This is a genomic window from Ferrovibrio sp., from assembly GCF_019636075.1.
Lineage (GTDB): Bacteria > Pseudomonadota > Alphaproteobacteria > Ferrovibrionales > Ferrovibrionaceae > Ferrovibrio.
Genome location: NZ_JAHBYG010000025.1, coordinates 1 through 56,943, shown reverse-complemented (window position 1 = coordinate 56,943; position 56,943 = coordinate 1). Strand labels below are relative to the sequence as shown.

45 protein-coding genes are annotated in these 56,943 nt (G+C 63.3%); 17 read left to right on the top strand and 28 right to left on the bottom strand.

What is annotated here, in order from left to right:
- The 17 genes from KF827_RS11875 to KF827_RS11795 all read right to left on the bottom strand — a co-directional run.
- Positions 1–5,275, bottom strand: a 5,275-nt coding sequence (locus KF827_RS11875) for a tetratricopeptide repeat protein (RefSeq protein WP_291005442.1), incomplete at its 3' end; no start/stop codon positions are given.
- A 246-nt stretch (positions 5,276–5,521) separates the two neighbouring features.
- The gene (locus KF827_RS11870) at positions 5,522–15,091 is read right to left on the bottom strand and encodes a hypothetical protein (protein ID WP_291005434.1); all 9,570 of its coding nucleotides are present in this window, start codon (positions 15,089–15,091) and stop codon (positions 5,522–5,524) included.
- Positions 15,092–15,460: 369 nt separating this feature from the next.
- Entirely contained in the window at positions 15,461–16,879 is a 1,419-nt protein-coding gene (locus KF827_RS11865) for an HlyD family type I secretion periplasmic adaptor subunit (RefSeq protein WP_291005432.1), read from the bottom strand.
- Positions 16,876–18,726, bottom strand: a complete 1,851-nt coding sequence (locus tag KF827_RS11860; protein ID WP_291005429.1) for a type I secretion system permease/ATPase — start codon at positions 18,724–18,726, stop codon at positions 16,876–16,878. Before KF827_RS11860 ends, KF827_RS11865 begins: the two co-directional genes overlap by 4 nt.
- A 206-nt stretch (positions 18,727–18,932) precedes the next feature.
- Positions 18,933–20,078 carry a lipid A deacylase LpxR family protein gene (locus tag KF827_RS11855; protein ID WP_291005426.1) on the bottom strand — a complete coding sequence of 382 codons (1,146 nt, stop codon included), beginning with the start codon at positions 20,076–20,078 and terminating at the stop codon, positions 18,933–18,935.
- A 119-nt stretch (positions 20,079–20,197) separates the two neighbouring features.
- Positions 20,198–20,683 carry a F0F1 ATP synthase subunit B gene (locus tag KF827_RS11850; protein WP_291005423.1) on the bottom strand — a complete coding sequence of 162 codons (486 nt, stop codon included), beginning with the start codon at positions 20,681–20,683 and terminating at the stop codon, positions 20,198–20,200.
- A gap of 77 nt (positions 20,684–20,760) precedes the next feature.
- Entirely contained in the window at positions 20,761–21,252 is a 492-nt protein-coding gene (locus KF827_RS11845) for a F0F1 ATP synthase subunit B' (protein ID WP_291005420.1), read from the bottom strand.
- A 4-nt stretch (positions 21,253–21,256) separates the two neighbouring features.
- Positions 21,257–21,481, bottom strand: coding sequence for a F0F1 ATP synthase subunit C (locus KF827_RS11840; RefSeq protein ID WP_291005416.1), 225 nt, complete (start codon positions 21,479–21,481; stop codon positions 21,257–21,259).
- 67 nt (positions 21,482–21,548) lie between these two features.
- Positions 21,549–22,307: a F0F1 ATP synthase subunit A gene (locus KF827_RS11835; RefSeq protein WP_367273141.1), complete on the bottom strand. Its 759-nt coding sequence runs from the start codon at positions 22,305–22,307 to the stop codon at positions 21,549–21,551.
- Positions 22,308–22,309: 2 nt separating this feature from the next.
- Positions 22,310–22,690, bottom strand: coding sequence for an AtpZ/AtpI family protein (locus KF827_RS11830; protein ID WP_291005411.1), 381 nt, complete (start codon positions 22,688–22,690; stop codon positions 22,310–22,312).
- 323 nt (positions 22,691–23,013) lie between these two features.
- Complete coding sequence (locus tag KF827_RS11825) at positions 23,014–23,601, bottom strand: PAS domain-containing protein (RefSeq protein ID WP_291005410.1); 588 nt, start codon at positions 23,599–23,601, stop codon at positions 23,014–23,016.
- Between the two features lie 136 nt (positions 23,602–23,737).
- Positions 23,738–24,502 (bottom strand): molybdopterin-synthase adenylyltransferase MoeB, encoded by a 765-nt coding sequence (locus KF827_RS11820; RefSeq protein ID WP_291005407.1) that lies wholly within the window; start codon positions 24,500–24,502, stop codon positions 23,738–23,740.
- A 13-nt stretch (positions 24,503–24,515) separates the two neighbouring features.
- Complete coding sequence (cysK, locus tag KF827_RS11815; protein WP_291005404.1) at positions 24,516–25,499, bottom strand: cysteine synthase A; 984 nt, start codon at positions 25,497–25,499, stop codon at positions 24,516–24,518.
- A 29-nt stretch (positions 25,500–25,528) separates the two neighbouring features.
- Positions 25,529–25,981 carry an Rrf2 family transcriptional regulator gene (locus KF827_RS11810; RefSeq protein ID WP_291005402.1) on the bottom strand — a complete coding sequence of 151 codons (453 nt, stop codon included), beginning with the start codon at positions 25,979–25,981 and terminating at the stop codon, positions 25,529–25,531.
- The gene (gene dut, locus KF827_RS11805; protein WP_291005400.1) at positions 25,981–26,445 is read right to left on the bottom strand and encodes a dUTP diphosphatase; all 465 of its coding nucleotides are present in this window, start codon (positions 26,443–26,445) and stop codon (positions 25,981–25,983) included. The genes KF827_RS11810 and dut overlap by 1 nt, the downstream gene beginning before the upstream one ends.
- A 14-nt stretch (positions 26,446–26,459) precedes the next feature.
- A complete protein-coding gene (gene coaBC, locus KF827_RS11800; protein WP_291005397.1) occupies positions 26,460–27,704 on the bottom strand; it encodes a bifunctional phosphopantothenoylcysteine decarboxylase/phosphopantothenate--cysteine ligase CoaBC in 1,245 nt (414 codons plus the stop codon).
- A 138-nt stretch (positions 27,705–27,842) separates the two neighbouring features.
- The gene (locus tag KF827_RS11795; RefSeq protein ID WP_291005394.1) at positions 27,843–28,583 is read right to left on the bottom strand and encodes an SDR family oxidoreductase; all 741 of its coding nucleotides are present in this window, start codon (positions 28,581–28,583) and stop codon (positions 27,843–27,845) included.
- 172 nt (positions 28,584–28,755) lie between these two features.
- Here KF827_RS11795 and KF827_RS11790 point away from each other — a divergent pair, with 172 nt between their 5' ends.
- From KF827_RS11790 to fdxA, 3 genes are all read left to right on the top strand, one after another.
- The gene (locus KF827_RS11790; protein ID WP_291005391.1) at positions 28,756–29,880 is read left to right on the top strand and encodes a carboxylate-amine ligase; all 1,125 of its coding nucleotides are present in this window, start codon (positions 28,756–28,758) and stop codon (positions 29,878–29,880) included.
- 10 nt (positions 29,881–29,890) lie between these two features.
- Positions 29,891–30,187 carry an RNA-binding S4 domain-containing protein gene (locus KF827_RS11785; protein ID WP_291005388.1) on the top strand — a complete coding sequence of 99 codons (297 nt, stop codon included), beginning with the start codon at positions 29,891–29,893 and terminating at the stop codon, positions 30,185–30,187.
- A 73-nt stretch (positions 30,188–30,260) separates the two neighbouring features.
- Complete coding sequence (gene fdxA / locus KF827_RS11780; protein WP_291005386.1) at positions 30,261–30,590, top strand: ferredoxin FdxA; 330 nt, start codon at positions 30,261–30,263, stop codon at positions 30,588–30,590.
- 282 nt (positions 30,591–30,872) lie between these two features.
- Here the strand turns inward: fdxA and KF827_RS11775 are convergent, their stop codons facing one another.
- The gene (locus tag KF827_RS11775; protein ID WP_291005384.1) at positions 30,873–31,214 is read right to left on the bottom strand and encodes a hypothetical protein; all 342 of its coding nucleotides are present in this window, start codon (positions 31,212–31,214) and stop codon (positions 30,873–30,875) included.
- On the opposite strand from KF827_RS11775, the gene KF827_RS11770 reads away from it, so the two are divergent.
- Entirely contained in the window at positions 31,213–31,995 is a 783-nt protein-coding gene (locus tag KF827_RS11770; protein ID WP_291005382.1) for a CarD family transcriptional regulator, read from the top strand. The two genes, KF827_RS11775 and KF827_RS11770, sit on opposite strands and share 2 nt — an antisense overlap.
- Positions 31,996–32,079: 84 nt before the next feature.
- A complete protein-coding gene (locus KF827_RS11765) occupies positions 32,080–32,925 on the top strand; it encodes a hypothetical protein (RefSeq protein ID WP_291005380.1) in 846 nt (281 codons plus the stop codon).
- Here the strand turns inward: KF827_RS11765 and KF827_RS11760 are convergent, their stop codons facing one another.
- The 3 genes from KF827_RS11760 to KF827_RS11750 are packed head-to-tail and all read right to left on the bottom strand — an operon-like array spanning position 32,926 to position 35,599.
- The gene (locus tag KF827_RS11760; protein ID WP_291005378.1) at positions 32,926–33,603 is read right to left on the bottom strand and encodes a nitroreductase family protein; all 678 of its coding nucleotides are present in this window, start codon (positions 33,601–33,603) and stop codon (positions 32,926–32,928) included.
- Positions 33,604–33,632: 29 nt separating this feature from the next.
- Positions 33,633–34,568: a DMT family transporter gene (locus KF827_RS11755; protein WP_291005376.1), complete on the bottom strand. Its 936-nt coding sequence runs from the start codon at positions 34,566–34,568 to the stop codon at positions 33,633–33,635.
- A gap of 47 nt (positions 34,569–34,615) precedes the next feature.
- Positions 34,616–35,599: a helix-turn-helix domain-containing GNAT family N-acetyltransferase gene (locus KF827_RS11750; RefSeq protein ID WP_291005374.1), complete on the bottom strand. Its 984-nt coding sequence runs from the start codon at positions 35,597–35,599 to the stop codon at positions 34,616–34,618.
- 114 nt (positions 35,600–35,713) lie between these two features.
- Between KF827_RS11750 and hrcA the strand changes: the two genes are divergently transcribed.
- The 3 genes from hrcA to KF827_RS11735 all read left to right on the top strand — a co-directional run bounded on the left by hrcA (position 35,714) and on the right by KF827_RS11735 (position 38,750).
- Positions 35,714–36,769, top strand: coding sequence for a heat-inducible transcriptional repressor HrcA (gene hrcA / locus KF827_RS11745; RefSeq protein WP_291005372.1), 1,056 nt, complete (start codon positions 35,714–35,716; stop codon positions 36,767–36,769).
- An 86-nt stretch (positions 36,770–36,855) separates the two neighbouring features.
- Positions 36,856–37,464 (top strand): nucleotide exchange factor GrpE, encoded by a 609-nt coding sequence (grpE, locus tag KF827_RS11740; RefSeq protein WP_291005370.1) that lies wholly within the window; start codon positions 36,856–36,858, stop codon positions 37,462–37,464.
- Between the two features lie 80 nt (positions 37,465–37,544).
- A complete protein-coding gene (locus tag KF827_RS11735; protein ID WP_291005368.1) occupies positions 37,545–38,750 on the top strand; it encodes a HAMP domain-containing sensor histidine kinase in 1,206 nt (401 codons plus the stop codon).
- Here KF827_RS11735 and KF827_RS11730 read toward each other — a convergent pair.
- Positions 38,728–39,348, bottom strand: a complete 621-nt coding sequence (locus tag KF827_RS11730) for an alpha-ketoglutarate-dependent dioxygenase AlkB (protein WP_291005365.1) — start codon at positions 39,346–39,348, stop codon at positions 38,728–38,730. The two genes, KF827_RS11735 and KF827_RS11730, sit on opposite strands and share 23 nt — an antisense overlap.
- A gap of 203 nt (positions 39,349–39,551) precedes the next feature.
- Between KF827_RS11730 and dnaK the strand changes: the two genes are divergently transcribed.
- The 3 genes from dnaK to dapB all read left to right on the top strand — a co-directional run bounded on the left by dnaK (position 39,552) and on the right by dapB (position 43,596).
- Entirely contained in the window at positions 39,552–41,477 is a 1,926-nt protein-coding gene (gene dnaK / locus KF827_RS11725; protein WP_291005362.1) for a molecular chaperone DnaK, read from the top strand.
- A 73-nt stretch (positions 41,478–41,550) separates the two neighbouring features.
- On the top strand, positions 41,551–42,711 hold the full coding sequence (dnaJ, locus tag KF827_RS11720; RefSeq protein ID WP_291005360.1) for a molecular chaperone DnaJ: 1,161 nt from the start codon (positions 41,551–41,553) through the stop codon (positions 42,709–42,711).
- 66 nt (positions 42,712–42,777) lie between these two features.
- Positions 42,778–43,596: a 4-hydroxy-tetrahydrodipicolinate reductase gene (dapB, locus tag KF827_RS11715; RefSeq protein ID WP_291005357.1), complete on the top strand. Its 819-nt coding sequence runs from the start codon at positions 42,778–42,780 to the stop codon at positions 43,594–43,596.
- Here dapB and KF827_RS11710 read toward each other — a convergent pair.
- The gene (locus KF827_RS11710; protein ID WP_291005354.1) at positions 43,586–44,584 is read right to left on the bottom strand and encodes an endo-1,4-beta-xylanase; all 999 of its coding nucleotides are present in this window, start codon (positions 44,582–44,584) and stop codon (positions 43,586–43,588) included. The two genes, dapB and KF827_RS11710, sit on opposite strands and share 11 nt — an antisense overlap.
- 355 nt (positions 44,585–44,939) lie before the next feature.
- Here KF827_RS11710 and ybaL point away from each other — a divergent pair, with 355 nt between their 5' ends.
- Positions 44,940–46,679 carry a YbaL family putative K(+) efflux transporter gene (gene ybaL, locus KF827_RS11705; protein ID WP_291005351.1) on the top strand — a complete coding sequence of 580 codons (1,740 nt, stop codon included), beginning with the start codon at positions 44,940–44,942 and terminating at the stop codon, positions 46,677–46,679.
- 7 nt (positions 46,680–46,686) lie between these two features.
- On the opposite strand, the gene KF827_RS11700 is transcribed toward ybaL, so the two are convergent.
- A complete protein-coding gene (locus KF827_RS11700) occupies positions 46,687–47,193 on the bottom strand; it encodes a DUF2244 domain-containing protein (RefSeq protein WP_291005348.1) in 507 nt (168 codons plus the stop codon).
- Between the two features lie 105 nt (positions 47,194–47,298).
- On the opposite strand from KF827_RS11700, the gene KF827_RS11695 reads away from it, so the two are divergent.
- From KF827_RS11695 to KF827_RS11680, 4 genes are all read left to right on the top strand, one after another.
- A complete protein-coding gene (locus KF827_RS11695; RefSeq protein ID WP_291005444.1) occupies positions 47,299–47,637 on the top strand; it encodes a hypothetical protein in 339 nt (112 codons plus the stop codon).
- Entirely contained in the window at positions 47,637–48,869 is a 1,233-nt protein-coding gene (locus KF827_RS11690; protein ID WP_291005345.1) for a threonine ammonia-lyase, read from the top strand. The genes KF827_RS11695 and KF827_RS11690 overlap by 1 nt, the downstream gene beginning before the upstream one ends.
- 69 nt (positions 48,870–48,938) lie before the next feature.
- Positions 48,939–49,697, top strand: coding sequence for a glucose 1-dehydrogenase (locus KF827_RS11685; protein WP_291005342.1), 759 nt, complete (start codon positions 48,939–48,941; stop codon positions 49,695–49,697).
- A gap of 109 nt (positions 49,698–49,806) precedes the next feature.
- Entirely contained in the window at positions 49,807–50,550 is a 744-nt protein-coding gene (locus KF827_RS11680) for a glutamine amidotransferase (protein WP_291005339.1), read from the top strand.
- Here the strand turns inward: KF827_RS11680 and KF827_RS11675 are convergent.
- The 3 genes from KF827_RS11675 to hutI all read right to left on the bottom strand — a co-directional run bounded on the left by KF827_RS11675 (position 50,547) and on the right by hutI (position 54,352).
- Positions 50,547–51,818, bottom strand: coding sequence for an RsmB/NOP family class I SAM-dependent RNA methyltransferase (locus tag KF827_RS11675; protein WP_291005336.1), 1,272 nt, complete (start codon positions 51,816–51,818; stop codon positions 50,547–50,549). The two genes, KF827_RS11680 and KF827_RS11675, sit on opposite strands and share 4 nt — an antisense overlap.
- 865 nt (positions 51,819–52,683) lie before the next feature.
- The gene (locus KF827_RS11670; RefSeq protein ID WP_291005333.1) at positions 52,684–53,028 is read right to left on the bottom strand and encodes a hypothetical protein; all 345 of its coding nucleotides are present in this window, start codon (positions 53,026–53,028) and stop codon (positions 52,684–52,686) included.
- Between the two features lie 97 nt (positions 53,029–53,125).
- Complete coding sequence (gene hutI / locus KF827_RS11665; RefSeq protein WP_291005330.1) at positions 53,126–54,352, bottom strand: imidazolonepropionase; 1,227 nt, start codon at positions 54,350–54,352, stop codon at positions 53,126–53,128.
- Positions 54,353–54,420: 68 nt separating this feature from the next.
- Between hutI and KF827_RS11660 the strand changes: the two genes are divergently transcribed.
- A complete protein-coding gene (locus KF827_RS11660) occupies positions 54,421–55,794 on the top strand; it encodes a formimidoylglutamate deiminase (protein ID WP_291005327.1) in 1,374 nt (457 codons plus the stop codon).
- A gap of 6 nt (positions 55,795–55,800) precedes the next feature.
- On the opposite strand, the gene argE is transcribed toward KF827_RS11660, so the two are convergent.
- Positions 55,801–56,943: acetylornithine deacetylase (gene argE / locus KF827_RS11655; RefSeq protein ID WP_291005325.1), on the bottom strand; the 1,143-nt coding region annotated here is incomplete at its 5' end.

The window sequence follows — 56,943 nt, the reverse complement described above, 5'->3', positions numbered from 1 at the left end:
GACCCGTGGTCGTACCCTGCCCGATCAGATAGGCGAATTGCACAGGCGCCGGCTTGCGGGCAAAGACCGGCAGCCGGTTGCCCGCCGTATGCCCGGCCAGGTCCACCAGGATATCGATGCCATCGGCACGGATTTGGGCGGCTACTTCATCATCGCTCCGGCCAACCGTGCCGCGCCAATGATCCGCCAGGCCGCGCAGCCGCTGGGTGGTCGCATCCGGATTCGCCACTTCGCCATACAGATAGACTTCGAAAGCATCCCGGTCCCGAGACACCAGCAATGGCTCGAAGAACATCGCCACGGCATGATGCCGGAAATCCGGCGACACATAGCCAATCTTCAAACGGCGATCCGGTGTGCGGTCGTTGCCGTGTATCAGCGGGTTGGGCAGCTTCGGCCGGCCATGGCGGGCATCCCAGCTTTTGTATTCTTCACGGATTTCATCCGGACCGATATCCGCACGGTAATTCAGGCAGAACAGAAGATTGCTGTGGCTGAGCACATAATCGGGATTGATCGCCAGCACATTGCGGAATTCCGCCGAGGCCTCTTCCAGCCTCTCCTGCCCCAGCAAAGCATTCCCCAGATTGTTGTGGGAATCAACATTGCGCGGATCGAGTTGGATCGCCTTGCGACAGGATTCCTCGGCCTCGACGAACCGCCCCATGGCAAACAGCACATTGCCGAGATTGGACCAGCCATGAGGATATTGCGGCCGCAGGCGCACCGCCTCGCGGAATTGCTGCTCGGCCTCTGGCAGGCGGCCACGATCCTTGAGCGTATTCGCCAGGTTGTTGCGGGCCTCGGCGGAATTGGGCGAAAGCTCCACAGCCTTGCGGCATTCGGCCTCGGCTTCTTCCAGCAAGCCGAGCTGGCGTAACGCACCTGCGCGATTCCAGCGCAATTCGGCGGCATTGGGCTGCAGCTTCACGGCCTGGCCGATCAGATCGGCAGCCTTCTGCCATTGCCGGCGGCGATAGGCCACCAGGCCAAGGATATGCATGGCATCGGAATTATTGGGATCATGCTGCAACAATGCATTGGCATGCTGTTCGGCCTGATCGAGTTTACCGGCCTGAAAGGCCTGCACGGCTTCGGCGAAATGATTGCCGGCAGCCGCCGATGCCACAGCCGATGCCGGCGCCGCATTGGAGGCCACCGCATTGCCGCCGGTGGTTTTTGCGCACCATTGCTGCCAGAAATCCTGATAGGCATCCTCGATAGCGCGGGCCAGCGAAGCGCCATCGCGCATCGGCGAGGCTTCAAAGCGGCTGCGCAGGGTGCTGCGCACCTCCGCCAAAGCATCAAGATCATTGGCCCAGCGCTTGGCGATCTCGACATATTCATCGCCGGTATTGGCCACCCAGTCGCTCATCCCCAAGGCGCCTAGAATGCTGGCACCGAAACGGCCCACACTGGGCCGCCCCGCCAGGCTGATCACCGGCACGCCCATCCACAAAGCCTCGATCGTGGTGGTGCCCGCATTATGCGGAAACGGGTCAAGCGCGATGTCGATCTCGTTGTAATGCGCCCAGGTCTTGGATTGCGGATGGGTGTAGATCAAATCCAGTCGCTCCGCCGCAACGCCACGAGCGGCAAACCGATCGGTGAATATCTTGCGCACACCTTCATCGGTGAAGGGCTTGGAATTCAACACCAGACGCGAATCCGGAATCGCCTTGAGCATATTCGCCCAGACATCGATCACATGATCGTTCAGGCGCACCGTGCGGCTGAAACAGCCGAATGTAACGCCGACCGGTTTTTTGCGTCGCTTGCGTGCAGCCGGCAGCGGCCCCACGGCCGGCATCGCGGCAGGCGCCATATAAACCAGCGGCGAACGCGGCAAGCGCACAACACGCTCGCTGAACAGATGATCGAAGCCTTCCGGCACCATCGCGGCATCGGCCAGAAAACCGTCGATGGCGGAAAGCCCGGTGGTGGTGCCATGGCCGATCAGATATGAGAATTGCACCGGCGCCGGCTTGCGCGCAAACATGGTGAGGCGATTGCCGGCGGTATGGCCGGCCAGATCGATCAGGATATCGATGCCGTCTGCCCGAATTTGCGCGGCCACATCATCGTCGCTCTTGCCAACCGTGCTGCGCCAGCCATCGGCCAGCTTCTGGAAGCGCGCGGTCATCGCATCGGGATTGGGCACTTCGCCGTAGAGATAGATCTCAAACTTATCGCGATTGTGATTGGTCAACAGCGGTTCGAAGAACAGCGCCACTACATGCTGGCGCAGATCCGGCGAGACATAGCCGACCCGCAGCTTGCGTCTGGGATCCGGCGCATTGGCATGCACCAGCGGCACCGGCAGATGCGGCTTGCCATGGCGCTCATCCCACCGCTTGTATTCGGCGAACACTTCTTCCGCCGTGGCATCGGGGCGATAGTTCTGACAGAACAGCAAACTGCTGGATACAGCCAGATCGCCCGGCGCGATGGTGACAGCGCGGCGCAAAGCGGCATGGGCTTCGTCATGCCGGCCCTGATCCTCCAGCACGATACCCAATGTGCCGAGAGTGGCTGGATGATCGGGGCGTAATTTCAGCGCGCTGCGGCAGTATTTTTCCGCCTCGATGAGATAGCCCCGGCGCATCAGCATCAGTGCCAATGCATCATGGATATCGGAACGGTTGGGATTGAGCTCCAGCGCGCGACGCAGAACCCCTTCGGCTTCCTCATAACGTTCGCGGGCCAGCAGCACCAAGCCGAGATTGACCTGCGCATCCTCGAAATCCGGCTTCAGTGCAATCGCCTGACGAAGCGCTGCTTCGGCCTCTTTCAGCTTGCCCTGGTCGCGCAGCGCATTGCCCAGATTATTATGCGCCTCGGGAAATTCCGGTTTCAGCGCAATGGCCTTGCGGTAGAAGGTTTCGGAATCGCCATGCATCTTCAAGGCGCGCGCCACCACGCCCAACGACGACCAGTATTCCGGCAGATTGGGGTTGATCGCCACGGCGCGCGACAGCCATTTCAACGCATCCTGGTAATCCTTGGATTCGCAGCACATCACGCCCATGGCCTGGAGCGCATCGGCATTGTTGGGCTGTTGCTCCAGCAGAGCTTCGCAGATACGCCGCGCACCCGCGCGGTCGCCGGCATTGAAAGCCGCCACGACATCGGAATAGGCCAGCGGTTTGGCGGCGGCAATCGTCTGCGGTTGATCTACCTGCCTGTCGCACCATTCATCCCAAAGCTGGCGGAAGCCCTTTTCGATGGCTCGCGCCAAGCCAGGGCCATCGCGCATGGCAGAGGCTTGGAACTTGCCGCGCAAACCCTTGCGCAGCTTGGCGAGGCCTTTCTTGTCGTTGGCCCATTTTTCGCCGATGGCAATGTAATCATCCGGGGTTTCGGCCACCCAATCCTGCATGCCCAACGCACCGAGGATGCTGGCGCCGAAGCGGCCCACGCTGGGCCTGCATGCCAGGCTGAGTACCGGCACGCCCATCCACAAAGCCTCTATCGTGGTGGTGCCCGCATTATGCGGAAACGGATCCAACGCGATATCGATCTCGTTGTAATACGCCCAGGTATTGGGCTGCGGGCTGGTATAGATCAGCTTCAGGCGCTCGGGCGCAATGCCATGCACATAGAAGCGATCCTCGAACATGCGCCGGGTAGCAGCTTCTGCGAATGGCTTGCTGTTCAGCACCAGAATGGAATCCGGCACACTGGCCAGCAAGGCAGACCACAGCGCCGTTACGTCATCATTGATGCGCACGGTGCGGCTGAAACAGCCGAAGGTGACGAACTTGTTGCGCTCCATGGGCAGCGAGCCGACAGCCGGCATGTCGTCTGGCGGCTGGTAGACCAGCGGCGAGCGGCCGATGCGGATAATGCGTTCGGAGAACAGCGCCTCCGAAGCTTCGTCGGGCGGCACCATGTAATCGTCTGAGAAAAATCCATCGATGGCGGAAAGCCCGGTGGTGGTGCCATGACCGATCAGATAGGAGAATTGCACCGGCGCCGGCTTGCGGGCAAAAACCGTGAGCCGGTTGCCAGCAGTGTGGCCGGCCAGATCGATCAGGATGTCGATCTTGTCATGCCGGATCAGCGCGGCCATGCGATCATCGGTGAGGCCCACGGTGAAGCGCCAATGATCGGCCATGCCGCGCAGCTTCTGCGTCATGGCATCGGGATTGGGCACCTCGGCATAGAGAAAAATCTCGTAGGCCTCGCGATCATGATTGGCCAGCAGCGGCTCGAAAAACAAAGCCACCGCATGTTGCCGCAGATCGGGCGAGACATAGCCAATGCGCAGCTTGCGGGTCTTGCTCGGCTCGTTGGGATGCACCAGGGGGCGCGGCAATAGCGGCTTGCCATGCTGGTCGTCCCAGGCACGGTATTCAGCGGCGATATCCTCGGCCGACAGATCATGGCGATAATTCAGGCAGAATAGCAGGCTGCTATGGCCCGAGGCGTAATCGGGCTTCAGCTTCAAAGCCTGACGGAACACCCCGGTGGCTTCATCCAGCCGGCCCTGATCCTCCAACGCAATGGCCAGATTGTTGAAGCCCTGATGCAGATCGGGCTTCAGCGCCAGGGAGCGGCGGGCATAGGTTTCGGCATCCTGCGGCCGACCACCGCGCAGCAACAGGGCCGCCAGGTTGATCGAGGCTTCGTGGCTGTTGGGCCGCAATTCCAGCGCCTTACGGAAACTCGCCTCGGCTTCCTGCAAGCGATCCAGCCCCATCAAGGTATTGCCCAGGTCGCTATGGGTGTCGGCGTGATCGGGCCGCAGTTCCAATACCTTGCGCAGCACCGTTTCGGATTCCGCCAAACGGCCGATCAACTGCAGCAACCGGCCCAGGCTAAGCCACGCATCGGCAAAATCAGCGCGCAGCTCCACCGCTTTGCGGAAGGCGGCCTCGGCCTCGGCGAACTTGCCCTGTTCGCGCAACGCATTGCCCAGGTTATGCTGCGCTTCGGGGAAATCCGGTTTCAGCGCGATGGCACGGCGGTTGGCCGCCTCGGCTTCGGGCAAACGGCCCTGGGCGCGCAGTACAGCGCCATGGTTGGCATGAATTTCAGGGGAATTCTGTGCAAATTTGGCGGCCTTGGCGAGCGCGCCCTCAGCCTCGATCAATTGCCCGCGACGGAAAGCTGCCAGCCCCAGCAATTGCAACAAGCCGGGCTCTTCAGGCGCCTGGGCCAGCAACGCACGGCAAAGCCGCTCGGCTTCCTCATAGGCGCCACGCTGGAATGCAGCCACGGCGGCTTCCGGGCTTGCCGCCTGGGATTTCACATTAACCGCCGCCTTCGCCATTCCCTTTTCCTGTTGGCCGCATTCTTGTTGGCCGTTTCCGCTGGCCAAACCCTAAGGCAGCCTCGGTCAGCCAAAGCCATAATCATGATTCGGCCAAGCCGGCGGGTATAATGCCATTCCCGGCACGGGAACGGAATCCGCCGCCAGAGTATTTCCCGGCATTCTTACCCAACCGTTACCAGACCGGACGAAACGAAACGGGGCGGCCTTTTGGGCCGCCCCGCCGGTTTAAGCTGATGATCGGGATCAGACTTCCTGGATCTGACTGAAGTTGTAGGTCCAGGGTGTGCTGCCATTGGTGGTGATATTGCCAATCAACACCGAGCCAGAGCCGAAATTGCCATCGCTGTCGAAATACAGGTTGCCGCTGCTCTGGTCGTAGGCGAAGCCCGCCTGGCCCAGATCGGTGGCTGACAGCGCCACACCATCGGCCACAGCCTTGATGTTGACGTTGTTCTGCAGAGCGCCAGCCAGGGTGAAGGCATCACCGGTGAAGGTGGAATTGCCTGCCGTATCCAGCGCGATCTTGTCGACACCGCCCATATCCAGCACCGCAGTGAACGAGCTGGGATCCGCCGTGTTGAACACGAAGCGATCCGCGCCGCCGCCGCCGGTGACCGTGTTGTTGCCGGTGCCGCCGATGATGGTTTCGGCCGCCGTGCCACCCACGATGTAGTCGTCGCCCGCACCGCCGTCGATGGTGCTGTTCTGAGTGCCGCTGACCGTGATGGTGTCGTCCTGCGAACCGCCCAGCACCGTTTCGACATTGGAGACGAACACGATGTTGCTGGCATCGTCGAGCACCAACTTGTCGGCGCCAGTACCCAGATCCACCGTGATGGCATTGGCGGCACCATCGATGGTGATGATGTCGGCGCCGCTATTGCCGGTGATGGTCTCGATATTGGTCAGCGTCAGGGTGTTGCCGCCGGAAGCCAGGATCAGCTTGTCGTTGTTGCCGCCCAGATCGATGCTGATGCCGGTGGCCGCATTGCCAAGTGTGATGGTGTCGGCGCCGCTCACACCAACGATGGTTTCAACGTTGGTGATGGTGAGCGAGTTGGTGCCGTTACCCAGCGTGACGATATCGTTGCCCGCACCCAGATCGACACTGCCCTTGCTGATCGCACCGCTGAAGGTGATGTCGTCGGCATTGCTGCCGGTGCCTACCACCGTCTCGACGCCAGTCAGCGTCATGGTGTTGGCCGCATTGGCCAGGATCAGCTTATCCGCGCCGGCACCCAGGTTGATGGTGTCGATCGTGGTGAGCAGGGTGATGGTGTCTGCGCCGGTGCCGCCAACCAGGGTCTCGACATTGGCAATCGTGAGATTGTTGGTGCCGTTGAACAGGATCAGCTTGTCGGCATCGTCGCCGAGATCGACATGGCCATTGGCGATGGCGGCGGAGAAGGTGACCGTATCGGCAGCCGAACCGCCGATCAGGGTTTCCACGCCGCTGGCAACCAGCGAGTTGATCGCGTTGGCCAGAACCAGCTTGTCGTTACCCGCGCCGAGCAGGAAGCTGCCGCTGGTGACGCCGGTGGTGAGGGTGACCTCATCCGCGCCGGAGCCGCCGACCACCGATTCCACGTTGGTGATGGTGATGATGCCACCGCCATTGCTCATCGTGATCTTGTCGGCGCCATCGCCCAGATCCAGCGTGGCCGCAGCGACAGCAGCACTGAAGGTGATGTTGTCGGCCCCGGTGCCGCCGGTCACGGTTTCGATATTGGCGATGGTCAGCGTATTGGCGCCGTTGGCGAGCGTCAGGCTGTCGTTGTCGGCGCCGAAGTCGAAGTTGCCCTTCGTCACCACCGCGCCCAGCGTGATCTCGTCGGCGCCAGTGCCGCCGATGATGGTTTCAACGTTGCTGATCGTGCCGGCATTGCCGCCATTGGCCAGGGTCAGCTTGTCGGAGCCGGCGCCCAGATCGATGGAAGCGCTGCTGTCGATGGTGCTGCCCAGGGTGATAATATCCGCACCGGTGCCGCCAACCAGGCTTTCAACGTTGCTCACCGTGGCGCTGTTCGAACCGTTGAACAGAACCAGGGTATCTTCCGCATCGTCGCCCAGGTCGATAACGCTATTGCTGATCGCGGCATTCAGCGTGATCACATCCTTGCCAGCGCCGCCAAGCAGGGTTTCCACCGAGCCCACGGTCAGTGTGTTGCCGCCATCGGCCAGGGTCAGCTTGTCGTTGCCGGCGCCCAGGTTCACCGTGCCGCCAGACATGGTGGTGCTGAGCGTGACAGTGTCGTTGCCGGTGCTGCCGGTGATGGTTTCCACATTGGTGATCGTCAGCACGTTGGCACCGGCCGCCAGCTTGAGGCTGTCGTTGCCATCGCCCAGATCGATCTCCATGCCGGCGGTGGTGCCGCTCAGCGTGATGGTGTCGGCGCCCGTACCACCGGTCAGGGTTTCGACGTTGGAAACCGTCAGGTTATTGACGCCGTTGGCCAGGGTCAGGCTGTCGTCGCCGGCCCCCAGGTTGATGTTGCCCGAGGCCATGGCCTGACCAAGCGTGATCAGGTCGTTGCCGGAACCACCAACGATGGTTTCGACGTTGTTGATGATGGCTTCGTTGCCGCCATCGGCCAGGGTCAGCTTGTCGGTGCCTGCGCCCAGATCGATCGAGCTGTTGCTGTCGATCGTGCCGCTCAGGGTAACGGTGTCCGCGCCGGTGCCACCCACCAGGGTTTCCACATTGGCGGCGGTCAGTATGTTGGCGCCATTGGCCAGCGTCAGTTTGTCGCTGCCATCGCCCAGGTCGATCGTGGCCTTATCGGCAATGCCGGCCAGGGTGATGGTGTCGTCGCCGGTGCCACCAGTGATGGTTTCGGTGTTGCCAACCGTCAGGCTGTTGCCGCCATCGGCCAGCGTGAGGCTGTCCTTGCCGGTGCCCAGGTTGACGCTGCCGCCCGCCACGGTGGTGGACAGGGTGATCGCATCATTGGCGGTGCCGCCAGTGACGGTTTCCACATTGGTCAGCGTGGCTGTGTTGGCGACATTGGCCAGGATGATCGCATCGTTGCCATCGCCCAGGTCGATCACGGACGAGGTGCCGATCGCGGCGCCCAGCGTGATGGTATCGTTGCCGGTGCCGCCGGTGATGGTCTCGGTGTTGGAGACCGTCAGGGTGTTCACACCATTGGCCAGGGTCAGGCTGTCATTGCCGCCAGCCAGATCCACAACCACACCAGTGGCTGCCGCGGTCAGGGTAACGACATCGTCGCCCGAACCACCAACGATGGTTTCCACGTTGGTCAGGCCGATCGTGTTGCCGCCATCGGCCAGGGTCAGCTTGTCCTTGCCGGCGCCCAGATCAACCGAGGTGGAGCTATCCACCGTGCTGCCCAGGGTGACGGTATCGGCACCGGTGCCACCGATCAGGGTTTCGACATTGCTCACCGTCAGCGTGTTGCTGCCGTTGAACAGAGTCAGCTTGTCGCTGCCATCGCCCAGATCGAAATGCGTGAGGGTGCCGGTGATGGCCGCGCCCACGGTCACGGTGTCGTCGCCGGTGCCGCCAGTGACGGTTTCGGTGTTGGACACGGTCAGCGTGTTGGTGCCATCGGCGAGCGTCAGGCTATCCTTGCCCACGCCGAGATCGAACACCGCACCGGTCACCGCCTCGGAGAGCACAACGGTATCGTCGTTGGTGCCGCCGATCACGTTCTCAACGTTGGTGATGGTGAAGTTGTTCTGGCCGTTGAACAGCACCAGCGTATCGTTGCCATCGCCGAGATCGATCAGCGAGGTGCCCGGCAGGGTGCTGGCCAGGGTGACGGTGTCGTTGCCGGTGCCGCCCATGATGGTTTCGGCATTGGCAACCGTCAGCTTGTTGTTGCCGTCCTCCAGGGTGAGGATGTCGTTGCCCGCCCCCAGGTTGACGGTGCCGTTGGTGACCACGGTGGTGAGGGTAACCTCATCCGCGCCGCTGCCGCCAATGACGGTTTCCACATTGGCCAGCATGGCCACATTGCCGCCATCGGCCAGGGTCAGCTTGTCGGTGCCGGCGCCCAGATCGATCACGCTGCTGCTGTCGACAGTGCCGCTCAGGGTAACGGTGTCGGCACCGGTACCGCCGATCAGGGTTTCCACATTGGCAACCGTCAGCGTGTTGCTGCCATTGGCGAGCGTCAGCTTGTCGCTGCCATCGCCCAGGTCGACATGCGCATTGGTGATGGCCGCACCGATGGTGACGGTATCATCGCCGGTGCCGCCGGTAACGGTTTCCACCGCCGTAACGGTGAGGCTGTTGCCGCCATCGGCCAGGGTCAGGCTGTCGTTGCCGGTGCCCAGATTGACGTTGCCGCCCGACACCGTGGTGTCGAAGGTGATGGCATCGGCGCCAGTGCCGCCGGTGACGCTTTCCACATTGGTCAGCGTGGCGGTGTTGCCGCCATTGGCCAGCACGAGGCTGTCGGCGCCATCACCCAGATCGATCACCGCCGAGGAGCCGATGGTGGCCGCCAGGGTGATGGTATCCGAGCCGGTGCCGCCGGTGATGGTTTCGGTATTGGCAACGGTGATGCTGTTGGTGCCGTTGGCCAGGGTCAGGCTGTCATTGCCGCCCATCAGGTCGACATTGGCGCCAGTGATCGCGGCCGAGAGGGTGACAACATCGTCGCCGGAACCGCCAACCACGCTTTCAACGTTGCTCAGCAGAGCCTCGTTGCCGCCATCGGCCAGGATCAGCTTATCCTTGCCGGCGCCCAGATCGATGGCCGCCGAGCTGTCGATGGTGCCGCCCAGGGTGACGGTATCGGTGCCGGTGCCGCCGGTGATGGTCTCCACATTGGTGACCGTCAGGGTGTTGTTGCCATTGGCCAGGGTCAGGCTGTCGCTGCCATCGCCCAGATCGATGTTGGTCAGCGTGCCGGTGACGGCCGCAGCCAGGGTCACATGGTCGTCGCCGGTACCGCCGGTGACGGTTTCCACATTGCCCACAGTGAGCGTGTTGCCTCCATCGGCGAGCGTCAGGCTGTCATTGCCGGCGCCGAGATTGACACTGGCATTCGACACGGTGGTGCCGAACGTGATGGCATCCGCGCCAGTGCCGCCAGTAACGGTTTCCACATTGGTCAGCGTGGCGGTGTTGGCGCCATTGGCCAGAACGATTGCATCGTTGCCATCGCCCAGATCGATGCTGGACGAGCTATCAATGGTGGAACCGAGCGTGATCGTGTCGGCGCCAGTGCCGCCCGTGATGGTTTCGGTGTTGGAAACCGTCAGGCTGTTGGTGCCATTGGCCAGCGTCAGGCTGTCGGAACCGCCATCAAGATTGATGCTGCCGCCGGTGATTGCGCCGCTGAGGGTGACAACGTCGTCGCCCGAGCCGCCGGTCACGGTTTCGATATTCGCCAGCAGGGCTTCATTGCCGCCATCGGCCAGCTTCAGGCTATCCTTGCCATCGCCCAGATCGATGGACGCGCTGCTATCCACAGTGGCGCCCAGGGTGACGGTATCGTTGCCGGTGCCGCCGGTCAGGGTTTCCACATTACTGACGGTCAGCACATTGCTGCCATTGGCCAGAACCAGCTTGTCGCTGCCATCCCCGAGATCGATGTTGGTCAGCGTGCCGGTGACGGCCGCACCCAGGGTGATGGTGTCATCGCCGGTGCCGCCAGTGACGGTTTCGGTGTTGGTGACCGTGAGGCTGTTGCCGCCATCGGCCAGGGTCAGGCTGTCGTTGCCGGCACCCAGATTGACATTACCGCCGGACACCGTGGTGTCGAAGGTGATGGCATCGGCGCCAGTGCCGCCGGTGACGTTTTCAACATTGGTCAGCGTCGCGGTATTCGCGCCATTGGCCAGCACAACGGTATCCACGCCATCGCCCAGATCGATGCTGGACGAGCTATCGATGGTGGAACCGAGCGTGACCGTGTCTGCGCCAGTGCCGCCCGTGATGGTTTCGGTGTTGGAAACCGTCAGGCTGTTGGTGCCGCTGGCCAGGGTCAGGCTGTCGGAGCCGCCATCCAGGTCGATGGTCACGCCGGTGGCTGCCGCCGTCAGGGTCACCAGATCGGCACCAGAACCGCCGACAATGGTTTCCACGTTCGTCAGCAACGCTTCGTTGCCGCCATTGGCCAGAGTCAGCTTGTCCTTGCCGTCGCCAAGGTCGATAGCGGCGGAAGAGTCGATGGTGCTGCCGAGCGTGATCGTGTCAGCGCCCGTACCACCGGTCAGGGTTTCGACATTGCTGACGGTGAGCACATTGGCGCCATTGGCCAGTACCAGCTTATCCGAACCATCGCCCAGATCGACGCTGTTATTGGTGCCGGTGGCAACGCCGGTCAACACCACAGTGTCGTCGCCGGTGCCGCCCGTGATGGTTTCAACCGAATTGGCCGACAGGCTGTTGCCGCCATCAGCGAGATGCAACTGATCATTGCCGGCGCCGAGCGAGAACAGCACGCCCGACACAGTGCCCGACATGGTGAGTTCGTCGTTGCCCGAGCCGCCGATCACGGTCTCGACATTGGTGATGGTCAGGTTGTTCGGGCCATTGAACAGCGTCAGCGTATCGTTGCCGTCGCCCAGATCCACCGAAGCGGTGGAGGGCAAAGTGCTGCCCAGGGTGACGTTATCGTCGCCCGTGCCGCCCACAACGGTTTCGACATTGGTGACGGTGAGGCTGTTGCCGCCATCGGCCAGATTGAGCTGGTCATCGCCCGCGCCGAGCGAAACCAGGCCGCCGGAGACGGTGGTGCTGAGCGTGACGACATCATTGCCGGTGCCGCCAGTGACGGTTTCCACATTCGCCAACACGGCTTCGTTGCCGCCATCGGCCAGCTTCAGGCTGTCCTTGCCGGCGCCGAGGTCGATTTCGGCCGAAGAGTCGATGGTGGTCGAGAGCGTGACGGTGTCGTTGCCGGTGCCGCCGGTCAGGGTTTCCACATTGCCGACAGTCAGGGTGTTGGCACCGTTGGCCAGAACCAATTTGTCCGAGCCATCGCCGAGATCGATGTTGGTCAGCGTGCCGGTGGCAGCCGCACCCAGGGTGACGGTGTCATCGCCGGTGCCGCCGGTGACGGTTTCGGTGTTGGTGACCGTGAGGCTGTTGCCGCCATCGGCCAGGGTCAGGCTGTCATTGCCCGCACCCAGATTGACATTACCGCCGGAGACGGTGGTGTCGAAGGTGATGGCATCGGCGCCAGTGCCGCCAGTGACGTTTTCAACATTGGTCAGCGTGGCGGTATTCGCGCCATTGGCCAGCACAACGGTATCCACACCATCGCCCAGATCAATCGCGCTGGACGAGTCAATCGTCGCGCTCAGGGTGATGGTGTCTGCGCCAGTGCCGCCGGTGATGGTTTCGGTATTAGCAACCGTCAGGCTGTTGGTGCCGTTGGCCAGGGTCAGGCTGTCGGAGCCAGCCGCCAGATCGACAGTGCCGCCGGTCAACGCAGCGCTGAGGGTGACGTTATCCGCACCCGAACCGCCAGTGACGGTTTCCACATTGGCCAGCAGCGCTTCGTTGCCGCCATCGGCCAGCTTCAAGCTGTCCTTGCCGTCGCCCAGATCAATGGCAGCGGAGGAGTCGATGGTGCCGCCCAGAGTAACGGTATCGGCACCGGTGCCGCCGGTCAGGGTTTCGACATTGCTGACAGTGAGGCTGTTGGTGCCATTGGCCAGCACCAGCTTATCCGAGCCATCGCCCAGATCGACCTTGCTGCCGACCGCAGCCGCACCCAGAGTGACCGTGTCGTCGCCGGCGCCGCCGGTGATGGTTTCGATATTGGACGCGGTGAGCGTGTTGCCGCCATCGGCCAGTTGCAGGCTATCGGAGCCAGCGGCCAGATTGATATTGGCATTGGCGACCGTGTCGCCGAGCGTGACGGTATCGGCATTGGTGCCGCCGGTCAGGGTCTCGATATTGGTGACCGTGACGGTGTTGGCAACATTGGTGAGAGTGACCGCATCGGCGCCGGTGCCGCCGGAGATGGTTTCCACATTGCCGACGGTGAGGCTGTTGCCGCCATTGGCCAACTGCAGGCTGTCGGAGCCGGCGCCGAGTTCGACGCTGCCGCCCGAAATGGTGGTGGTGAGCGTGACTTCATCGGCGCCCGAGCCGCCGACAACGCTTTCCACGTTGGCGATATTGGCGACGTTGCCGCCATCGGCCAGGGTCAGCTTGTCCTTGCCATCGCCCAGATCGATGGACGCCGAAGAATCGATGGTGGAGCCCAGCGTGACGGTATCCGCGCCGGTGCCGCCGGTGATGGTTTCCACGTTGGTGAAGGTGAAATTGTTGGTGCCGTTGGCAAGGGTAACGCCATCGGAGCCATCGCCCAGATCGACAGAGGCCTTGGCCTGCGCGGCGGTATAGGTGATCAGATCGTCGCCGGTGCCGCCGGTGATGGTTTCCACCGAATTGGCAGACAGGGTGTTGCCGCCATCGGCCAGATGCAGCTTGTCGTCGCCGCCGCCCAGGGTGAACAGCACGCCGGACACGGTGCCCGACATGGTGAGTTCGTCGGCCGCCGAACCGCCGATCACGGTTTCGACGTTGGTGATGGTCAGGTTGTTCGGGCCGTTGAACAGAGTCAGGGTATCGGCGCCATCGCCCAGATCCACCGAAGCAGTGGAAGGCAGAGTGCTGCCCAGGGTGACGTTATCCGCGCCGGTGCCGCCTACGACGGATTCAACATTGGTGACGGTAAGGCTGTTGCCGCCATCGGCCAGTTGCAGGCTGTCGTTGCCATCGCCCAGGCTGACCAGACCGCCCGACACCGTGGTGGTGAGGGTGACTTCGTCGGCGCCGGTGCCGCCAGTGACGGATTCAACATTGGTCAGAACGGCTACGTTGCCGCCATCGGCCAAGGTGATCTTGTCTTTGCCGGCGCCCAGATCGATGGACGCCGAGGAATCGATGGTGGAGCCCAGCGTGACAGTGTCGTTGCCGCTGCCAGCGGTCAGGGTCTCAACGTTGGTGGCGGTGAGGCTGTTATTGCCATTGGCCAGCACCAGCTTGTCGGAATCGTCGCCCAGATCGATCTTCGCGTTGGTGACCGCGGTGGTGTAGGTGACGATATCGGCGCCAGTGCCGCCGGTCAGGGTTTCGATGCCGCCGGCAGTGAGGGTGTTGCCGCCATCGGCCAGGGTCAGGCTGTCGTTGCCGGTGCCGAGATTGACGGTGCCGCTGATCGTGGTGTCGAGGGTGACGGCGTCGGCGCCGGTGCCGCCGGTCAGGGTTTCGACATTGCTGATAGTGAGGCTGTTGGTGCCGTTGGCGAGCGTCAGGCTGTCGTTGCCGTCGCCCATTTCGTAATCGCCGCCGGTGACCGCGGCAGAGAGCGTGATGGTGTCGTCGCCAGTACCGCCAGTGACGCTTTCGGCGCCGGAAACGGTGACGGAGTTGGTGCCATCGGCCAGGAAGAGTTCGTCATTGCCCGCGCCGAGCACGATGCTGCCGCCGGTGACGGCGGTGGCGAAGGTGATGCTGTCGGCGCCAGTGCCGGATGTCAGGCTCTCGAGGTTGGACAGCGTGAGGGTGTAACCGCTATCGCCGAGAGTGAGCTTGTCCTTGCCGTCGCCAAGATCGATGGAAGCCGAGGAGGAGAGCGAACCGCTGATGGTGACCGTATCGGCGCCAGAACCGCCGATCAGGGTCTCAACATTCGAAGCAGTCAGGCTGTTGGCGGCATTGGCAAGGGTGAGGCTATCGTCGCCATCGCCGAGGTTGACCACGGCATTGGTGATGCCACCGGTAACGGTGATGGTGTCTTGGCCAGTGCCGGTTGAAAGGGTGCCGAAGCCGCTAAAGGTAGCGTTGTTGTCGCCGTTACCCAGCGTAATATTGATGGTCATGACGCATCCTCTCCTTCTGAGATGCCCCCAACCAGGCTTCGCCTGGTATACACAGAGCGTCAAAGTCCGGGTTTTTCCCCGGTAAGCTTAATCCGATGGACCGTTGGCCGAACATTTGGCCACTATCCGATTTCAATCCCCTAACCCTTTTGCCCCAACTTTAGGCCGGAATGGTGCGGGTCATATGCCTTGACATAGACTCCAGGCAGAACACTCCGAGGGTTTTCAACGACTACATGCCCGTACGGCAAGAGTCAATCAGCAATCTGCTAAGGACTCGTTACGATCAAGAAAAATTCATTCAAAATGTGACGATCATCGTCGCATCTCGCCGGAGGGAACCTCAAGTATTTGATATTAATCATAAATTCATCTTTCCTTGAAGGACTTCCGGGCCGCTCCGAGCAGCGGTTCGATGAGGTATTCCAACGCAGTGCGAGAACCAGTCGGAACTAATACATCCACAGGCATACCAGGGGCCAACTTGATCCCTTCAATGGCATCCAGCTCTTTGCGGTCCGGCTCTACCTGGATGGAGAAGAAACCTTCGCCAGTACGCGGGTCGGTAAGGCGGTCTGCTGAACGGGTAAGGATGGTTCCGTGTATGATTGGGATTCCGCGCGACTTATAAGCGAGAAGGTGCAATTCGGTGCGCATGCCTTCATGCACATCCTTGGCATCCTCGGGCCGCAACCGGGCTTCGATCAGCATTTCCGATCCTTCCGGCACGATTTCCAGAATCTTCTCGCCCTTATTGATCACGCCGCCCACGGTGAAGGCGGTAAGACCCACCACATAGCCGGTTTCCGGCGCCCGGATTTCGGTCCGCTCGAGGGCATCCTTGGCAGCCGTCAGGCGCTCGCCGGCATCGGCGATGCGGGCTTGCACGCTGTTCAGTTCCGCCGAGACCTGCGAAAGCCTGTCGCGGCGCAGCTGCTCCATCTGGGCCTCGGCCTGTGCCACGGCATAACGCACGCGACCCACCGAGCCGCGATATTCGGCAACCTGGCCGCCGATCGCAGCCATCGCACGTTCCAGCGCCAATACGCGGGTTTTCGGCGCATAGCCGCGTTCATACAATTCGCGCGTACCGCTCAGTTCTTCATTGACCAGCTGCATCTGACGCTCGAGCGCCTGCGATTGCGCCGCCAGACCGCGCGATTGTTCATTGAGCTGCAGTATCTGCTGGCGCAGCACCGAAATCTGCGCTTCCTGTGCCACGCGACGGGCATTGAACAATTGCGTTTCGCCGCGGATCGCTTCGGCAACGATGCTGTTATCGGCATTGGCAAGCAGTTCGGGCGGGAATTGCACCGCAGGTAAACCATCGCGCTCGGCACGCAAGCGCGCCTCCTGGATGCGCAGCGTATCGTATTGCGAAGCGAAAATGCCGACCGCCGATTGCGCCTGCACGCTATCCAGCCGCACCAGCAATTGCCCGCGCTTCACCAAATCGCCTTCACGTACATTCAATTCGCGCACCACGCCGCCATCCACATGCTGGATGGTCTTGCGATTGCCCTCCACCTTCACGATGCCCTGCGCGATGGCAGCGCTGTCCAGCGGCGCGGTGTAGAGCCAGAAGCCGGTAAGGCCGACAAACAGCAGCAGGATGAACACGCCGAAGCGGATCGACGCGGTGGCGCCGTCATTCTCTGCCGGATCGGCAAGATCGGGCACGCCGCCGCGCCGCGCCGGCTTGCCCGGCGTGGTCGCCATCTGCAGGGGCCGGGGCCGCAATTCAACGGTCTGGGGCAGCTTGTCGCGGTTTTTTGCCACGGCGCTCATCCCTTCGCTGCGGCATCGATAGGCTCGGCATCGGCGGCCTTCGCCGCTGCCTGAGGAGCCTGGCCTGAAACCGGAGCAGCCTGTTGCGCCGCAATCTGCGCTGCCTGTTGGCCCGAAAGCTGTTGATTGGGCGCCTGCTGTGCCTGGCCGCCCTGCACCACGCGCAATTGCGGCGCGTTTGGCGCGAAAGCCGCCATGATCTGCGAGGTGGGGCCCATACGCTCGATCAGGCCGTTGCGGATCACCATGATCTTATCCACCGTCACCAACATGCTGGGACGATGGGCGATGATCACCACGGTCACGCGTTCGCGCTTCAGATGCAGCAGCACCTGGCGCAATGCTTCCTCACCCTGGCCATCCAGATTGGAATTGGGTTCATCCAACACTACCAGCTTGGGATCGCCGAAAATCGCCCGCGCCAGACCGATGCGCTGGCGTTGGCCGCCAGACAACACCGCCCCGCCCTCGCCGATCTCGGTATCATAGCCCTTGGGCAGACGCAGGATCATGTCGTGGATACCCACCAGCTTGGCGGCCCGCACCACGGCTGAGGGTTCGCATTCCTGGAAGCGGGCGATGTTGTCGCGCACACTGCCGGAGAACAGTTCGATATCCTGCGGCAGATAGCCGACATGGCGGCCGAAATCCTCGCGGTCCCAGCCGAACACATCGGCGCCATCCAGCCGCACCACGCCGCTATAGGGCCGCCACACGCCAACCAGCAACCGCGCCAGCGTGGATTTGCCCGAAGCCGTTGGGCCGATCACGCCGAGGCTTTCGCCAGCCGGCAGCTGGAAACTGATGCCACGCAGGATCGCCACTTCGGTATTGGGTGCGGCAAACGTGATGCCTTCGGCCGAGAGGTTGCCTTCCGGATCCGGCAATTGCATCTGCTGTTGGCGCAGCGGCTGGGCCAGCGCTTCATCCACGCGCTTGGCGGCGCTGAACGCTTCCACAAGCTGGCCCCACACGCCCACCACCTGATCGACCGGCTGCACGCCGCGGCCGCCCAGCAGCATGGCGGCATACATGGCACCGGGGCTGATTTCCTGCCGCACGCTCAACCAGGCGCCAACGGCAAGGATGGCCACCTGCAAACCGGTACGCAGAAAACGGATGGCGGCCATGAAGCCGGCACTGCGGCGGCTGGCAACCGCCTGGCGATTGAGGAAAGCCAACCGTTCGGTGCGCCAGAGGCGCAACAGGCCTGGCAACAGGCCCATGGCCTGCACGGCCTCGGCATTGCGCAGGCTGCCTTCGGTGAGGCGGTAGCTTTTCTGGGCATGGCCCATCGCCTCGGCGGTGGGCTTGGTGACGAAGAACTGGTTGCCGATCGCCAGCAGCAGCAGCAGCCCGGCGCCGCTCAGGGCAACGATGCCCAGCAACGGGTGCAACAGGAAGCAGATGCCCATGTAAACCGGCGTCCACAGCAGATCGAGAAAAGCAATCGTGCCGCTGCCGGTCACTACCTGGCGCAGCTTGTCGAGATCGCGCAGGGTCTGGCCGGGTGCGGCAGACCGCAACTGGCTGCTGCGCTCCACCTCCACCGCCATCAGCTTGGCCGACAGCATCGCATCGATGCGGATGCCCCAACCGATCAGGATGCGGGAACGCACGTCGTCGATCAGCGCCAACACCAACAGCGCCACCACACAAGCCATCGTGAGCATGATCAACGTGCTGATGCTGCCATTCGACAGCACGCGGTCGAAGACCTGCATCATGTATAGCGGCTGCACCAGGTTCAGCAGGTTGATCACCAGGCTGAACGCGCCCGCTGCGACGACATAACTCGCGCAGAGCAGGAAGGCAGTGCGTAGGGCGGAAGGCGGACGAGGCTTCATCGGCGCAACGTGGTTTCTCCATCATATCGCAACCGCCTTTCAGGCGGCGGGGGCGCGAATGCCTGCTTTTTCTCAGCAAGCACTATACGACCCCTGACATAACACCACGGTGAATCTTAAAGGCAAGTTAAGCCTTTTCAGTAATTTACTGGGCAAATTCTGCCCAGTAAGCGGGCCGCCAACTACTGCGCGGCGCGGGCTTGCGATCAGAATTGCATCGACACGCTGAGGGCACCGAAACGATCGGCCTGTTCCTGCGTCTCGAATTCACGGCTGCGCACCACATGGGTATAGGCGAAGCGCACATTGCTGATATAGAGCGCGGCGCCAAACTGCAAATCGCCCACGAAAGTCTTCTTGTCCACGCTGCGACTATCGGCAAACGTGTTGCCATCCAGGAACATGTTGCGCCCCACCGCCCGGCCATCCACGCCGGCGAACAGGTAGAAACCCCAAGGCCCGGTGGGCTGAAAATAGCCCGATCCCGGCAGGCTGGGCTGCACCCTTGGCGGACCGTAATCCACCGGTATGTTGTGGCCCACGCGCAGCATTACACCAGAATTAGCGTAAGTAAGGGCGTTGCCCAAATTCACGCCGGCATGCGGCACGGCATCGAAATCCAGGCCCAGGATGGCCTGCTTGGAGCGATGGCGCCAACTGCGCTGATAGGTGAATTGCAAGGTCGGCTCGGTCTTGAGCTGGCTGTCCCAGCCCTTGGGTTCGCGCGAGTTGATGATCTCGTGCACGGTTTTCTGCGACTGCTCGGCCAGCGAGGCCGGGCCGACAATGCCCAAGCCGATCTGCACCTGATCGAGATGCCGCTCGGTATCGGCGATCACCCCCAGGGTGCCATAAAGCCAACCGGCATAGGGCCGGTCCTCGGGCGGCGGATTCACCAGGGTGATGTCGCGCGGGGTATACATGCTCTGGCCCAGCGCCAGTTCCACCCGGATATCGGGCGACTTTTCCAGCAGCGGCAACATGCGCGCGGCCTCAGCCGCCCAGCCCGGCGTACCGCCAGGCTGCCCCTCAGGCGCGGTGAGCCACGACATGTGAACACCATTGGTGTAATGCCGGTCGGTATTGGTGAACAGGTCGTTTTCCAACAGGAAGCTGAGGGTACCGCGCTTGGGCGGCGGCGGAATGGCCGGTGCCGGCGCTGCTTCCGATGCCGCCGGTGCTTCCGGTGCCGCCGGTGCCTCGGAGCGCGCGGATGTATTGGCCGCCTCGGCAGCCGGTTTCTGCTCGGTTTTATCGGCCTGCTGGCCCCAAGCCGGCAACGATGCCATCGGCAAGGCCAGCAAGGCCGCCCCAAACAGGATGGAATAGCGCTGTATCGAAAACTGCGTCATGGCCGCTTTATACCCAAGCAATCATGGCAAAGATACGGCAGGATTCGTTCAAATCTGGTAACGAAAAAGCCGCCCTGGCGAACCAGGGCGGCTTGGAAACTTTACGGCTATGGCTGGGATCAGTGCAGCTTGGCGCGGATCTCGGCGATGGCGCGTTCGGTCTGGGTCTTGGCGGCGGCGCCCTGCAGATTCTGCTTCAGCAGATCGGCGGCGGCGGCCACGGCCAGATCGATGGCGGTATCGCGCACTTCGCGCATGGCGGCCTGTTCGGCCTGGGCGATCTTCGCCTCGGCCTGCTGGCGGCGACGCTCCAGCGAAGCCTTCAGGTCGGCAGCGGCGGCCTGGGCCAGCACCTTGGCCTCGGCTTCGGCGGCGGCCACGATCTCGGCGGCTTCCTGCAGGGCATTACGCTGCTTGCGCTGATATTCGGCGAACAGGTGCTGCGCCTCGCGGTGCAGCTTCTCGGCTTCGTCGAGTTCGCGCTTGATCTTTTCGGCGCGCTCATCCAGCGACTTGGTGAGCTGCCCCGGCACCTTCAGGTAAAACAGGATGCCGAAAAAGATCACGAATGCGACGAGTACCCAGAAATTGGTATCCTGCAGCATCGTATCCTACTCCGGTGAATGGCACCGCCGCCGGATGGAATCCGACGGCGGATTGCCGGTTACATGCGAACCGCCCGTTACTTGCGGGCCGACAGAGCCTTGGCCACAGCGCCCTGCACCGTATCGGCCGCCGGCGAAAGGCCGGACAGACGCGACACGATTTCCGACGCTGCCTCGCCCGCCATGCCGGCCAGGGAAGCCAGTGCGGCATCCTTTGCGGCAATGATGCGGGCTTCCGCTGCCTTGGTGGAGGCAACGATATCGGCATCCACCTTGCTGCGCTCGGCCGAAGCATCGGCTGCGATACGCGAGCGGGTGTCGCCGGCAATGCTCTGTGCCTGCGCGCGCGCCTTGGCCAGCGCCGCCTCGTATTCGGCGATGGCGGCCTCGGTTTCGCGCTTCAGCCGTGCGGCCTCTTCCAGGTCATGGTCGAGACGCTTGCGGCGTTCTTCCATGACTTCGGCAACCCGCGGCAGGGCCACCTTCGCCATCAGCACATAGAGCAGGACGAAGGTGATCGCCAGCCAGACGAGCTGCGGCAGGAATGTGCCGACCTCGAGCTGGGGCATGGGATCAGGCGAACAGGATCAGCAGCGCGATCAGCAGCGCGAAGATGCCGAGAGCTTCGGTCACCGCGAAGCCGAGCATCAGGTTGCCGAACAGCTTGGGAGCGGCACCCGGGTTGCGCAGCGCGCCATTGAGGAAGTTCGCGAAGATCAGGCCGACGCCGATCGCCGCGCCGCCCATGCCGATGGCAGCGATACCGGCGCCGATCATCTTTGCGGAAGCGAGATCCATGATACTGGTCCTTTCAGGTTGGGTGATTGACTAGAACTCTAAGAAAACCTTGGTGCAGAGCAGCCCTTTAGTGGTGCTCCATGTTCACAGCATCGCTCAGATACAGGCAGGTCAGGATGGTGAAGACATAGGCCTGCAGGAAGGCGATGAGGAATTCCAGCGCGGTGAGGGCAACCACCATCACCAGCGGCAGGATGCCGGTGACCGACAACACGCCGCCCATGCCCACCATGGAAACGATGAAGCCGGCGAACACCTTCAGCGTGGTATGGCCGGCCAGCATGTTGGCGCAGAGACGCAGACCGAGGCTGATCGGGCGCGAGAGATACGAGATGATCTCGATCGGCACGATGATCGGGGCCAGCGCCACCGGCACGCCGGCGGGCAGGAAGTGGGTGAAGAAATGGATGCCGTTGCGGGCAATGGCGATAACGGTGACGCCCAGGAACACGATCAGCGCCATCACGAAGGTGACGATGATATGGCTGGTGACGGTGAAGCTGTAAGGCACCATGCCGAGCATGTTGCACATCAACACGAACATGAAGAGCGTGAAGATGAAGGGGAAATACTGTCGGCCATTCTGGCCCACATTGTCGCGCACCATGTTGGCGACGAATTCGTAGGATAGCTCGGCCAGGGATTGCAGCCGGCCCGGCACCAATGCGCGACCGCGCATGCCGTAAACCATCAGCAGGGTGGCGGCGGCCACCGCCAACACCATGAACAGCGAGGCGTTGGTGAAGGATACCGGCGTAAGCGTACCGCCCTCGCCGCACAGCGCGATGCACTTGATCTTGAATTGGTCGAGCGGGCTGGCTGCCACAGTCACGTCCCCTTCTTGTCATCCGCATCCGGTGCGGACTGCTCATCTTCCATTGCCTGCCGGTTCATCGCCATGCCGGTGCGGATCGCTATCCACATCGCGGCGGCAACACCCAGCAGGGCGAACCCCACGACACCGAAAGGCGCGGTTTCCAGCCAGCGGTCGAGCCACCAGCCGATGAATACCGACACCCCAACGGCCGCCACCATCTCGATGGCCAGCGACCAGGCTTTGCCGAGCGAACGGCGGTTGGTGGCCGGTCCGGCCGCTTCCATCCGTTGCTTCTGGCGCCGTCCCTCCACCTCGGAGAGGCGGCGGTTGAGCTGTGCCAGATCGGCATGACCCTTTTCGGTGTCTCGCGGCGGCGGTTCGGTCTCGGCCATGGCTGCTCCAGGCATGGGTTGCAGGGCAAGCCTCGGCACGAATCCCGACGCCAAGCGCCGCGAAAGCGCGCGCACCATAGGAATCACCCCCTGCCCCGTCAAGCCTATGGGGCGAGCCGTGGCCGGGGCCGGACAAGGCAAGGATACGGCCATAATTGATAATTGTTCTTAACTGCCAAAATAACCCACTTATAAATATATGGTTTTCATGCCGGAATGGCAGAATCCAGCCCAATCAAAGTTATCGGTTTACACAGCATGATGGGGGTCTCGGTGGCGCCTGGACTGCGGCAATCCGCCGCATGCCTGCGACAGCAGGCAGGTCAATCGAGCGCAGGCAAACCGCGCGGCAAGTCGGCGCAGGCATAGGCCTCGATCTCCCGGCGGGGATGGATCGGCTTGTCGGCCTCGGTGACGCGGTCGTAATGATACAGCGTCATCCCGAACACCCCCAGCACCTGGCCGGCATCGTCTGCCAACGGCAGGATCAACCGCTCGCTATCCTTGCCCAGTTGGAGATGCGGCTGGATCGGCCGGCGGCTGATATGGATGGCGGGCGTGTCCATCACATGCCGATAGCGCTGCCGCAGCACGCCGGCATCCTCGGTCGACATGATATCGCGCAGAAAACGATTGCGGATCGAGCGCCCCCAGGCGTCGTTCACCGCCTCGCCAGACAGACTGCAGAAGAAATCGTCTTGCTGAGGCAGCCAACGGTAGATCCACAGATAGGGCAGACATGGCTTGAGTTGGCCCGGATCTATGGCGCTACGCAGAGTGACCAGTGCATCCCCACGGCGCTCGGCCCAATGATGCATGAACAGCCGCAAACGGGCGTCTTCCATACGTGGCCAGTCTGCGATGCGAAGCAACTGGGGGATGACGGTATGGGGCTCGATCTGCTGGCTCATGCTCACATGCGGGCAATGCGGTCCGGCATCGAGTCTATGACCAGGCCGAGCATGTGAAAAGCCCGCAGGGCTAGAAATATGACGGATTAATACTAATGCTCCTCGGGTGGCCCGAAAGGCTACCCCTCAACCGGCCCTAATGACTACCGCACAACCGGCAATGCGGATCGCGGCGCAACCGGACAGCGCGAAAATCCCCGCGCAGCGCATCGTAAAGCAGCAACCGCCCGGAAAGGCTGTCACCCAGATCGAGGATTTCCTTGATCACCTCGATGGCCTGCATGCTGCCCATGATGCCGGCCAGGGCGCCCAGCACGCCGGCTTCCGAACAGGCTGGGATGCTGCCGGCCGGCGGCGGCTCGGGGAAGACGCAGCGATAACAGGGATGCGGCGCGCCGAGATGCGCCTTGAAAGTGGAGATCTGGCCATCGAAGCGCAGGATTGCCGCCGTCACCAGGGTCTTGCCCAAACGATAGCAGGTATCGTTGACCAGAAAGCGGGTGGAGAAATTGTCGCTGCCATCGGCCACGATATCGTAGGCGCCTATCAAAGCCTCGGCATTCGCCTCATCCAACCGCTGGCTATGCTCCACCACCCGCACATGCGGGTTGAGGCCGGCAATCGCCACCGCGGCGCTTTCGGTCTTCAGCCGGCCAACACTGTCGGTGTCGTGCAGCACCTGGCGCTGCAGGTTGCTTACATCCACGCGGTCGTTATCCACGATGCCGATGGTGCCGATACCAGCTGCCGCCAGATACAAAGCCAACGGCGACCCTAAGCCGCCGGCACCGATCAGCAGCACGCGGGCCTGCTTCAGCTTCTGCTGCCCGGCGCCGCCCACTTCGGGCAAAACGATATGCCGCGCATAGCGCTGCAATTCATCCGGCGTGAAACTGCTCATGACCGATCGCGGTTCAAAGCCCGTCGAACAACGCCGTGGAGAGATAGCGCTCGGCGAAGGAGGGAATGATCACCACCACGGTCTTGCCCGCCATATCGGGCCTTGAGGCCACTTCCAGCGCGGCCGCCATGGCAGCACCCGACGAAATGCCGCCGGGAATGCCTTCCAGCTTGGCCATGCGCCGCGCGGTCTCGAAGGCGGTTTCGTTGCCGATGGTGATCACTTCGTCGATCAACTTGGTATCGAGATTGCCCGGAATGAAGCCCGCACCGATACCCTGAATCTTGTGCGGCCCCGGCCGGCCGCCGGAAATCACCGGGCTGTCTTCGGGCTCGACGGCGATCATGCGCAGGCCGGGCCTGCGGGCCTTAAGCACCGATCCCACGCCAGTCAGCGTGCCGCCCGTGCCTACGCCGGCAACCACCGCATCCACCGCGCCATCGGTATCCACCCAGATTTCCTCGGCCGTGGTGCTGCGATGAATGGCCGGATTGGCCGGATTGTCGAATTGCTGCGGCATCACCGAGCCGGGAATCTGCCCAAGCAATTCCTCGGCGCGTGCCACGGCACCGCGCATACCCAGGGCGGGCGGTGTCAACTCGATCTCGGCGCCGAGATATTTCAGCATCTTGCGGCGCTCCACCGACATGCTTTCCGGCATCACCAGGATCAGCCGATAGCCTTTGGCGGCCGCCACGAAAGCCAGCGCGATACCGGTATTGCCCGAGGTGGGCTCCACGATGGTGGCGCCGGCCTTCAGCTTGCCCTGCTGTTCCAGCGCCTCGATCAGCGCGATGCCGATGCGATCCTTCACCGAGGCCAGCGGATTGAAGAATTCCAGCTTGGCCAGCAGCGTGGCCTTGATACCGGCATCCGCGCCCAGACGATTGATGCGCACCAGCGGCGTGCCGCCGATGGTATCCACGATGGACTCGTAGATGCGCCCGCGCGGAGGATTCACATGCGGCACGCTGGCCGGCTTTTGCACTGCAGACATGATTTCCTCCTCGAAGGCTTTGTATCGACTCAAATCGTAAAGTTGTCGGCGCCTTCCAGCGGCGCGTCGATGCCCGAAACCTGCGCACGATTGCACAAGTCTTCCAGCGTAATGCCGTCGATGCGTTCCAGCACCAATGCCTGGCATTCATCCCAGATCGGCTGCACGGTGCGGCGGCCGAGTTCGGAACCCGCGCCCGTTGCCTCATCGGCATCGGCATCCAGTTCGGAAACGATACGCACCACCTCGCCCACCGTGATACGGCGGCGTTCACGCGCCAGCGTGTAACCGCCACGCGGGCCGCGCACGCCCTTCAGCACGCCATTGCGCACCAGATGCTGCATCACCTGTTCGAGATAGCGCTGCGGCACGCCCTGCCGTGCGGCAATATCCTTAGACTGCACCGGCTCCGGCCGAGCATTGAAGGCGATATCCACCACCGCTTCGAGCGCGTGCATGGTGCGCCGGGTACATTTCAACATCAAACTCCCCCCATCTTGACACCCGTGGAACCGAACCCCCCGGCTCCACGCTGCGTATCCGTCAATTCCTCAACCGCCTGCCACCGCACCTGGCTGTAGCTGGCCACCACCATCTGCGCGATGCGTTCGCCGCGATTGATGGTGAACGGCTGGTCGCCGTGATTGATCAGCACCACGCCGATTTCGCCGCGATAATCGGCGTCGATGGTGCCCGGCGCATTCAGCACCGTGATCCCGTGTTTCAGCGCCAGGCCGGAGCGCGGACGCACCTGCGCTTCAAACCCAGCCGGCAAGGCAATCGCCAGGCCGGTGGGCACCAGTTTGCGCTGGCCGGGCTGCAGCACGATCGGCTCGGCAATCGCTGCCTGCAAATCCAGGCCAGCCGATTCCGCCGTGGCATAGGCCGGCAGGGTGAGGCCTTCGGCATGAGGCAGACGCTTTACCGGAAGATCAATCATGCTCATCAGTCGACAACCCCTTACTTGAAAAAATCCGCGATCCGCGCGGTCAGTTTTTCCGCCACGGCAAGCTTGCTCATGCGCGGCCAATCCTCCACGCCCTCGCGGGAGACCAGATGCACGGTATTCTCATCGCCGCCGAACACGCCGCTCTGCGGCGAAGCATCGTTGGCCAGAATCCAGTCGCAGCCCTTCTTATCCAACTTGGCGCGGGCGTAATCCACCACATGGTCAGTCTCGGCGGCAAATCCCACCACCAGGGCCGGCCGGCGCTTGGCATCGGTGGTGGCGATGGCCCGCAGGATATCAGGGTTCTCGGCCATCTGCAGATTGGGTGCCAGCTCGCCGGTTTTTTTCAGCTTCTTGTCGGATTCAACGGCCACACGCCAATCGGCCACGGCGGCGGCAAACACCGCGGCATCAGCCGGCAGATTGAGAAAACAGGCGGAAAACATGTCGCGCGCGGTTTCCACGCGGATCACCCGCACACCCGGCGGATCGGGCAGGGAGACCGGGCCGCTGACCAGGATCACTTCGGCCCCCGCCTTGGCCAAGGCGGCGGCAATGGCATGGCCCTGCTTGCCCGAGGACCGGTTGGCGATATAGCGCACCGGATCGATCGGTTCATGGGTCGGGCCCGAGGTGACGATCACCTTCCGGCCCGCCAAGGGCTGCGCGGCGATCGGTTTCAGCACCACCGGGGGCCCGGCTTGTATACTGCCGCCGGCGAAATGCGCCTCGATAGCCGCAAGGATTTCCATCGGTTCGCTCATGCGGCCGGGCCCGTATTCGTTGCAGGCCATCGCGCCATCCACCGGGCCTGCGAATTGCACGCCATCGGCACGCAGCTGCGCCACATTGCGCCGAGTGGCCGGATGGGTCCACATCCGCACATTCATCGCCGGCGCCACCAGCACCGGCTTGTCGGTGGCCAACAGCACGGTGGCGGCCAGATCATCGGCCATCCCGGCGGCCATGCGGGCCAGCAGATCGGCACTGGCCGGTGCCACCACCAGCAGATCGGCATCCCGGGACAACTGGATATGCCCCATCTCGGCTTCATCGGTGAGCGAGAAGATCTCGCCATACACCTTGTCGCCAGACAATGCCGAGACCGAGAGCGGGGTAACGAAATTCGCCGCCGAACGGCTCAGCACGCAGCGCACGCTGGCGCCACGGTCGCGCAGGCGGCGGATCAGCTCCAACGCCTTGTAGGCGGCGATGCCACCTGAGATCACCAGCAGGATGCGCTTGCCCTTGAGCAAAGTTTTTCCACTCCCAATGGTTTTTATTGATAAATCACTAGAAAGCTGTGTGTATAAATTTAATGGAGCATCCCAGGCTTAACAAGCCTCGACGCCCCCTCTGACCGCAAATAACAGAAAAAGATTGGAAAGCCGGCCTTAAACGTGCTGGCCGCCGTTAATATGGATTTCGGCGCCATTCACATAAGACGAGGCATTGGTGCAGAGGAAATAGATGGTGCTGGCCACCTCTTCCGGCGTGCCCATGCGGCGCATGGGGATTTCCCGATCCACCAGGTCGCTGGTGCCGGGCGAGAGGATGGCGGTATCGATTTCCCCCGGCGCGATGGCATTCACGCGGATGCCATGGGCGCCGAATTCCCAGGCCATCTCGCGGGTGAGCGCGGCAAGAGCGGCCTTGGATGTGGCATAGGCCACGCCGGCAAACGGATGCACGCGGCTGCCGGCGATCGAGGTGACATTCACGATCGAACCATGGGCCGCCTTCAATTCCTCGAAAAAGCCCTTGGCCAGCAGCATCACCGAAAACAGGTTGACGTTATACACATGCTGCAACGTGGCCAGATCGGTGCTCAGCACGCCCAGCCGGCTGCCGCGCGGCCCCTTGGGCGAAATGCCGGCATTGTTCACCAGGGCATCCAACCGGCCATCGGGCAGACGCTCGCGCAATTCCTCCATCGCCTTTGGCAGATTGTCGATATCGGCGAGATCGAGCTGCACATGACTTTCCGCGCCGCCCTCCCAAGGACATTCCTCGGAAAACGGCTGCCGCGAAACCGTCAGCACCTTCCAGCCGGCAGCGCTGAAACGTTTCACGGTGGCATGCCCGATCCCGCGGCTGGCGCCGGTGAGCAGAAGAGTGCGTTGGCGTTCGTTCATGGGCTTAAGCTAGCGCAGGGCTGCCCCGAAAACCACTGGCCAACCGGCAACCATGGTTTCTTTTTGCCAGATTGCGGCTTATAGCAAGCCATCGAATTGCCGCAATAAGGCCGCAAAGCCATAAGATGCAAGACGGGCATTTATAGAAATAAATTAAAAAATGGAGCCCATAATGAACGACTCCTATACGATTGGCATTGAGGAAGAATTCTTCCTGGCTGAGCGCGATGGCAAGACCGCCGTGCAGCGCATGCCCAAAGCCCTGATCCGACGCTGCCGCGGCCTGCTGGGTGAATCCGTCACCACCGAATTGCTGCAATCGCAGATCGAGGTGGCCACGCCGATCTGCCGCAGCCTGGCCGAGGCGCGCGCGGCGCTGGGTGGATTCCGCAAGGGGCTGACCGAAGTGGCAGCCGAATTCGACTTGGAAATCTTCGCCGCCGGCACGCATCCCACCGGCGAGTGGACCGAGCAGCGCCATACCGACAAGCCGCGCTATCACAAGATAGCCAACGACCTGAAATTCCTCGCCCGCCGCAACATGCTGTGCGGCATGCATGTGCATGTTGAAGTGGCCGATCCGCATGAGCGGATCGACATCATGAACCGCACGCTGCCTTTTCTACCGCTGCTGCTCGGGCTCAGCACCTCGTCGCCATTCTGGCGCAAATACCCCACCGGACTGATGGGCTATCGCCTCGCCGCCTACGATGAATTGCCGCGCACCGGGATTCCGGAATTCTTCAACGGCCTGGAGGATTACAACAATTACGTGGACACCCTGGTGCAATCGGGCGTGATCGAAGATGCCAGCCATATCTGGTGGGCAATCCGGCCATCGCCGCGCTTTCCCACCCTGGAGCTGCGCGTGGCGGATTCCTGCACCCATCTGGAGGATGCGCTCTGCATCGCGGCGATTTTCCGCTGCCTGGTGCGCGCGCTGCACCGACAGCCGGCATTGAACGCCCAATGGCAGAATCATACCCGGCTGCTGATCGAGGAAAACCGCTGGCGTGCCCAGCGCTACGGCACAGCGGAAGGCCTGATCGATTTCGACGCGCGCAAGGTGGTGCCGTTCTCCGCGTTGCTGGATCATCTGCTGGGCCTGATCGCCGAGGATGCCGCCGCGCTGGATTGCATCGCCGAAGTGGAGCATGCCCGCACCATCCTGCAGCGCGGCACATCGGCGGCGCAGCAGATGGCACTCTACCGCGAACGGCGGGCCAGCGGTGCCAGCCGCAGCGAGGCGCTGCGCGGCGTGGTGGGCTGGCTGGTGGCAAGCACGGCAACGGTGTAAAAACACCGGCATGACTGATTCCGCCGAAGACGGCATGCGGCTGGACAAATGGCTGGTGCATGCGCGGTTCTGCAAAACCCGCGATATCGCTGCAACACTGATCCGGCGCAGCCGCATCAGGATTAACGGACGCGTTGTGGAGAAAAACCACAATCTGGTGCGGGTGGATGATGTGCTGACCCTGCCGCTACGGGCCGGCGTAAAGGTGCTGCGCGTTCTGGGCCTGCCCGTCCGGCGCGGCCCGCCCGCCGAAGCGCAGGCCTGCTATGCGGAAATAGCGCCCCCGACAGCCGATAGCGGCGATTGACCCGGCCAAGCCTGCCGTGTTAGGCGAAAGCCCTTGCCTCGCCCCCCAGGCGCATTTGCCAGGATCCTTTGCCATGACCTACGTCGTCACCGAGAATTGCATCAAGTGCAAGTATATGGATTGCGTGGAAGTCTGCCCGGTGGACTGCTTCTATGTGGGCGAGAACATGCTGGTGATCCATCCCGACGAATGCATCGATTGCGGGGTATGCGAGCCGGAATGCCCGGCCGAAGCGATCCTGCCCGACAGCGCGCCCGATACCGCCAGCTGGGTGGAACTCAATCGGGAATATGCCCAGGCTTGGCCCAACATCACCCGAAAGGGTACTCCGCCGGCCGATGCCGACGAGTGGAAAGGCAAGCCCGGCAAGAAGGAATTGCTCAGCCCGAATCCCGGCGAGTAGGCCTGAAACCGCCTATTTCTCTATAAAATGATGCAGACAACAACTTTTGTTTGCATCATTCGCCCTCAAACGGCCTGAAGGGTTCTGTCCTTTGCCACCCCGCCGTGGTATAATATGTGACGGAACAATAATGCTTCCTGCCGCGTAATCGGCCAAAGGGCAGTAGCCCTATGTGGAATTCCGCCGTGGAAATCCGGATTTTGAGCCGCGTACGCAATGCATGGATTGGCCCAAGGTGGATCGGAATGGCCTGCGGCATAGCCCCAGACCTGAAACCGGCCATCAGCCAAGCCAGGGGGAACGTCGCAGGGGCATCGAGCGAGGTGAAGCTTTGACCAAGGCTAAGATAAAGAAGCCGGCCAAGCCGGCAGCAGCGGCAGGCAAGTCTGTCCCTGTTAAGGCGCCTGCGGTGAAAACAGCTGCAGGGAAAAAGCCCGAGGCGAAAAAGCCGGAAGCCAGCAAGAAGCCCGAAATCAAAAAGCCCGTGGCGAAAAAGCCTGAAACCAAGAAGCCCGTGGCCAAGAAACCCGAACCGGCAGCCAAGAAGCCGGTTGCGAAAAAGCCTGAACCGGCAAAGAAGCCCGAGCCGGCCAAGAAACCAGGCGCGGCCCAGGCAGCATCCATGCAGGCTGCTCCTGCCGCGTCGGCTGTAAAGCCCGCGCCTGCGGCCAAGGCCAAGCCGGAACCGGCCAAGAAACCGGAAACGCCCAAGAAGCCCGCTTCCGCCGCCAAGAAACCGGCGGAAGCAGCAAAGAAACCCGAAGCGGCCAAGCTGCCGCCGAAGCCCCAGGCCGTGAAGGCCCAGGCGGTTTCGGCGCCGCCCAGCCGGCCGCTGCCGCAGCCTGTGAAGCCGCCGGATCCGAAACCGGCCGCGCCCAGCAAGGCTGTGCCAATCAAACCCTCTGCGGTGAAGGTCAAAGTGGAATTCAGTGCTGGTGATTACGTAGTTTATCCCACCCATGGCGTTGGCAAGGTGCTGCGCATCGAACGGCAATCCATTGCCGGTTTCGAGCTGGACCTCATGGTGGTGGAATTCGAGCGCGACAAGATGACCGTGCGTGTGCCCACCACCAAGGTGCAATCGGTGGGCATCCGCAAGCTCTCGTCGCCGCAGAAGATGCGCACGGCGCTGGATACGCTGAAAGGCCGTGCCCGCGTGAAACGCGCCATGTGGAGCCGCCGCGCCCAGGAATACGAAGCCAAGATCAATTCCGGCGATCCGGTGGCGATTGCCGAAGTGGTGCGCGATCTGCACCGCAATGCCGGCCAGCCGGACCAGAGCTATTCCGAGCGCCAGATCTACGAAAGCGCGTTGGACCGCCTGGTGCGCGAGTTGGCTGCCGTGGAGCGGATCGACGAGGACAGCGCGGCCAAGAAGCTGGACAAGCATCTCAAGGCAGCCTAGCCGCAGCGTTTGCGGCATCGCATCGCTTTTTTAAGCATTTCCCGCTAGTTTCGGGGCCCTGTCAGCATAGGGCCCCGATTCGTCTTGATCGCATTCCGCGCCCCGCAATCCTCCGCTCCCGCCTCGCCTGCCACGACTGGCGAGGCTTTTGCCGTGCTGAGCGGCAGCCGCCGGGTTTGGGCGGTGGCGGCTTTGCGCGCCGATATCGGCAAGCTGAAACTGGCCCATGAGGAACTTTCCGCCCGCGTGCAGCATGGCGACCGCCTGGTCTATCTCGGCAACCAGTTCGGCTATGGTGCCGATACGCTGGCGGTGCTGGACGAACTGATCGCTTTCCGCCGCGATTTCCTCTGCCTGCCGGGTGCGATGCCGGAAGACATCGTCTATCTGCGCGGCGCACAGGAGGAGATGTGGCGCAAGCTTTTGCAGATCCAGTTCGCCACCGGGCCGGCCGGCGTGTTCGACTGGATGATGCGCCATGGCCTGCAGCCGGTGTTGGAAGCCTATGGCGTGGATTCCGCCCGCGTGCCCGGCATCCTGCGCGAAGGTGCGCTCAGCATCAGCCGCTGGACCAACGCCCTGCGCGCTGCCATCCGGTCGCATCCCGGCCATGAGGATTATTTCGCCGCGCTGCGCCGCGCGGCCTATACCCGCGATGGAGAATTGCTGTTCGTGCATGCCGGGGTGGATCCCGGCCTGCCGCTGCCCGAACAGGCCGATCATCTCTGGTGGGGCTCGCCGCATTTCCGCGACATGACAGCCCCTTATGGCGGCTTCCGGCGCGTGGTGGCTGGCGCCAATCCCCAAGGCGAGGGCCCGCATCTGGGCGCCTTCACTGCCTGCCTGGATGGCGGCTGCGGCTTCGGCGGCCCGCTCAATGTGGGCTGCTTCGCGCTTGATGGCACGGTGATCGAAAGCTTCGCAATCTGATCAGAGCCAGCTGGTAAACTCTCCCAGCGATTTCTTGCGGCCGCCATATACCGGAACTTGCGCGTCTTTGGCCGGATAGCCGGCCACCAGCAGAATATAGGGTTTCTCATGCTCCGGCCGCTGGCATAGGCGGTTGAGGAAATTCATCGGGCTTGGTGTATGGGTCAGGGTCGCCAGGCCGGCATGATGCAGCGCCGCGATCAGGAAGCCAGTGCTGATGCCGACGGATTCCGGCACATAGTAATGCTTGCGGTGGCTGCCATCGGCGGCGATGCCATACCGCTGGGCGAAAATGGCGATCAGCACCGGTGCGGTTTCCAGGAACGGCTTGTCGGCATCGGTGCCAAGCGGTGCCAGCGCCTCCAGCCACTCCGCCGAAGCGCGGCCATTGTAGAATTCGCGCTCCTCGGCCTCGGCGCCTTCACGCACGCGGCGCTTCAAAGCCGGATCGGTGATGACGCAGAAATGCCAGGGCTGCTGGTTGGCCCCCGATGGCGCGCTGCCGGCGGCCAGCAGCGCAGCCTCGATGATTGCTCGCGGCACCGGATCGGCCGCAAAATCCCGCACCGTGCGCCGGCGCCGCAGATCGGCGGTGAAATCCTGCACCCGCGCGATGGCTTCGGCATCGCCATAGCGGCGATAATCGCGCAGACCTTCCATTGCCGGCAGGTTTGCCATGCTGTTTCCCCCCTCCGATAATGCCGTGCCTATCCTGCCTTGCGCGCAACCGGTTGCCAATGCGCCAGCGCCAGGCCCGGCAATATGCAGGCGATGCCGGCCAGCAGACCCAATGTCACGGCTTCACCCAGCAGCAACACACCCAGTATGGCCGCCGTGATCGGGGCCAGGCCGAGAAAGATCGTAACCTGGGTGGGCGAACCGCGCCGCAATGCCCAGAGCCAGGCGAAATAGCCTATCGCGCTGGACAAACCGATGAAGCAGACCGCCCCCCAACCCACCGCATCGAAACGCAGCGGATGCTGGAAATAACCTTCCGCAAAGGCCAGCACCGCCAGCACCAGCACGGAGGCAAACATCGACAGACCGCCCACATGCAGCGGCTCGTAGCGCCGCAGATAGCCGCGCAGCGCAACGCTGCTGGCAGCCCCGAAACAGGCGGCCAGGAATGCCGCGATCTCGCCCAGCCAGCCCGCCGCAAGATTGCCGGAAAAGCCCTCGCCGGAAGCGTTATCGCCCCAGGCCTTGTCGCCCAGCGCCAAGGCCACGCCGCCGATGGTGAGCAACACGCCGGCAGCCTTGCGCCAGGTGAGTTGCTCCTGCCCCAAAGCGGCAGCCACCAGCATGGCCACCAGCGGGAAGGCGGAAAAAATCAGCGCCGCGCGCGCCGCCGGAATCAGCGTGACGGCATAATTGAGCACCACCACCACCATGGCGAATTGCACCACGCCAAGGCCGGAAATAGCCAGAAAATCCCGCAGCCCCATACGCGGCCAGGGCCGCGATATCAGCAGGAATGGCAGCAGGCAAAGCACGGCGATGCTGTAGCGCAGGAAAGCCAGACTGGCGGGATCGGCCTGATCCACCACCAGCCGCGTGGCCACCAGGGCGGCCCCCACCTGAATGCCGGTGCCCGATGCCACCAGCGAGGCAATCAGGCTGCCTCGGCCGATATCTTCCGTCACACTGGGCATTCTGTCACGCTGGGCCTTCCATCACGCTGGGCATTCCATCACAGCGTTTTCTCCCAGTATTCGCCGATCAGATCCTTGCCGAAACTGTGATGCGGTTCGCTGCTGACCAGCTTGAAGCCACGCTTCTCGTAGATGCGGCGGGCATCCAGCAGGATCGAATTGGTCCACAGCACCATCTTGCGATAACCCTTGGCGCGAGCGAAATCCTCGCAGGTTTGCACCAGCTTGCCGCCCAGGCCCAAGCCACGCGCGGAAGCATCCACCACCAGCATGCGCAGCTTGGCCACGGTCTTGGATTGCTCCACCACGAAAACGCTGCCGATCCGCTCGGGCCCATGTTCGGTCTGCCGCTCGGCGATCCAGCAGGCTTCGCGCGCGGGATTGAAATCGCGCAGGAATTTCGCGGCGATCTCGGCCACCATGGCCTCGAAGCTGATATCCCAGCCGAATTCCTCGGCATAGACCGAGCCATGGCGCGAAATCACCCAGCCGATATCGCCGGGCTTGTGCGGCCGCAGGATATAGGCTGCGGCCTGAGGGCTGCTGCCCGCACTGGCCGGAGCGGTTTCCGACATACCGCCCAGCAGGCTTTCTATCTGCCCCATGGCCTTGATCAATTGCCGCCGTCCCGGCTCGCCCAGCGGCTTGATCAAGCCGGAGATTTCCGCCCGCGAACGTTTGTCCAGCGGCGCATAGGCGGCGCGGCCCTTGGGCGTGATGGCCAGCAGGCTGCGGCGGGCATCCTTCGGCGCCGGGCGGCGGCGCAGCAGGCCGGCCCGTTCGAACCGGCGTAGGATGCGGCTGACATAGCCCGGATCGAGATCGAGTTCGCGGCAAAGCTGACTGGCGGCCAGATCGTCGCCCCGGTCAGACCGATGCGCCAGTTCGAACAGCAAACGCGCCTCGGTGAGGGAAAACCGGCTTTGCAGCAGGCCCTGGCGCAGCACGCCGATACGCTGTGTGTAGAAGCGGTTGAACCGCCGCATGGCGGCGATATCGGCTTCCAATGTGCGCTCTGTCATGTCCCGGCCCTCCATGGACCGCCAGGATCATCCAGCAGATTGTTGCCTTAGTCAACTATCTAGCGTGTAGCGTGGCAGTTGACGGCGCTCCGCACTCTGCCTATCTGTGGAGGCATGAAACGCGATATCGGCCAGCGCAGTCGGGAAATCCTTCGCCTGGTGGTGGAAAACTACATGGCCACCGGCGAACCGATGGGTTCGCGCCTGCTGTCCAAGAAACTCGACCATAAGCTGTCGCCGGCCAGCATCCGCAACACCATGGCGGATCTGGAGGATGCCGGGCTGCTTTATGCGCCGCATACCTCGGCCGGCCGGCTGCCCACCGAAAGCGGCCTGCGGCTGTTTGTGGACGGCCTGCTGCAGATGGGCGACCTGACCACCGACGAACGCTCGGCCATCGAAAACCGCTGCGCCGCCTCGGGCCGCGGCTTCCAGGAAGTGCTGACCGAAGCCACCGCCATGCTCAGCGGCCTGTCGGGCCATGCCGGCCTGGTGGTGGCGCCCAAGGCCGATGCGCCGCTGCGCCAGGTGGAATTCGTGCCCATTGCGCCAGGCCGTGCCCTGGTGGTGATGGTGAATGATGAAGGCCATGTGGAAAACCGGGTGATCGACCTGCCGATGACCATGAATGGCCTGACGATGAACGGTTCTGCCCTGGTGGAGGCCGGCAATTTCCTGTCGCAGCGCCTGCGCGGCCGCACGATTTCCGAGGGGCGCGAGGAAATCTATGCCGAACTTTCGGCCCAACGCGCCGAGCTGGATCAACTGACCTCCAAGGTGGTGGAAGCCGGCCTGGCGGTGTGGGGCGGCGGCAATAGCGGCACCAGCGGCACCCTGATCGTGCGCGGCAGCAGCAATCTGCTGGACGATGTTTCCGCCATTGCCGATCTGGAGCGCATCCGCGCCCTGATGGAAGAGCTGGAGAATACCGAGGAGATGCTGCGCCTGATCGACCTGACCCATGGCAGTGAGGGCGTGCGCATCTTCATCGGCTCGGAAAACACCCTGTTCCGCCGTGCCGGCTGCTCGCTGATCGTGGCGCCGCTGCAGAACCAGCAGCAGCGCATCGTGGGCGCCATCGGTGTGGTGGGCCCCACCCGCATGAATTACGCCCGCCTGGTGCCGATGGTGGATTTCACCGCCCAGGTTGTGGGCCGGTTGCTGGGTTAGGCGCCAGACCCCTTTTATTTTCACCCACGGCTGCGTATATGCAGGGCCGATCCGTTTGATAGCCCATCCGTTTGAAGGCAGGGACCATGAATACCCAACCGCAAGCAACGCCCACCGACGCCCAGACCTTTTCCGATGCCGCGCTGAACACCGAAGCCGCCACCCAGAACCAGGCCGGCGAAGCGGAAATCCTGCGCGCCGAAAATGCCGAGTTGAAGGACAAGCTGCTGCGAATGGCGGCCGATACGGAAAATCTGCGCCGTCGCCTTGAGCGCGAGCGCGATGATGCAACGAAATTCGCCGCCGGAAAATTCGCCAAGGATATTCTGAGCGTGGCCGACAATCTGCGCCGGGCGCTGGAGAATGCACCCAAGGCCGAAGGCAACGAGGCGATTTCCGGCCTCACCACCGGCATCGAGGCCACCGAACGCGAATTGCTGGGCGTATTCGAGCGCCACGGCATTCAGCGGATCGACCCGCAAGGCGAAAAATTCGACCCCAACCTGCATCAGGCGATGTTCGAAGTGGAAAATCCCAACCTGGCCGCCGGCACGGTGATCCAGGTGGTGGCCTGTGGCTATGTGCAGCATGGCCGCCTGTTGCGTGCTGCCATGGTGGGGGTATCGAAAGGCGGGCCCGCCACCGCGCAACCTTCCGGCAGCGAACCCGGCGCAGCGGTAAACACCCAAGCATGAAAAGCTTGGGCCGCTGACACAAAACCGCAATCGTAGACCGATAAGACTCGCGGCCTCTGGCACTGGAGGCCGCCTTGAATATGAGCGATGGCGATCGGCTGGAAGCGATCGGCGATGTGGCCTCGACCATTCCGCCGGTGGCACCCAACCAGCGTTGCGACGAGATAGACCGCATCTTCGCGGCATCGCCCGATCTGGGCGCGCTGGCCGTGGTGGATCGTGGCCGGCCGGTGGGCCTGATCAACCGCTACGACATGATCACCCAGCTTTCGCGCGATTACGGTCGCGCGCTTTATGCCCGCAAGCCGGTGACGACGCTGATGGATCGCGCGCCGCTGATCGTGGAGCATAATCTGGGCCTGGACAGGCTGGAAACCCTGATCGCCGACGAGCATCCCAGCGCATTGCTGCGCGGCTTCATCGTCACCCGCAATGGCGCCTATCATGGCGTGGGCACCGCCTTGTCGCTGCTGCATCTCAGCCGCGTGCGCACCGAGCGTCGCAACCGGTCGCTGGAAAAAGCCCATCAGGCCGCCGAGGCTGCTTCGCAATCCAAGACCCGCTTTCTGGCCAATATGAGCCATGAATTGCGCACGCCGCTGAATGCCGTGATCGGTTTCGCCGAAGTGATGCACGAGGAACTGCACGGCCCGCTGAACAACCCGCGCTATGCCGGCTATGTGCAGGATATCCTGACCAGCGGCCAGCATCTGCTGGGCCTGATCAACAACATCCTGGACATGGCGCGGATCGAAAGCGGCGCCTGGACCATCCATCCGGTGATCACCGATCCGCTGGAAGCGATGGAGCATTGCCTGCGCATCTTCCGCAATCGCGCCGAACAGCAGGGCCTGGTGATCGTCACCCGTTTCGATCCGGCGCTTGAGGAAGGCCATGCCGATCCGCAAGCGCTGCGGCACATGATGCTGAACCTGATGTCGAATGCCGTGAAATTCACCCCGCGCGGCGGTCGGGTCGAACTGGGCACGGAAAAGCTGTCCGATGGCGGTTTCCGGCTCTGGGTGACGGATAATGGCATCGGCATCGCGCCCGAGCATATCCCGCTGGTGCTGAGTCCGTTCGGCCAGGTGGAAAACGACCTCACCCGCAAATACGATGGCACCGGCCTGGGCCTTCCGCTGGTGAAAGCCCTGGTGGAACTGCATGGCGGCAATCTGGAAATCCTCGGCCTGCCGAACCAGGGCACCACGGCGCGGCTGAGCTTTCCGCCGCCGCCGCGCGCAATCGACATCCCACCCCAGATCAGGGTTTCGTCACCCGCCTGAGCGTCAGGTTCAGCCGCCCGCCGCCTTCGAAAATGCCATCCAGCAGCCGGCTGCTGCCGGGCTGAATCCGGTCGATGCCATGAAAGGCCAACCGGTCTGCCCCCGCCAGCACCATGGCATCGCCCGAAGCCAGCCTGAACGAGCGCGTCGCTGCCTGGCGCGTGGCGCCGCCAAGCCGGAACAACCCGGTATCGCCCAACGAAAGCGACACCACCGGTGCCGTGAAATCCGCCTCGTCGCGGTCCTGATGCAAACCCATCCGGGCCTGACCACGGTACAGGTTGATCAGGCAGCATTCGGGTTCGGCCCGGTAGTCGCCGGCAAGATCGCCCCAGGCCTGCCGCAAGCTGGCTGGAATCGCCGGCCAGGGCCGCCCGGTTTCGGGGTGGCTGGTCACATAGCGGTAACCGCCCTGGGCATCGGAATACCAGCCCAGCGGGCCGGCATTGCTCATCAGCACGGAAAGCGGTTTGCCGGTCTTGGGCATGCGGGCCTGGTAAAGCGGTGCCTCCCGCAGCAGGGCGGCAATCTCGGCGGCCAGCGCCTGCTGGGCGGCCGGGTCGAGATAGCCGGGGAAAAGCCTGAAACCGCTGCTCACGTAGCCCCTCAAGGTCGGTTTTAGACGATTCCGGGCCGCCCAGACCCCGACTCGCCTCCAAAAGTAACATTTTTTTGAGCCGAGGCGTTGCGGCGCCCGTATGGCACTCTTACATACCCGTCGAAGCCAAAACCGAAAGGGGTTCGGCCCGGTGCTCATGCAATAAGAGGCCCGCCGGACTGCCTGCAATAGGAGCGTATATCATGGCCAAAGTAATCGGCATCGACCTGGGCACGACCAATTCGTGCATTGCGATCATGGACGGGAAAGCCCCGAAGGTGGTCGAGAATGCGGAAGGCGCCCGCACCACCCCCTCGATGGTGGCCTTCACCAAGGATGGTGAGCGCCTGATCGGCCAGCCCGCCAAGCGGCAGGCCGTCACCAACCCGGAAAACACCCTGTTCGCGGTGAAGCGCCTGATCGGCCGCCAGTTCCGCGACGACGCCGCCGGCCGTTTCGCCAAGATGGTCCCCTACAAGGTGGTGGCCGGCGATAACGGCGATGCCTGGGTGGAAACCGAAGGCAAGAAATACAGCCCCAGCCAGGTTTCGGCCTTCATCCTGCAGAAGATGAAGGAAACCGCCGAAGCCTTCCTGGGCGAAAAGGTGACCCAGGCGGTCATCACCGTGCCGGCCTATTTCAACGATGCCCAGCGCCAGGCCACCAAGGATGCCGGCCGCATCGCCGGCCTGGAAGTGCTGCGCATCATCAACGAACCGACCGCTGCCGCCCTGGCCTATGGCCTGGACAAGCAGGCCGACGGCAAGAAGATCGCGGTCTACGATTTGGGCGGCGGCACCTTCGACGTGTCGATCCTGGAAATCGGCGACGGCGTGTTCGAAGTGCGCTCCACCAATGGCGACACCTTCCTGGGTGGCGAAGACTTCGATCTGCGTATCGTTGAATACCTGGCAGACGAGTTCAAGAAAGAGAACGGCATCGACCTGCGCAACGACCGCCTGGCCTTGCAGCGCCTGAAGGAAGCGGCCGAGAAGGCGAAGATCGAGCTGTCGTCCTCGCAGCAGACCGAGATCAACCTGCCCTTCATCACCGCCGACCAGTCGGGCCCCAAGCATCTGGTGATGAAGCTGACCCGCGCGAAGCTGGAAGCTTTGGTCGACGACCTGATCCAGCGTTCCGTCGAGCCCTGCAAGAAGGCGCTCAAGGATGCCGCACTGTCGGCCGGCGATATCGACGAAGTGGTGCTGGTGGGCGGCATGACCCGCATGCCCAAGGTGATCGAGGTGGTGAAGAACCTGTTCGGTCGCGAGCCGCATAAGGGCGTGAACCCGGACGAAGTGGTGGCCATCGGCGCCGCCATCCAGGCCGGCGTGCTGCAGGGCGACGTGAAGGACGTGCTGCTGCTCGACGTGACCCCGCTGAGCCTCGGCATCGAAACCCTGGGCGGTGTGTTCACCAAGCTGATCGAACGCAACACCACCATCCCGACCAAGAAGAGCCAGGTCTTCTCCACCGCCGAGGACAACCAGAGCGCCGTGACGATCCGGGTGTTCCAGGGCGAGCGCGAGATGGCAGCCGACAACAAACTGCTCGGCCAGTTCGACCTGATGGGTATCCCGTCCGCCCCGCGCGGCGTGCCGCAGATCGAAGTGACCTTCGATATCGACGCCAACGGCATCGTGCATGTCTCGGCGAAGGACAAGGGCACCGGCAAGGAGCAGCAGATCCGCATCCAGGCCTCCGGCGGCCTCTCGGAAGAGGACATCAAGAAGATGGTCCGCGATGCCGAGGAGCATGCCGCCGAGGACAAGGCGCGGCGTGAATCCGCCGAGGTGAAGAACCAGGCGGAATCGCTGATCCATACCACCGAGCGCACGATTGCCGATCTGGGCGACAAGGCTCCGGCGGCCGACAAGGCCGAAACCGAAGCCGCCATCGCCGAGTTGAAAAAGGCGATCGAGGCCAATGATGCGGAAGGCATGAAGAGCCTGTCGCAGAAGCTGGCCCAGGCTTCGATGAAGCTTGGCGAGGCGCTGTACAAGGCGCAAGGCGAACAGCCCGAAGGCGAAGCCCCGCAGGCCGACCAGGGCCAAGCCGGCAGCAAGCCCGATGACGGCATCGTGGATGCCGACTTCGAGGAAGTGAAAGACGACAAGAAAAAGAAGTAAGCGCAAGCGAAAAGCCGATGGACCGGGCGCCGGATGACGGCGCCCGGTTGCATATCGGGCGGGGTGTCGGAACATGGCGACGAAGCGCGATTACTACGAGATTCTCGGTGTTGGCCGCGATGCCGGCGCGGATGAATTGAAGCGGGCTTTTCGTAAGCTCGCCATGCAATACCATCCCGATCGCAATCCAGACGATGCCGGGGCCGAGCATAAGTTCAAGGAACTGAACGAAGCCTACGACGTTCTGAAGGACGATCAGAAGCGCGCCGCCTACGATCAATACGGCCATGCCGCTTTCGAGCAGGGCATGGGCCAGCGCGGCGGCGCGGGCGGCGGCGCCGGTTTCGACTTCGGCAGCTTCTCGGATATTTTCGACGACCTGTTCGGCGAATTCATGGGCGGCGGCGGTCGGCGCGGCGGCGGCCAAAGTGCCAATCGCGGCTCCGATCTGCGCTACAATCTCGAAATCAGCCTGGAAGACGCCTTCCGCGGCAAGACCGTGCAGATCCGCGTGCCCACCTCGGCCACCTGCGAGGCCTGCGATGGCTCGGGCGGCGAAGCCGGTTCGCAGCCGGTCACCTGCAGCACCTGCAACGGCATGGGCAAAGTACGCGCCAGCCAGGGCTTCTTCACCATCGAACGCGCCTGCCCCACCTGCGGCGGTGCCGGACGGGTGATCGAACGCCCTTGCAAGATCTGCGGCGGCGCCGGCCGCGTGCATAAGGACAAGACGCTATCGGTGGATATCCCGCCCGGCGTGGATGAAGGCAACCGCATCCGCCTCACCGGCGAGGGCGAGGCCGGCATACGCGGCGGCCCGCCAGGCGATCTGTATGTTTTCCTGAGCGTGTCTCCGCACCGGATTTTCCGCCGCGAAGGCCAGCATCTGCAATGCCAGGTGCCGATCTCGATGGCATCGGCGGCGCTGGGCGGCATTGTGGAAGTGCCCACGCTGGATGGCGGCAAGGCCCGCATCACGATTCCCGAAGGCACCCAAACCGGCAAGCAATTCCGCCTGCGCGGCAAGGGCATGCCCAGCCTGGCCCAGCAGGGCCGCGGCTCCGGCCCCGGCGATCTCTATATCCAGGTGATGGTGGAAACCCCGGCCAAGCTGACCAAGCGCCAGCGCGAGCTGCTGGAAGAATTCGCCCAGATCGACGCCGAGGCCACCAGCCCGGAAAGCAGCGGCTTCTTCGCCAAGGTGAAGGAGATGCTGGGCGGCAAGGGCGATTGACCCTTCGGCATTGACCTTCCTGGCCGGCTCTGCGAAACCAGACCCTGGATTGAGCGGGAGGCCCTTATGACGGACAACACACGCATCGGCATCGTTGGTATTGGCGGCCGCATGGGCCAGGCCCTGGTGCGCGCCGTGCAGGATGCCGGCGCCGCTGCCGAACTGGCCGGCGGCACCGAACGCGCCGGCTCGGCCTTGCTGGGGCAGGATCCCGCCGTTATCGCCGGCTTGCCGCCGAGTGGACTGGCGATCCTGGAAGACCCCGCCAGGCTGTTTGCCGAATGCGACGCCGTGATCGATTTCAGCGTACCCGCCGCCCTGCCCCATCATGCGGCGCTGGCCGCCCAGGCCAAGACCGCCTATGTGGTGGGCATGACCGGGCTGGAAGACCGCCATTTCGAGGAACTCAACAAGGCCGCGCGCCATTGCACCATCGTGCAGGGCTTCAACATGAGCCTGGGCGTGAACATCGTGGCCGGCCTGGTGCGTCAGGTGGCCGCCACGTTGGGTGATGATTGGGATATCGAGATCGTGGAGATGCATCACCGCATGAAGGTGGATGCCCCCAGCGGCACCGCGATCCTATTCGGCGAACGCGCCGCCAAGGGGCGCGGCGTAGCGTTGAAGGATGTGACCGATTCGGGCCGCGACGGCATAACCGGTGCGCGCAAGAGGGGCGATATCGGCTTCGCGGCCCTGCGCGGCGGCAATGTGGCCGGCGAGCATACGGTGATCTTCGCCGCCGATAACGAGCGGATCGAAATCACCCACAAGGCCACCGACCGCAGCATCTTCGCACGCGGCGCGGTGCGCGCGGCCTTGTGGACGCGCGGCAAGGCGCCAGGCCTCTACAGCATGGACGACGTGCTCGGCCTCAACGCTTAGGCACCGCGATAACGGCATCCGCCATGGCCTGCCAGGCCGGCTTGCGCTTGAGATCGGCATCCAGCGGCAAGGGCCGTGGCGGCAAGCCATCGGGCCGTTTGTGATAGGGTTCGGTGCCGCGCACGATCCAGCTATAGCGATCCGACAGCCCCCAGGCCAGCATACCGATGAGGGCGGGGTTTTTCAGAGTCGGCGCCAGAAAGCGCTCGTATTCGGCAGCCACTTGGCGATCCCGCTCGGCAATATCGCCCGGCGCGGCGGCATCCGTTACATCGATCTCGGTGATCATCAGCTTGATGCCGAGACCGGCAACCTCATCGAGCCAACGCGCCCAGATATCGGCATTGAAGCGGGCACCGATGCGTAGATGCGCCTGAATGCCAAACACATCAACCGGCACGCCCCGGCTGCGGCAGCCACGCAGCAGGGCCAGAATCGCCTCGCGCCGGCCGGCATGCCAGGGAGTGTCGTATTCAACGCCGTAATCGTTGTAGCAGAGCAGCGCCTGCGGATCCGCCGCGCGCGCTGCATGGAACAACAGATCAATGTAGCCTGGCCCGAATTTATCGAGCAGCACTTCCCGGCGCAGACCATCCGGCCGGCCGGAGCGAAGATCCACGGCCTCGTTCAGCACATCCCAGGACTGCACCCGACCGCGGTACCGGCTGAATTTGGCCTGCACATGCTCCAGCATCAGCCGTTCGGCCTCGGCCCGATCATTGATCGCACCGAACCAATCCGGCACGCGCTTGTACCAGATGCCCGAATGGCCGCGGAAAAGCAGACCGTTGCTGGCCGCGAATTCCACCAGACGATCCAGGGCCGTGTAATCAGGTTTGCCGCGAACCGGCTCCAGCGCTGCCCATTGCGCCTCCCATTCGCTCACGATCATGCCGCATTCCTGCAACAGAGCGGCAACGAAGGCTGGATCATTGAGATGCCGGGTGGCAATGGCCGCGCCGTAAAACAGGCCCCGTATGGCAGCCATGCTGTGCAATCCGCTGGCCGGCGCCGCGGCCCCGGCATGATTGCCAAACGCCGTAACCGCGAAACAGGCGGGCAAAACGGATAGTATCTCGCGACGGGTGCGGCGCAGCATGTTGCAAACTAGCGGATATTACGCAAGACAGACAAGACAACGCAGATACCTACACCACAGCCGCTATCCTACCGCAATCTACGCAATTCTTTGGCCATGCAATTCCCCCGGAACGCGCCGGCTTGGCAAAAAAGTGAGGCCATTTTTGCCGGTTTGCTGTTGAAATTCTCTCCGAGCGCCTTACGTTAAACGTCGGTATGCTTCGGCTGCCTCCCGACAAATCAGCGCCAGGAGATTGCAGCGGATGCCGCATCACACCCCCCTTATAGCCACTATCGTCGCTGGTCTGGTGCTGGCCTTTCTGCTGGGCGCCGTAGCGGCACGGCTGCGCATTTCGCCGCTGGTGGGCTATTTGATGGCGGGTGTGGCGGTGGGGCCCTTCACCCCAGGCTTCGTGGCCGATCAGGCCCTAGCCAACGAATTGGCCGAACTGGGCGTGATCCTGCTGATGTTCGGCGTCGGCATGCATTTTTCGCTGAAAGACCTGCTGTCGGTGAAAGCCATCGCCATCCCCGGCGCCGTGGCGCAGATCGCTGTGGCAACCCTGCTGGGTATGGGCCTGGCCTGGGCGCTGGGCTGGGGCGTTGGGGCCGGCCTGGTTTTCGGCCTGGCATTGTCGGTTGCCTCCACCGTGGTGTTGCTGCGTGCCCTGCAGGAGCGCCGCATGGTGGAAAGCGAACGCGGCCGCATCGCCGTGGGCTGGCTGATCGTGGAAGATCTGGCCATGGTGCTAACCCTGGTGATGCTGCCGGCCCTGGCCGGCGTGCTGAAAAGCGCCAATGGCGATGAGGCTGGAGTCGGCGGCTCGGTGTCGATGACGGATTTCGCTGCCGCCATGGGCATAACGCTGGGCAAGGTGGCTGCATTCGTGGCGCTGATGCTGGTGGTGGGGCGCCGCGTGATCCCGATGCTGCTGCATTACATCGCCCATACCGGCTCGCGCGAATTGTTCCGCCTGGCGGTGCTGGCGATTGCGCTGGGCGTGGCCTATGGCGCTGCCGTGCTGTTCGGCGTGTCGTTCGCACTGGGCGCCTTCTTCGCCGGCATGGTGCTGGCGGAATCCGAGCTTTCGCACCGCGCGGCCGAGGAATCCCTGCCGCTGCGCGATGCCTTCGCGGTGCTGTTCTTCGTTTCCGTGGGCATGCTGTTCGATCCCACCATCCTGCTGCGCGATCCGCTGCCGGTGCTGGCCACGGTGTTCATCATCGTGATCGGCAAATCAGTGGCGGCGGCGATGATCGTGCTGGCCTTCCGCCATGCCATGGGCACCGCCATGACGATCTCGGCCAGCCTGGCGCAGATCGGCGAATTCTCCTTCATCCTGGCCGCCCTGGGCGTGAGCCTGGGCGTGTTGCCGCCCGAAGGCCGCGACCTGATCATCACCGGCGCCATCCTCTCGATATTGGTGAACCCCCTCGTCTTCCATGCCTCGGACCGGCTCACCAAGCGGCTTGAAAAAGCCAAGCCGGTGGCCGCAGTTGAGCCCGAGGAAGAGGAGGAGGAAATCCCGCCCACCGAATTGACCGATCATGCCGTGCTGGTGGGCTATGGCCGCGTAGGCAGCCTGGTTGCCCGCGGCCTGCATGCCGAAAACATGCCGCTGCTGGTGATCGAGGAGCGGCCGAAACTGGCCGAGGCCGCCCGCAAGGATGGCTTCGAGGCACTGCTGGGCAACGCCGCAGCCGCGCCGCTGATCACGGCGTCCAACATGCCGGCGGCGCGCTGGCTGTTCGTTGCCATCCCCAATGCCTTCGAAGCCGGCCAGATCGTGGAACAGGCGCGCAAGGCCGCCCCCAACCTGGAAATCGTTGCCCGCGTGCATGAGGATGCGGAAGTGGATTACCTGCGCCAGCGCGGTGCCAATCTGGTGGTGATGGGCGAGCGTGAAATCGCCCGCGGCATGCTGGAAACCGCCTTCCGGAAAAGCTTCGGCGCCGATTTCGGGTTGCGACCGGAAGCCGATGGCGATGCCAAGCCGGCGTGATCGCCGGCTACGCGGTTTCCACTTCCCGCAGGCCACTGCCCGGCGGCTGCCGCCAGCGCCATAACGCATCCTGCAAAGCATCGGCCAGGCGCAGTCTTTCCTCCGGGCTGAGAAACACGCCGATCCGTATGGCACGGCCATGGCTCCACAGCGTGAGGGCATGGCCCTCATCCTCGCCGGCGCATTCCACCCGCACCCAATAGGGTTGCAGACTGATGGCGGTTTCCTGCCCGCGCGCACTGATCCGCCGCACGATCAGGCTGTCATCGGCGAGGGTGACATATTCGCGCGCCCGGCCCTGGGCATAGGAATACCGGAAGGCCAGCCAGAGCAGCAGCACTTCCAGGCCGGCGAAACCGAAAACCGGCCAAGCCCCGGCCAGCCAGAAAGCCGCGCCGGCGCTGAGATTGACCACCGCCACCAGCCCGATCACGATGAAATAGCCGCGCCGCCCCAACGAACGGTGGGGCCGCAATTCGGCCTGAAAGAAAGGCGGGATAGCTGCGTCGGACATGGCCCGATGCTAACCGTAAAACCTTGGCCCGCAAAGCCGCTTGGCATTGACGGCACCGCCGCAGGGGGGTAACCCTTGCCGGCCTTGATTCTGGATACCCTTGCCATGCCGCCAAAAACCAACCCGCTGAAGCTGAATCCGCTGCAATTGAAAACACTCACCCTGCTACAGGCGGTGCGTGAAGTTGTGGGCGAACCGCTGGATGGCGGCGCCTTCCGGCTGGGCCGGTTGCCGCATGCCCATGGCGATCATTTCCATGTCGGCAGCGCCACGGTAAGCGGGCGCGATGCCACCGGGCTGAGCAATCAGGCGGTATGGGTGGCACTGGAGCGCAAGGGCCTGATCGCCGACCCGGCCTTTCCCCATGCCGTAACCCTGACGGCAGCCGGCAACGACTACAATACCGGCCTGGCCGACAGCATCCTGCACCGTTCGGATCATTGATGGCGCAGTCCGACATTCTCCGGCTGGATGATATCCGCGCCGCTGCCGAACGGATCGGCGGAACGCTGAAGCAGACGCCCTGCCTGCGCTCGCAAACCCTGTCGGAAATGGTCGGCGCCGAGATCTGGCTGAAGTTCGAGAATCTGCAATTCACCGCCAGCTTCAAGGAGCGCGGCGCGCTGAACAAACTGCTGCAGTTGGACGCCGATGCGCGCAAACGCGGCGTGATTGCCATGTCGGCCGGCAACCATGCCCAGGGCGTGGCCTATCACGCCAAGGGGTTGGGCATTCCGGCTACTATCGTGATGCCGTCGATCACCCCGTTCAACAAAATCCGCCATGTGCGCGGCCATGGCGCGCGCGTAGTGCTGTTCGGCGAAACCCTGGCCGAAGCCGCCACCCGCGCCCATGAAATGGCGGCCGCCGAAAATCTCACCTTCGTGCATCCCTACGACGACCTCGCCATCATGGCCGGCCAGGGCACGGTGGCGCTGGAAATGCTGCAACAGGCGCCGGAGCTGGACACATTGGTGGTGCCCGTCGGCGGCGGCGGGCTGATCGCCGGCATGGCGGTGGCCGCCCATGCGCTGAAGCCCGATCTGCAAATCTATGGCGTGGAGACCGAACTCTACACCGCGATGCATCAGCAATTGCACGACCAGCCGGTGCAGGTGGGCGGCATCAGCATCGCCGAGGGCATCAGCGTGCGCGATATCGGCAAGGCGCCCATGGCTGTGGCGCGGCAATTGGTGCGCGACGTGCTGATCGCCCGCGAGGCCGATATCGAACGTGCCATCGTGGCGCTGGCGGAAATCGAAAAGACCGTGGCAGAAGGCGCCGGCGCTTCCGGCCTGGCCGCCCTGCTGGTGCATAAAGACATGTTCAAAGGCCGCAAGGTGGGCCTGGTGATCACCGGCGGCAATATCGACACACGGCTATTGGCCAGCGTGCTGATGCGCGGCCTGGTGCGCGATGGCCGGCTGGCGCGACTGATCATCACCACCGACGACGCGCCAGGCCGGCTGGCCAAGGCTGCCGGCATCATCGGTTCTGCCGGCGTGAATATCGTGGAGGTGGCGCATCAGCGCCTGTTCACACTGGCTTCCGCCAAATCCACCGAGATCGAATTCGTGGTGGAGGCGCGTGATCGCGCCCATCTGGCTGAATTGCTCGACACCTTGGCCCAGGCCGGCCTGAATGCCCGGCTGCTCGATCCTATGGCTGCGGTTTAACGTAAAGGCAGCATTCCCGCCCGCGCGCTACCACGCTACACTTGCCGCCTATCGCGGGAGGAAAACATCATGCGCGCAGCAAACAAAGTGGCCCTGATCACGGGCGGTGCATCCGGCCTGGGCAAAGCCACGGCCTTCATGCTGGCGCGCGAAGGCGCCAAGGTGGCGGTGACCGACCGCAACCTCAAGGGAGCGCGCGAGGTGGCCGAAGAAATCGGCAAGAATGCCATCGCGCTCGACCTCGACGTGACCAACGAACAGCAATGGATCGCCGCCCTGGATACAACCGTGGCGGCGTTCGGCAAGCTGAATGTGATGGTGCATTCGGCAGGCGTGGGCGTGCTGAAGAATGTGGAGGATATCAGCGTGGAGGAATGGCGCTTCGTGCATGGCGTCAATCTCGACGGCCCCTTCCTCGGTATCAAGCACGGCCTCTCCCGCATGCGGCCCCATGCGCCGGGCTCGATCATCATCATCTCATCGGTTTCCGGCATCATCGCCGGCCATAACATGTCGGCCTACAACACCTCCAAGGCCGGCGCCCGGATGCTGGCCAAAACCACCGCCCTGCATTGCGCCAAGCGCGGCTACGACATCCGCTGCAATTCGGTGCACCCCACCTTCATCGACACACCGATGGTGCAATCCATGATCCTGTCGGGCGGCGATCCGGCGCAAGTGCGCAAGAAGCTGGAATCCCAGGTGCCGCTGGGCCGGCTGGGCGAGCCCGACGACGTGGCCAATTGCATCCTGTATCTCGCCTCCGATGAGTCGAAATTCGTTACCGGCACTGAATTCGTGCTGGATGGCGGCATCACGGCCCAGTGAACACAGGCCAGAAGGCAAATCACCGCTGGAAATATTAACCCTTCCGGGTTTATGCTGAATCCGTTGCTAGGCGCCTCCCCGCCTGCCGCAATGTTCGGATATTACCGGCATGAATGCTGCCCCGGGCAAATTGCCCGTGTTGATCGTGGTGCACCAGGAAACCTCCAATCCCGGCAGGATTGGCGAGGAACTGCGGCATATGGGCCATGAGCTGGATATCCGCCGCCCCTGCATGGGCCATGATCTGCCCAAGGACATGAGCGGCCATGCCGCAGCGGTGGTGTTCGGCGGACCGATGAGCGCCAACGACGACCATCTGGATTTCATCCGCCGCGAGCTGGACTGGATTCCCCAGGCCGTGGCCAGCGGCAAGCCCTATCTGGGGGTTTGCCTGGGCGCGCAATTGCTGGCCCGGGCCGGCGGCGCCCGGGTGGCCCCGCATCGCGATGGCTGGCATGAGATCGGCTATTATCCGCTGCGCGCCACCAGCGCCGGCCGCAGCCTGTTCCCCGACAAGCTGCATGTCTACCAATGGCATGGCGAGGGCTTCGAATTGCCGCGTGGAGCCCAGCATCTTGCGCGCGGTCGGCATTTCCCCAATCAGGCCATGCGAGTGGGCGACAATGCCTATGGCATCCAGTTCCACCCCGAAGTGACCGGCGCGATCATGCGCATCTGGTCGGCCAAGGCGGCCCATCGCATGGGCCTGCCCGGCGCCCAGGCGCGCGACCAGCATCTGAGCGGCCATGCCAAATACGATGCCGATATCGCCACCTGGCTGCGCGGCTTCCTGAAGCATTGGCTGAAACAGCCGTCCGCTCTGGACATGCCGCTGACGGAAGCCGCCGACTAAAACTTCTCCAGCACCGCGACGAAAAAGCCATCGGTGCCATTGCGGCCCGGGCTAAGCCGCAAAGTGGGCAGATGGGTTGGGCAGCCACCGCCCACACTGCGCGCCCAGATACCAGGCACCGGCAGAATGCGGAAATCGCTGTGGCGCTGCCGGAATGCAGTGATCTGGTCTTCATTCTCCTCGGTGAGCACCGAACAGGTGACGTAGATCAGCCGTCCGCCTGGCACCACCAGCTTGGCGGCACGATCCAGAATCTCGGCCTGCTTGGCACGCAGCTCCTGCACATCGCTTTCGGTGAGGCGCCAGCGCGCATCAGGCTTGCGCCTCCAGGTGCCGGTACCGCTGCATGGCGCATCCACCAGCACGCGATCCGCCTTGCCGGCATGGCGCTTCAGCCATTTGGCTTCAAGCACGCGGCATTCGGCATTATGTACGCCGGCGCGGCGCAGCCGCAGCTTGGCGCGCGCCAGGCGCTTCTCGCTCACATCGCAGGCCACCAAACGGCCGACATTGCCCATCGCCGCACCGATCGCCAGGGATTTGCCGCCGGCACCGGCGCAGAAATCAACCACCATCTTGCAGCCGGCTGCTTCTACCAGCAAAGCTGCGATTTGCGAGCCTTCATCCTGCGGCTCGACCAGGCCTTCGCCATAGGCCGCGCCATCATTCACATAGGCATTCGGCCCCAGGCGCAGACCGACCGGCGAAAGCGGCGTGGGCTGCACGCGCTGCTGTTCGGCGGTGAGAGCCGCCAGGGCCGCTTCGCGGGTGGTTTTCAACGTATTCACGCGCAGATCAAGCGGCGCCGGACGCAGCATGGCGGCCAGCTCCAATTCCAGATCGGCGCCGAAACGCTCGGTGAAACGCGGTTCGATCCAATCCGGGATATTGAACCGCACCGCCAGGGGCATCTCGGGATGCTCCAGCGTATGGCCGCCCAACCGGCGCAACGCCTTGTCGAAATCCGACTCCTCGCCGAGTTCCAGCATCTCGCGCATGCCGTCGGGCTTGCTGCCATCCTGCAAAATCTTCAACGCAGCAATGCGCAGGCCGGCATCCTGATCCGCCTCGGCAATGCCTGCGCGGCTGAGCCACCATTGCAGCCGGGCACGCTGGCGCAATGCATCCATCGCCATCTGCACCAGAGCCGACCGCTCGCGTGCATCGAAGCGGCGATGATTGGCCTTCATCCAACCAAACAATGTGCGGTCGGCAGGCTCGGCCTTGGATTCCATGGCACGCAGCAAGGCAATGGCGCCGCGCAACACAATGCGGTTCGAACCGGGCTTGCGCTCGATCTGCGGGCGCGGCTGTTCGTGCCGCTGCTGAGTGTGATTCTGCGGCCGAGGACCGCGTTGCGGCCTGTCGTCGCGGCCTTCCGGGCGCTGCGGTCGTTCCGGGTGGTACGGCCGTTCCGGGCGCTGGCGGTTCTCGTCACGCTGGGGCCGATCAGAACGCTGGGGCCGATCAGAGCGCTGGGGCCGGGTATCGCGTTGCGGACGCTCTGAACGATGCGGACGCTCTGGCCGCTCGGAACGCTCGGCACGATACGGGCGTTCGTCGCGCTGCGGCCTATCATCACGCTGGGAACGATCCGGGCGCTGGGGACGATCAGGGCGATGCGGACGCTCGGAATACTGCGGGCGATCAGACCGGGCCGGCCTTTCGGCACGGGGGGCGCCATCGCTGTGCCGAGGACGATCCGAATGCCGTGGGCGCTCCGAATGCTGGGGGCGCTCCGAATGCTGGGGACGCTCCGAATGCTGGGGACGATCCGAACGCGAGGGCTTACCCACATAGGGCTTGCCATCACGTGGCCTATCACTGCGCGGCTTATCTGTGCGCGGCCTATCACTGCGCGGCTTGTCACTGCGTGGCTTGTCGCCATACGGCCGGTCGCTGCGCGGCTTCTCGCTGCGGGAGCCGGCCTCTGCCTTGCGGCCGGCATCGCGGAAACCGCCGGATGATTTATGCGGGCCGCTGGACTTGTGTGCAGCAGAGGATTTGCGGGGTCCGCCGGCTTTGTGCGGCGGCCTTTGAGGGGGGCGGGTGGATTTCATCGGCGGACCATAGGGCGGATCGCCCCTGCCGGGAAGCCTCGGGGAGCGAAACACCGCCCCCCAGAACCACAGCCTAACCGAAGCGGCTGTTGCGCATGTTTACCTTCAATTTGAGGTCTGCCAGCGCCACATCCAGCACATTGATGCTTTTCTTCACATCTTCGAGGTCTTTGCGGGTCTCGGTCAGATCCTTGCGCAATTCGGCAAGCTGGCCATCGAAGCCATGGTTGATGCGCTGGGCCTCGTTGAGGCTTTTCACCACGCCATCCATCTGCCGCTCGGCCATACTTACCCTTGCCTCAAGGGTTTGGCGCAATTGGCTGATCCGCACCTCGAAATTGCCGAGATGCAGCAACAGCCAGGCACCGGCCCAGAACAGCACGATGCCGCCACCCAGAATGATCAGCCAGTCGCTCATGGAGTTCTCCCCAGACGTCTAATTTCCGGTCGATCTTTGACCGCAGGATACAGGACGACAGCGATAACCGGCAATAACTCAAATGGATTACCACGGATTAGATTGTGGCAAAATGCACCTTTTTCAATGGGTTATAGCCGATGCCATAAGCCAGGGCGGCAGGCCGGTCGATATCCCAGAAGGCCAGGTCGGCGCGTTTGCCAACCGCCAGGCTGCCGCAGCTATCCGCCAGCCCCAGTGCCCGGGCGGCATGGATCGTGGCGCCGGCCAGGGCCTCTTCCGGGGTGAGCCTGAACAGCGTGCAGGCCATGTTCAGCATCAGCAGGATCGACGTGACCGGCGAGGTGCCGGGATTGCAATCGGTGGAAATCGCCATCGGCACGCCATGCTGGCGCAGCGCCGCGATGGGCGGCAGCCGGGTTTCGCGCAAGGCATAGAAGGCGCCGGGCAGCAGCACCGCCACGGTGCCGCTTTTGGCCATGGCGGCCACCCCGTCCTCGCTCAGATATTCCAGATGATCGGCAGACAGCGCGCCGAAGCTGGCGGCCAGCGCCGCGCCGCCCTGATCGCTCAATTGCTCGGCATGCAGCTTTACCGGCAGGCCATGGCGCCGGGCCGCCTCGAATACCCGCCGGGTCTGCGCCGGGCTGAAGGCGATGTTTTCGCAGAAAGCGTCCACCGCATCGGCCAGGCCAGCCAGGGCAGCCGCCGGGATGATGCTGTCGCAGACCAGATCGATATAGCCATCGGCATCCTGGGCGAATTCCGGCGGCACGGCATGGGCGGCCAGCAAAGTGGTGCGGATCTGCACCGGATGGCTCTGGCCCAGGCGGCGGGCCACGCGCAGGCATTTCAATTCATCGGCCAGATTGAGGCCATAGCCGGATTTGATTTCCAGCGTGGTGATGCCCTCGGCCATCAGGGCACGCAGGCGCTTGCCGCTCTGCTCCAGCAGAATGTCTTCGCTGGCGGCACGGGTGGCGGCAACGGTGGAGCGGATGCCGCCGCCTGCGCGAGAGATTTCTTCATAGCTTGCGCCCTGCAGACGCAATTCGAATTCATGGGCGCGGCTGCCGGCATAAACCAGATGGGTGTGGCAATCCACCAGCCCGGGCGTAACCCAGCCGCCGCCGATTTCATGGATCTGCGTATGGGCGCCGATATGCTGACGCGGCAAATCCTTCGCCGGGCCGATCCAGGCGATGCGGCCCTGCTTTTCCGCCAATGCGCCATCCTTGATGACGCCGAAAGGCGCGGCATCGGCCTGCGGCGCCATGGTGGCGAAATCCGCCCCAAGCCAGATCGCATCGAAATCATTCGCCATGCCGGCCATCGCTTTCCTGCCGCTCCGGTTTCTGCCAACGTATATACACATCTTCAGTAGGACTCGTCATGCGTCGCTTCTTGTTGCCGCTGGCCCGCCTGGAAACCGGTTGGGCCGAAAATGTGCTGGTTGAAGTGGATGCCGAAGGCATCATCGCCAGCTTGCAAGCCAATGCCGCGGATCAGACCGGCATGCTGCGCCTGCCCGGCCCCGTGCTGCCCGGCATGGCCAATCTGCACAGCCATGCCTTTCAACGCGCCATGGCCGGCATGGCCGAAACCGCAGGGCCGGAGAAGGACAGTTTCTGGACCTGGCGCGAGGCGATGTATCGCTTCGCACTGGCTGTGCGGCCAGAAGACCTGGAAGCCATTTCGGCGCAGCTTTATGCCGAATTGCTCTGCCGGGGCTATACGGCTGTGGGCGAATTCCATTACCTGCATCACCGGCCCGATGGCGGCCGCTATGATGATCGAGCCGAGCTGAGCTGGCGCATCCTGGCCGGCGCCGAGATTGCCGGCATCGCGCTGACCCATCTGCCGGTGCTGTATGCCCATAGCGGTTTCGGCGGCCGGGCCGCTCTGCCGCGCCAGAGCCGCTTCCTGCACGACCTGGACGGCTTTGCCGCCATGCTGGACAAGCTGGGCCCGGCCTTCGCCAAACGGCCCGACCGGCGACTGGGCATGGCGCCGCATTCGCTGCGCGCGGTGACGCCGGAGATGCTGAAAGCAATGCCCGATCTGCTGCCCGAAGGCGCGCCGATCCATATCCATATCGCCGAGCAGACAGCGGAAGTAGAAGAATGCATCGCCTGGAGCGGCCAGCGCCCGGTGCAATGGCTGCTGGATGCCATGCCGGTGAACGCGGCCTGGTGCCTGGTGCATGCCACGCATATGGATGCCGACGAAATACGCCGCCTGGCCGCAAGCGCGGCAGTGGCGGGCCTATGCCCCACCACGGAAGCCAATCTGGGCGATGGCTTGTTTCCCGCGCCGGAATATCTGGCGGCCGGCGGCGCTTTCGGCATTGGATCGGACAGCCATGTCAGCAGCGATCCAGCCGAGGAATTGCGCCTGCTGGAATACGGCCAGCGGCTGACCACGCGGCAACGCAACGTGCTGGCGGGCGGACCCGGCGGTTCCACCGGCCAGCGCCTGTTCGATGCCGCGCGCAAAGGCGGCGCCCAGGCCCTGGGCCAGAAGATGGGCCTGCTGGCGCCAGGCTATCGCGCCGATTTCGTGGTGCTGGACCATGATGCCCCCAGCCTGTTCGGCAAACGCGGGGATGCCTTGCTGGATGGCTGGATATTCGGCGGCGGCGACAACCCGGTGCGCGAGGTTTATGTGCGCGGCCGCCGCATGGTGAGCGAAGGCCGCCATATCCGCGCCGATGAAATCGCCCGCAACTACCGGGCCGCGCTGAAGGGCATGGCGGCGCTTATTTAGCGCCCGCTATCTGGCAGCGAGAAAATCCAGCGCGCCGTCGCCGGCGCAGAAATCGATCAGCCGGCGCATGAAATCTTCGCCCGCCGCCACCTGCGACAGCTCGATATATTCGTCGGGCTTATGCGCCTCGCGGATATTGCCAGGGCCGCAAACCACGGTGGGAATATCCGCCAGGCCGAAAATACCCGCCTCGGTGCCGTAAGACACGGCATAGGTATTGTTCTGCCCGGCAAGCCGCAGGGCAAGCTGCTCGGCCTTGTTATCGGCCGGCGGCAGGAAGGGCGGCACATGCGCCACGATATCGGTATTCACCGCCGCGCCGGCATGAATGCGCTGCATCGCCGGCAGCATCTGCTGGGCCACGAAGCGGTTGAAGGCATCCACCACTTCAAGATCATGTTCGGGCCGCACCGCACGCACATCCCATTGGAAATGGCATTCCTTGGCCAGGATATTGCGCGCCGTGCCGCCATGAATCTGGCCCACGGTGATGGTGGTATAGGGCGGCTCGAAGCGCGATTCGGTATTTTCCGGCTGCTGATATACGCGTTGCAGGCGGTTCAGTTCGGCGATCATCTCGGCAGCATATTGAATGGCATTCACGCCTTGATGGGTGGCGCTGGAATGCGCTTCCAGGCCATGCACCGAGGTGTTGCAGGCACAGACGCTTTTATGCGCGTTCACCACCTGCATTTCGGTGGGTTCGCCCACAATCGCCAAGGCCGGGCGCGGCCCGCCAGTCTTGATGAAATCGACAATGCCGTGCACGCCCAGGCAACCGATTTCCTCATCATAGGAAAACGCGAAATGCAACGGCACACGCAGCGGGCGCGCCAGCATCTCGGGCAGCAGCGCCAGCGCAATGGCAATGAAGCTTTTCATATCCGAGGTGCCGCGGCCATAAAGCCGGCCCGCACGCTCCACCACGCGGAAGGGATCGGAGGACCAATCCTGGCCATCCACCGGCACAACGTCGGTATGGCCCGAAAGGATGATGCCGCCGCGTTCGCGCGGGCCGATCGTGGCATAGAGATTGGCCTTGCCGCCGGTGGCATCGTAAATCTTTTGCGATGCCACGCCATGGCTGGCCAGATATTCGGCCACATGATCGATCAGGGCGAGGTTTGAATCGCGGCTGGTGGTATCGAA

What these genes read in the sequence shown, in the direction of transcription:
- KF827_RS11690 (WP_291005345.1), top strand. Translation starts at nt 47,637, where the DNA reads ATGGCGCAGTCCGACATTCTCCGGCTGGATGATATCCGCGCCGCTGCC.
- ybaL (WP_291005351.1), top strand. Translation starts at nt 44,940, where the DNA reads ATGCCGCATCACACCCCCCTTATAGCCACTATCGTCGCTGGTCTGGTG.
- KF827_RS11795 (WP_291005394.1), bottom strand. Translation starts at nt 28,583, where the DNA reads ATGAACGAACGCCAACGCACTCTTCTGCTCACCGGCGCCAGCCGCGGG.
- dnaJ (WP_291005360.1), top strand. Translation starts at nt 41,551, where the DNA reads ATGGCGACGAAGCGCGATTACTACGAGATTCTCGGTGTTGGCCGCGAT.
- KF827_RS11775 (WP_291005384.1), bottom strand. Translation starts at nt 31,214, where the DNA reads ATGGATGCTGCCTGGGCCGCGCCTGGTTTCTTGGCCGGCTCGGGCTTC.
- KF827_RS11785 (WP_291005388.1), top strand. Translation starts at nt 29,891, where the DNA reads ATGACTGATTCCGCCGAAGACGGCATGCGGCTGGACAAATGGCTGGTG.
- KF827_RS11850 (WP_291005423.1), bottom strand. Translation starts at nt 20,683, where the DNA reads ATGCTGCAGGATACCAATTTCTGGGTACTCGTCGCATTCGTGATCTTT.
- KF827_RS11825 (WP_291005410.1), bottom strand. Translation starts at nt 23,601, where the DNA reads ATGAGCCAGCAGATCGAGCCCCATACCGTCATCCCCCAGTTGCTTCGC.
- KF827_RS11870 (WP_291005434.1), bottom strand. Translation starts at nt 15,091, where the DNA reads ATGACCATCAATATTACGCTGGGTAACGGCGACAACAACGCTACCTTT.
- KF827_RS11845 (WP_291005420.1), bottom strand. Translation starts at nt 21,252, where the DNA reads ATGCCCCAGCTCGAGGTCGGCACATTCCTGCCGCAGCTCGTCTGGCTG.
- KF827_RS11680 (WP_291005339.1), top strand. Translation starts at nt 49,807, where the DNA reads ATGAATGCTGCCCCGGGCAAATTGCCCGTGTTGATCGTGGTGCACCAG.
- fdxA (WP_291005386.1), top strand. Translation starts at nt 30,261, where the DNA reads ATGACCTACGTCGTCACCGAGAATTGCATCAAGTGCAAGTATATGGAT.
- KF827_RS11855 (WP_291005426.1), bottom strand. Translation starts at nt 20,078, where the DNA reads ATGACGCAGTTTTCGATACAGCGCTATTCCATCCTGTTTGGGGCGGCC.
- KF827_RS11695 (WP_291005444.1), top strand. Translation starts at nt 47,299, where the DNA reads ATGCCGCCAAAAACCAACCCGCTGAAGCTGAATCCGCTGCAATTGAAA.
- KF827_RS11770 (WP_291005382.1), top strand. Translation starts at nt 31,213, where the DNA reads ATGCAGGCTGCTCCTGCCGCGTCGGCTGTAAAGCCCGCGCCTGCGGCC.
- KF827_RS11865 (WP_291005432.1), bottom strand. Translation starts at nt 16,879, where the DNA reads ATGAGCGCCGTGGCAAAAAACCGCGACAAGCTGCCCCAGACCGTTGAA.
- KF827_RS11700 (WP_291005348.1), bottom strand. Translation starts at nt 47,193, where the DNA reads ATGTCCGACGCAGCTATCCCGCCTTTCTTTCAGGCCGAATTGCGGCCC.
- dut (WP_291005400.1), bottom strand. Translation starts at nt 26,445, where the DNA reads ATGAGCATGATTGATCTTCCGGTAAAGCGTCTGCCTCATGCCGAAGGC.
- KF827_RS11810 (WP_291005402.1), bottom strand. Translation starts at nt 25,981, where the DNA reads ATGTTGAAATGTACCCGGCGCACCATGCACGCGCTCGAAGCGGTGGTG.
- KF827_RS11840 (WP_291005416.1), bottom strand. Translation starts at nt 21,481, where the DNA reads ATGGATCTCGCTTCCGCAAAGATGATCGGCGCCGGTATCGCTGCCATC.
- cysK (WP_291005404.1), bottom strand. Translation starts at nt 25,499, where the DNA reads ATGTCTGCAGTGCAAAAGCCGGCCAGCGTGCCGCATGTGAATCCTCCG.
- hutI (WP_291005330.1), bottom strand. Translation starts at nt 54,352, where the DNA reads ATGGCGAATGATTTCGATGCGATCTGGCTTGGGGCGGATTTCGCCACC.
- KF827_RS11790 (WP_291005391.1), top strand. Translation starts at nt 28,756, where the DNA reads ATGAACGACTCCTATACGATTGGCATTGAGGAAGAATTCTTCCTGGCT.
- KF827_RS11710 (WP_291005354.1), bottom strand. Translation starts at nt 44,584, where the DNA reads ATGGCTGCCATACGGGGCCTGTTTTACGGCGCGGCCATTGCCACCCGG.
- KF827_RS11860 (WP_291005429.1), bottom strand. Translation starts at nt 18,726, where the DNA reads ATGAAGCCTCGTCCGCCTTCCGCCCTACGCACTGCCTTCCTGCTCTGC.
- grpE (WP_291005370.1), top strand. Translation starts at nt 36,856, where the DNA reads ATGAATACCCAACCGCAAGCAACGCCCACCGACGCCCAGACCTTTTCC.
- hrcA (WP_291005372.1), top strand. Translation starts at nt 35,714, where the DNA reads ATGAAACGCGATATCGGCCAGCGCAGTCGGGAAATCCTTCGCCTGGTG.
- KF827_RS11750 (WP_291005374.1), bottom strand. Translation starts at nt 35,599, where the DNA reads ATGACAGAGCGCACATTGGAAGCCGATATCGCCGCCATGCGGCGGTTC.
- KF827_RS11660 (WP_291005327.1), top strand. Translation starts at nt 54,421, where the DNA reads ATGCGTCGCTTCTTGTTGCCGCTGGCCCGCCTGGAAACCGGTTGGGCC.
- KF827_RS11830 (WP_291005411.1), bottom strand. Translation starts at nt 22,690, where the DNA reads ATGGCCGAGACCGAACCGCCGCCGCGAGACACCGAAAAGGGTCATGCC.
- dapB (WP_291005357.1), top strand. Translation starts at nt 42,778, where the DNA reads ATGACGGACAACACACGCATCGGCATCGTTGGTATTGGCGGCCGCATG.
- KF827_RS11670 (WP_291005333.1), bottom strand. Translation starts at nt 53,028, where the DNA reads ATGAGCGACTGGCTGATCATTCTGGGTGGCGGCATCGTGCTGTTCTGG.
- dnaK (WP_291005362.1), top strand. Translation starts at nt 39,552, where the DNA reads ATGGCCAAAGTAATCGGCATCGACCTGGGCACGACCAATTCGTGCATT.
- KF827_RS11760 (WP_291005378.1), bottom strand. Translation starts at nt 33,603, where the DNA reads ATGGCAAACCTGCCGGCAATGGAAGGTCTGCGCGATTATCGCCGCTAT.
- KF827_RS11685 (WP_291005342.1), top strand. Translation starts at nt 48,939, where the DNA reads ATGCGCGCAGCAAACAAAGTGGCCCTGATCACGGGCGGTGCATCCGGC.
- KF827_RS11735 (WP_291005368.1), top strand. Translation starts at nt 37,545, where the DNA reads ATGAGCGATGGCGATCGGCTGGAAGCGATCGGCGATGTGGCCTCGACC.
- KF827_RS11820 (WP_291005407.1), bottom strand. Translation starts at nt 24,502, where the DNA reads ATGAGCAGTTTCACGCCGGATGAATTGCAGCGCTATGCGCGGCATATC.